This is a genomic window from Nonomuraea sp. NPDC003709, assembly GCF_040610775.1.
Taxonomy (GTDB): Bacteria; Actinomycetota; Actinomycetes; order Streptosporangiales; family Streptosporangiaceae; genus Nonomuraea; species Nonomuraea angiospora_A.
Genome location: NZ_JBEXMW010000001.1, coordinates 209,001 through 265,194, shown reverse-complemented (window position 1 = coordinate 265,194; position 56,194 = coordinate 209,001). Strand labels below are relative to the sequence as shown.

Sequence of the window (56,194 nt, the reverse complement as noted above, 5' to 3'; positions counted from 1 at the left end):
CTGGACGTGCGCGACGCGCTCGAGCGGCTGCCCGAGCAGCAGTGCCGGCTGCTCAAACTGGTCTACTTCGAAGGCTTCTCGATGGTGGAAGTCGCCGCGATGACCGGCAGGTCCCACAACTCGATCAAGACCGCGGTGTGGCGGGCGAGGGCCGCCTTCGCCGACCTCTACCAGGAGAGCCCATGAACATGCCCGAGATGCCTGAGATGCCAGACCTGCCGGACTTCGACCCCAAGCGCACCCGGCGCGCGGTCCGGCGGGGACTGTTCCGGACGGTCGCCATCGTCCTGGCCGTGCTGGCGCTGCTCGCGGTGGCCGCGACCGAGGGCTCATCCTTGGTGCAGACCCGCGGCGACCGGGAACGCCGCATGCAGGCCGTACTCGGCACCGCCTTCCAGATCTACAACCCGGCCTATGCGGTGACGATCGGCTCCTGCTGCCAGACCACGCCCGTCTCGATGTCGTTCGAGGTGGCCGCGCGCCCCATGGGGCCGGTCGGAGCCTGGCCGGTCGGGAGCGAGTCGTACACGCTCAGCCAGGACTTCTTCGGCCGCGTGGGCCGCCTGCCGCTGGGCCACACCGCCAACACCAGGCTTTCCCAGTCCCTGTTCAACCTCGGCACCACGCTGACGACCAAGGACGAGGTGCGCGCGGTGCTCGCCCGGTTGCCCGCCGACCTCAGCGCGCTGGCGGTGGTGGAGTTCGAGCAGCCGCTCGGCGAGGCCGAGCTGAAGGCGTTCGTGAAGCAGTACCGCACCTGCGCCGAACGGGTCGCGTACGAGCGCAGACCCGGCTCCCTCCCGATCACCTGGGGCTTCGACTACTGGGCCGACGGGATGGAGCCCGGCAAGGGCGGCGACATGACCGATGACGCGTGCGGCGGCGGCCTGCCGCAGTTCCGCAAATGGGCCGGCCTGCTGCGTGACCACGACAACGCCAACCTGCGCTCCTTCGACCTGTCCCTGGACCGGCTGCGCAAGGCGGCCTCGGCCGGGCTCGCCTACGGCTATGTGGACCAGCTCAGCTCGGTCCGCGAGCTGCGGGAGCTGATCAAGGACCCGAAGGTGCGCACGATCCGCCTGGCCGGCGTGGCGTTCGACCTGGACCGGGCCCGCCCCTAGAACCTGGATCGAGGCCGATCGGACTTCGTGACGGGGGCCGGTCAGCTCGGCAGGAGGCCGGCCGGGCGGGAGCAGGGCTCCGACACGGCTGCTGCGTCCTGGTAGGTTATAGGTCAATCACTAACCTAGGAGTCGATATGACAGCCGAGAAAGACGACGCCGGCCGCCGCGCCGCTGCCCAGCACACCGTGGCCGAGCACCTGCGCCTTACCGCCGCAGGACGCACGGACGAATGGGTGATGCTGTTCGCCCCGGACGCGGTGCTCGAGTTCCCGTTCGCGCCGGTCGGCGTGCCCCGACGGGTAACGGGGCGGGACGCACTGTTCGCGCACATGAGCGGCTTTCCCGAGACCTTCGACGTCGAGTTCGTCGACCTGGTGTTCCACGAGACGGTCGATCCGAGTCTCGTGATCGCCGAGTTCCGCTCGACGGGCACGGCACGGCCGACGGGCAAGCCGTACGAGCAGACGTGCATCTCCGTCGTCCGGACCGATGACGACGCGCTCATCACCCACTACCTGGACTACTGGAACCCGCTGGTGGCGATCGAGGCACTCACACCCCACGACGTGCCGTCCGACCCTGACCTCAGCGTGACTTTTGGAGGCTGAGAAGAGCCATGTTTAACTGATGCCCATGCCCGCCGCCGGCACCAGCACCAAGAGCGACGAACGACGTCTGGCCATCATGGCCGCCGCGATCGATTGCTTCGCCCAGAAGGGCTTCTACGGTACGACGACGCACGAGATAGCCGACCGGGTCGGCATCTCTCAGCCGTATCTCTATCGCCTGTACCCGAACAAGGAAGCGCTGTTCGCGGCGGCGGTCGACCACGTGTCCGTCGTGATGAACGAAACGCTGGTCGCGCACTCGTCGGCGCCGGGTGGGGCCGGGCCGGCGCCCGAGGCGGCGTTGGATGCGGCGCGCGGCGCCTACGCCGCGCTCGTCGCGGACCGGACCATCCTGCGTTTCCTCATGCACGCGAACTGTGCCGCCGGCGAGCCGCTGGTAGGGCAGGCCGTGCGGCGGTGCTACGCCAAGCAGGTTGACACCGCTCGGCAACTGCTGGGCGACGACGACGCCGTGCGGCACTGGTTCGGCGCCGGAATGCTCGACAACGTGGTCGCCGTGCTGGGTCTGGCCGACATCGACGAGCCGTGGGCGCATGTCCTCGCCGCTCGATGACCCGGCACCGGCGCGGCCGAGGGACACGAGGGCCTGGTGGCTGTCGTCGCGGATCTCCCAGCGGATACGCAGGCGACGGAACCAGCGCGGCGGCGCGAGCGTGCCGGCCCGGGACCGGGAGCGAGCGGGGGGTTGAGGGGGATCGAAAGGGGGCGCCGGCCGGAATCCCAAGGCGCGCAGCGCCCCCTCGTGGAAGGCCTTGCTTACGCCGGGGCGCAGGTGAGGGTGGCGGGTGGGGTGTTGGTGCCGGTGAAGGTGCCGGTGAAGCCGAACGACGTCGTCCCGTTCGGGGCCAGGGTGCCGTTGTAGCCGGCGTTGACGACGCTCACGTTGGCGCCCGTCTGGGTCGGGGTGCCGCTCCAGAGCTGGCTGATCTTCTGGTCACCCGGCCAGGTCCAGGTCACCTTCCAGCCCGTGATCTGCGCCGCGCCCGTGTTCTTGACGGTGACCTCCGCCTGGAAGCCGCCCGACCACTCGTTCACTCCCTTGTACGTCGCCGCGCAGCCCGACCCCGTGGTGGGGGTGACGGTCGGGGTCACGGTTGGCGTGACGGTGGGGGTGACCGTCGGGGTCACGGTGGGCGTGACGGTTACCGGCGGGCCCGTGCGGTCGCCGTACAGGATGCCGCGGCCGTTGGTGCCGACGTAGACGCGCCCGTACACCCTGGGGTCGCCCGTCAGGGCCTCGCCCATGTTGCCCCACTGGTGCTTGTCGTCGTTGATGCGCGCCCAGTTCGCCCCGGCGTCGTCCGAGCGGTACAGGCCCGTGACGCCGCCGATCGTGGCCACCGCGAAGATCGCCATGTACGTGCCGCCGGGCGCCGCCTTGCCGAAGCCGACGTTCACCGAATTGGTGATGCCCGACAGCTTCGTGAAGGACGCGCCGCTGTCGGTGGAGTGCCACAGGCCGCCGTCGCCGGCCAGCCACAGGTCGCCCTCCTTGCCCGGCACCGCCTTGATCTTGCCGCTGGTGGGCAGGCCCGAGGCGGCGGTGGCGGTGAAGGTCGCGCCGCCGTTGGTGCTGACGTAGAGGCGCCCGCCGTTGAAGCCGTAGAACTTCATCGCGTTGACGCGGTCCGACTCCACGATCGCCCCCGTGGGCAGGCCGGACGCCTGCTGCCAGGAGTTGCCGTACCCCACCGAGTAGACCGGCGTGACACCCTTGGGCGCCCAGACGAAGCGGGAGCCGTCGGCGGCGGCCGCGACCGTGCCGCCCTCGTCGATGCCGCCCGGCTCCGTGCCCTGGAACCAGTTGGCGCCGCCGTCCGTGGAGAAGGCCACGTGGCTGTCGTTCGGGCGGTCGGAGTCCTTGAAGCTGCCCGCCCGGACCAGGATCGACGGGGACTTCTCGGCGTAGTCCAGGCTGGTGGTCGTGGTGAAGACCGGGGCCGTGAACATCATCGACGGCACGGCGTCCAGGTTCGTGTGGCGGAAGCCGCCGATGTCGCCCAGGGCGCTGACCAGGGACGCGCCGCTCGGCGGGCTGATCAGGTCCAGGACGGCCGTCTCCTCCAGGCCCTTGGCCATGGGTTTGATGGTGAACTGGGTGTTCGAGTCCCACTTGGCCAGGTCCTCGGTGCCGTAGATCGTGGCGCCGGTGCCGTACATCATCCTGTTGGAGTCGAGCGGGTCGATCTCCAGGGACTCCGTCATCCAGCCGAGCTTGGGCGCGACCTCAGGGGGCTGCGGGTTGGCGCCGAAGGTCAGCCACGGGTTCTCCGAGATGTCCTGCTTGTAGCGGAAGCTGCGGTTCGGGTACGAAGTCCAGTCCCACACGCGGGTCCAGGTCGCGCCGGAGTCCGTGGAGCGGAAGAAGATCACGTCCGGCCACCAGGAGATCTGCGTGGCCACCATGATCGTGCCCGGCTTCTGCCGGTCGATGGTCAGGCCGCTGTAGCCGAAGTAGTCGTCGGAACTGGACGAGGGGATGGGGCTGATCTGGGTCCAGGTGCCGGTCGCGGTGGCGTAGCGCCACACGTCGCCCTTGGCGCCGTCGTACGGGCCGCCGGTGTCGCTCGTCGTGATGTAGAGGTAGCCGTTGGTGGTGTCCAGCACGCCCTTGTGGGCGAGGTAGCCGGTCGGCTGGCCGGCCACGCGCGACCAGGTGACGCCCGCGTCGGTGGTGCGGTAGACGGTGTTCTCCTTGTCGGCGACGCCCACGTAGATGGTCTTGGTGGCGGTGCCCTTGGTGGACGAGCGCGGGTCGTAGGTCACCCAGACCACGCCCGGCTTGTGGCTGAGGTAGCCGTTGGAGTCGTTCGGGTCCTGGGCGTAGTTGCCCGGGTTCGGGAAGCTGGCCACCTTCGCCCAGGTGGCGCCGTAGTCGGTGCTGCGCCAGAGCCCGTTGCCGTTGGGGGTGCCGAAGTAGAGGACGCTGTTGTTGTTCGGGTCCACCGACAGCGCCTCGCCCATGCCGCGGCCGGGCATGTTCCCGCCCAGTTTGAAGGGCAGCGGGGTGACCTGCCAGTTGTCGCCCTTGTCCGTCGAACGCAGGATCGCGCCGTTGTTGGGGTCCCAGCTGTTGGTGTACATGCCGACGGCGGCGTACACCCGGTTGGTCTGCACGGGGTCGGTGGCGAGGCTGATCACGCCGTTGTAGCCCCACTTGTCCCAGCCGGCCCAGTCCAGCAACGGGGTCCAGGACTTGGTGGACTGGCTCCACCGGTACGCCCCGCCGATGTCGGTGCGGGCGTAGATGAGGTTCTTCTCCGTGGGGTTGAAGATGATGCCGGGTACGAAGCCGCCGCCGTCGATCCTGACATTCTTGTACGCGTACGGATCCGAGGCGACGGCCGAGACCGGCGACATCCGCACGATAGCCGCCACGAGCAGCACGGCGGCGACCGTGAACATGACCAATAATCTTCTTCGCATGCGCGGCTCTCCCTTTCCAGGCACGCCAGCAGGCGCCCCAAAGGCTTCAGATGACCGCCATGCACGAGCAGAGTGCAGGGACCCTGACCGTCACCGCGCCTTCGCGCATGAGCTACTCAAGAAGGCTCACACACGGGCGCGCTGACGGTCAATAGTTTGGACACACAACGAATTAAGGACGGCAGCATGGAGTTTCCCAAATTCCGGGTCGACGGAAAGGTCGCCCTGGTCACAGGGGCGGCCAGGGGCCTCGGGCGGGCCATCTCGCTGGCGCTGGCCAACGCCGGGGCCGACGTCGCCATCGGCCTGCGGGACATCGGCGAGGACGGCGGCCTGGCCGGCGAGATCACCGGGCTGGGGCGCGCCGCGCTCCCCCTCCAGATGGACATGACAGTCCCCGGCCAGATCTCCCGGGCGGTGGAGGAGACGCTCGACCGGTTCGGGCGGATCGACATCCTGGTCAACAACGCCGGCATCGCCCCGGGCAACCCCGCCGAGGACGTCACGGAGGAGGACTTCGACCGGACGCTCGCGGTCAACCTGAAGGGCACCTTCCTGGCCGGCCAGGCCGTGGGCCGGGCCATGATCCGGCAGGGGTACGGCAGGATCGTGAACGTCGGATCCCAGGCCGGCGAGGTCGCCCTGCCCGGCGAGTCCGTCTATTGCATGACGAAGGCGGCCATCGCCCACCTGACCCGCTGCCTGGCGGTCGAGTGGGGCCCGCACGGCATCACCGTCAACAACGTGGCCCCGACCTTCATCCACACCCCGGGGACCGAGCAGGCCCTGTCCGACCCGGCGTTCGAGGCGGACGTGGTCGAGCGGATCGCGGCGCTACACCGCATCGGCGAGCCCATGGACGTGGCCGGCGCGGTGCTGTTCCTGGTCTCGCCCGCCGCCTCCCTGGTCACGGGGCACACGCTGGTGGTCGACGGAGGGTGGACCGTCCGATGATCACACGCGGCTGAGCTCGCGGCCGCGTGCGGCGGCCCAGAGCGCGATCGCGATGTAGAGGACCTGCTCGGGGATCCGCTCCCAGAGCGGGGTCACGTCCTGGCCGGCGAGGGCGGCGAACACGTTGGCCGGCAGCAGGCCCACGAAGAGCAGCGCCAGGCAGATCCCGGCGGCCCTGCGGGTCCTTTCGAGCACGAGCCCGACCGCGCCGGCCAGCTCCAGCACGCCGGTCAGATAGACCACGAGGACCGGGAACGGCACGAACGGCGGCACCATGGCCACCATGTCGGCCCGGTTGGGCATGAACGTCACGCCCTCCGGGACGAAATGCGCGCTGGCCGTCATCACCAGCATGACCGCCAGCCCGTGGGCGGCACTGACCCTCCAGGTGGCGAACCTGGCCACACCCAGCGCGCCCAGCAGCCGGAACGCCAGCGTGGCGACCAGCAGAACGATCACGATCACCGGAGCCTCCATTGGATAGTCGAATTATCTAGGCAATAGATAGCACAACTATCCAAACAAGGCAAGAGGTGTTCCGCGGCGGCCATGACCATGCTCATGGCCGCCACGAAACGTCATCGGGCGAGCGCGAAGTCCTTGATCCGCAGGTCACCCTTGAACACGAGGTACAGGCTCCCGCTGCCCGCCTTGACCGTGGCGGTCGCCGTACCCCACTGATAGACGCCGCCCGTGGCGGGCACCTGGACGGTGCCCAGCAGGGCGCCGGTCGGCGAGCCGGAGCGCAGCTCCAGCGAGCCGCCGCTCACCGAGGACACGCCGGCCGTGAACTTGGAGCCGAAGGAGGCGCCGGTGAAGGAGATCCAGTCCCCCGCCGACCCCTCCACGGCCTCGCCGCCGGCCTTGGTCTCGTCCGCGAACGCCACGCCCGCGTAGTCGTCGAAGTCCATCGCCCGCGTGGTCTTCGCCAGGTCACGCACGGGGACGGTCTCGCCGGAGACCCGCAGCGCGGTGGACTGGCGGATCCGGTCGGACGCCGAGCCGACGAGGACGTCGTGGGTGGCGCTCTCCACGGCCCACTTGCCCCGGGTGTAGTCCCAGACCGCCAGGTCGGACTTCTTCAGGGTGAAGGTCACCGTACGGGTCTCGCCCGGGTTCAGCGTGACCCGCTGGAAGGCGCGCAGCTGCTTGACCGGCTGCTTGAAGCGGGATTCGCGCTGGTGGGTGTAGAGCTGAACCACCTCGTCGCCCTTGACCTTGCCGGTGTTGGTGACCTTGACGCTCACCTTGTCGCCCTGGACGGTCAGGCCCTGGTAGCCGAACGTGGTGTAGCTCAGGCCGTGCCCGAACGCGTAGAGCGGCTTGCCCTTTCCGTACAGGTACGTCATCCCGGTCTTGGCCAGGTCGTAGTTGTAGATGTCCGGCAGGCTGTCGCCGGCGGGCCAGGTCTGGGTGAGTCGGCCGGCCGGGTTGACGGCGCCGAAGAGCACGTCGGCGACGGCGTGGCCGGTCTCCGCGCCCGCGTGGGTGGTCCACAGCAGGTTCGGGGCGTCCACGACGACCGGGTAGCTGGTCTCCAGGACGACGACGGTGCGCGGGTTCGCCTTGCGCACGGCCTCGATCAGCCGCCGCTGCCCGGCGCCGAGCTGCAGGTTGGCGCGGTCGTGGACCTCGCGCCCGGCCACGAACGGGTGGCTGCCCACCACCACGACCGCGACCTCGGCCTTGGCGGCCTGCGCTGCGGCCGCGGCGACGCCGTCCGAGACGACCTCCTTGCCGAACTTGGCGGCCTGCGCCTTGGGCGCCAGGCCGAGCGTGCCGTCGGCGGCGACGGTCACGTACGGGTCGGGCAGGCCGTACCAGCCCTCGGCGGTCTCGTAGCCGGCGTACCTGATCAGGTAGCTGCCGTCCGCCTGCGTTTCGAGGGCGAACTGCTGCTGGACATACCAGCCGTCGGGGTCGGCGTCGTCGGTGTCGAGCGAGCGCCAGTCGCCGCCGAGCAGCTTGCCGTTGCCGGCGTTGCGCAGCGTGGACACGCCGCCGGTCCAGTCGGTCAGGTCCCACTGGGAGGCCGCGGTCGGCGCCGTGTCGATCAGGGCGGCGTTGTCGTCGGCCCCGGTGCCGGTGGCGGTGAGGTACTTGCCGGAGGCGAGGTGCTTGAGCGCGATCCGCTCCAGGCCCGCGCCGGTGCTGACGTCCCCGACGCGCTCCTTGATCCCGTCCACCGGCGTGACCTGGTACGGCGCCTTGCCCCCGTACCAGTCGCGGTAGAGCGTCCCGGCCAGCGGGCCGACCACGGCCGCCGACTTCGGCGCCTTGAACGGCAGAGCGCCGGAGTTCCGCAGCAGCACCGCGGCCCTGCCGGCGGCCTCCCGGTTGAGCTTCTGGTTGGCCGGGCTGTTGATCACGTCCTTGGTGATCTTCTTGTACGGCCCGCCGTCCGGGTCGAAGTGCCCCAGCCGCGTCCGGATGGTCAGCACGTTGCGCACGGCCCGGTCCACGTCGGCCTGGGTGATGAGCCCCTGGTTGAGCGCGGCCGTCAGGTGCTCGGCCAGCGGCCCGGCGTTGCTGTCGTCGATGGTGTAGCTGTCGAGCCCCGCCTTGAGCACCGCGGCGAACGCCTCGGGCTTGTTGTCGTAGTACTTCTCCGTCTCCGTGAGCGCGTACGGCCCCCAGGCGTCGCTGACGTTGTAGAGCGTCTTGTCCGTCCACGACCTGACCGTGGTGGCGAGGTCGGGGTTGACGTGGTTGGGCCGCCCGTTGACCAGGTTGTACGACGCCATGACCCCGGTCGCGGCGTTGGCCGAGATGGCCGCCTTGAACGCCTGCTCGTAGTACTCGTGCTTGAGCTTCGGCGTCAGGTTGGAGGAGCTGGTGCCGCGGTTGGTCTCGTTGTTGTAGGCCAGGAAGTGTTTCAGCACGGGCGCGGTCTTCAGGTAGACGGGGTCGTCACCCTGCAGGCCCTTGCCGTAGGCGGTGGAGATGGCCCCGGTCAGCAGCGGGTCCTCCGAGTAGCCCTCCTCGTTGCGGCCCGCCCGCGGGTCCCGCAGCAGGTCCACGACGGGAGCCCACACCTGCAGGCCCCACAGGACCGGGTCCGCGTCGTTGTAGCCGCGGACCTCGTCGCCGACCGCCGACCCGACCCGCTTGATCAGCTCGGGGTCCCACGTGCTGGCCAGCCCGACGGCCTGCGGGAACACGGTGCCACTGGCGAACTTCTGGCTCCAGCCGTCGTTGAGGTGGTTGGACCAGCCGACGCCGTGCAGCGCCTCGGTGCCGTTCTTGTGATACGCGATGCCCAGCCGCGGGATGGCCGCCTGCGACTGGTGCAGCAGGCCCAGCTTCTCCTGAAGCGTGAGCCGGCCGAGCAGGTCGTCGACCCGCTGCTCCACCGGCAGGGCCGGGTTCTGGAACGGGAGGCCGTCGGCCTGCGCGGGAGGTACGGCCAGCAGCGAGGCCGCCAGCGTGAGGGTGGCTAGTAACGGGATCTTTCGCATCAATGGTTCTCCATCACTTGATGGCGCCGACCGTCACACCTCGGGTCAGCGTGCGCTGGAAGATCAGGAAGAAGGCGACCGCCGGCAGGAGGCCGAGCAGCGCCGAGGCGCTGGACATCGTGGCGTCCATGTACTTCTCGCCCTGCAGCACGGCGAGCGCGACGGGCACCGTCTGGGTGTCGTTCGAGATCAGGAAGATCAGCGGCAGGAAGAACTCGTTCCAGGTCCAGATGAAGAAGAAGATCAGCAGCACGTTGAGGGTGGGTCTGCTGATCGGCACCACGATCTGCCACAGGGACCGCAGCCGCCCCGCGCCGTCGATCGCCGCCGCTTCCAGGATCTCCTTCGGGAACTGGCCCAGGACCGCGCTCAGCAGGTACGTGCCGAACGCCGCCTGGATCACCGTCATGACGATGATCACCGACAGTTGCGTGTCGTACAGCCCGACCGCCTTGGCCAGGTAGTACAGCGGGTAGGCCAGCGCCTCCTGCGGCAGCGTGTTGGCCACCAGGAACAGCACGAGGATCGACAGCCGGCCCTTCACCCTGCCGATGCCCAGCGCGTACGCGTTGAGCACCGACAGCACGACGGCGAGCACGGCCACGGACGCGCTGATCAGGAGGCTGTTCCAGAGTTTCGTGCCGAACTCCACCCGGTTCCAGAAGTCGACGAGCCCCTGGAGGTAGAGCCCGTCGGGCAGGCTCAGCGGCCCGTCGGAGCTGTACTCGGCCGGCGACTTGACCGCGTTGATCGCCACGATCGCGAACGGGAACACCATCACGACCGCCAGCACGACCAGCGCGAACAGCACCGCCCAGCGTCCCGGGCCCCTCATTCCGCACGCTCCTGGACCCGCAGGAACAGGAACGTCACCACGATGATGATCAGGGCCAGCACCGTGGCGATCGCGGAGCCGTACCCGACGTTGCTCTTCTGGAAGAAGTTCAGGTACGAGAAGTACGACGGCACCATCGTCGCGTTGCCGGGCCCTCCGCGGGTCAGCACGAAGATCGGCCCGAACACCTTGAGCGCGGCGATCGTGCACGTCAGCAGCACCACGAAGATCTCCGGCCGGATCTGCGGGATCGTGATGTGCCAGAACCTGCGCCACCACGAGGCCCCGTCGATCTCGGCCGCCTCGTAGTAGGCCGGGTCCACGCGCTGCAGGCCCGCCATGAAGATCACCACCGGGTAGCCGAGCTGGAACCAGACCATGACCGCCATGACCGTGGCCAGCGCCAGGTCGGGATCTCCGAGCCAGTCGAGGTCGAGGCCGAAGATCTGGTTGATCGCGCCGTACGACGGGTGCAGCATCCAGCCCCACACCACGCCGGCCACGGCCACCGGCAGCACCTGCGGCAGGTAGTACATGGCCCGCAGCGCCGAGGCCGTGCGCGGCCCGAACTTCTTGCCGATGTAGTCGAACAGGGCGGCCGCCAGCACGAGGCCGATCGCGGTCGGCACGATGGCCATGGCCACGATCAGGCCCACGTTGTGCTGGAACGACTGCCAGAACCGCTCGTCCTTCAGCAGCCTGGTGTAGTTGTCGAACCCGATCCATCTGGGCGTGCCCACCCCCGACCAGCGGGTGAAGCTCGCGCCCACGTTCATGAGGAACGGCACGACGATGACGACCAGGAACAGCAGCAGGCTGGGGGCCAGGTAGAGCCAGTACCCCCTCGTGCGAACTCTCATCTAATTACCGATGTCGGCGAGGTTGTCCTCGTACGGCTTGGCGATCTCGTCCAGCACCGCGGCCGGGGCCTTGCTGCCGTTGATGAGGTTCTGGACCCCGGCGACGAGGACGTCGTAGTAGCCGGGCGCGGGCCAGTCGGGGTAGAAGGCCAGGCCGTCCTGACTGGTGAGCTTGTTGAACGTCTCGATGAGCTCCTTGCTCTTCGCGTCGGTGATCGCGGCCGGGTCCGCGGCCACGGGGACGCCGCCGGAGTTGCCCAGGAGGTTCTGGATGTCCTTGCTCATCGTGATGTCGATGAAGTCGTAGGCCAGGTCCTTGTTCTCCGACTTCTCGGGCACGACCCAGATGTTGCCGCTGGAGCCCGGGGCCATCGTGGCGCCGGGGAAGAGGAAGTGGCCCCACTCGAACTTCTTGATCTCCGAGGCGAAGCGGCCGTACCACCAGCTACCGCTGATCATCATGGGGAACTTGCCGTTGATGAACGACACGCCCATGTCCTCGGCCTTGATCCCCGACGAGTTCTTGGCGATGTAGCCCTTCTTCACCCAGTCGGCGAACGTGTCGGCGCCGTAGGTGAACTCGGGACCGTGGAAGTCGACCTTGCCCTTGTAGGACTGGAAGGCGTCCAGCCACGGCTTCTGCGCCTTGGTCAGCGCGAGCTGGTAGAAGATCTGCTGGGCCGGGTACTCGGCGCCGGCCGTGGCGATGGGGGTCACCCCTGCCTTGACGAACGTGTCCATCGCGGCCGTGAACTGCTCGAACGTCGTCGGCACCTGGACCTTGTGCTTGTCGAACAGGGCCTTGTTGTAATAGACCATTACGAACTCGCCGTAGTTCGGCACGCCGTACCACTTGCCGGAGCCCATGACGCCGCGGTCGTCGTACTTGGCGGTGGTCTGCAGGCCGCCGGGCAGCAGCTTGTCCCAGCCGCGCTTGGCGGCCTCCTCGCTCAGGTCGGTGAGCAGCCCCTGCTTGGACAGCAGACCGGCGGTGGCGTTGCCCTTGTTGTACTCCATGATGTCGGGCGCCTCGTCGGAGTTGAGGACCATGCTCGCCGTCTTCTGGATCTGCTCGAAGCCCTTGGCCTCGAACTTGATCTTCACGTTCGGATGGGACGCCTCGAACTTCTTGATCGCCTCGGTCCACGCCTTGCCCATGGCGCTGTCGGCCGACTCGTAGTGCCAGAGTTTGAGAGTGCGCGGCTGACTGCTGCTCTGGGCGGACGGGGTCTCCGAGCCTCCCGAGCCGCACGCCGACAGAACCAGGACCGCGACGGCGAGCGCCGCCGCGGCTCTTGACTTCACCATGATCCCTCCAGGGGGTGTTACGAGATTTCGGCCCGCGCGGGAGCACCGGCCACCGGGGCTATCTCGATCCCGGTGACGCGCTTCGGGCCGGTGACGGCGACGCGCAGCACATCGCCGTCCCTGGTGGCGACGGCGACCGTCACGCCGTCCGCGTCGTGAATTTCCGCAGTCGCGTCGCCGCCCCCGAAGGCGACGAGGGTGATCTCGGCCGGCACGTCCACCGTGTCCCCTGGGTCGGTGACCACCGGGATGAGCGCGCCGTGCCGGACGAAGAGGGGGATCTGGTCGAGCGGCTTGCCGACCGTGACATAGCGGGAGCCTTCGAGCACCTCGCCCGTCCAGTAGTCGACCCACGTGCCGCGCGGCAGGTACACCTGGCGGGAGCCTTCGGGCGCGGTCATGGGGGCGACGAGCAGGTCCCGGCCGAGCAGGTACTGCAGGTCGGCCTGCCAGGCCACCGGGTCGTCCGGGTGGTCCACGCACAGGGCCCGCATCATGGGCGCGCCGGTGCGGGCCGCCTCGACGGCCGCCGTGTAGATGTAGGGCATCAGCCGGTAACGCAGCTTCAGCGCGCCGACGGCCTGCTCCTCGACGGCCGGGAACTCCCACGGCTCGCGGGTGGTCGTGCCGTGCAGGCGCAGCAGCGGGGAGAGCGCGCCGAACTGGGTCCAGCGCACGTACAGGTCGTCGGTGGGCCGGCCGGTGAAGCCGCCGGCGTCGTGGCTCCAGAACGGCACGCCGGACAGACCGTGTGCGAGGCCGCCCCTGATCGTGCTGCCCATGGCGGCGTAGCTGGTGTAGGTGTCGCCGCCCCACTGGGCGCTGTGGCGCTGGCCGCCGAGGTACGAGGAGCGGGCCCAGACCAGGTCGTGGCCGTGCACCTCGCGGGTCACGGCGGCGACGGCGTCGTTGAACAGCAGGGTGTAGACGTTGTGCAGGTCGGTGCCGCTCATGCCGTTGAAGGCCACGGAGTCGGCGGGCACGCCCTCGGCGAAGTCGGTCTTGAACGTGTCCACACCCTGGCGCAGGAGGTCGCGCAGCAGGCCCTGGAACCAGGCGACGGCCTGCGGGTTGGTGAGGTCCACGATCCCGCACGCCGGGAACGACCCGTGCCAGCAGTCGGCGACGTACGTCTCCCCCGCCCGATTCTTCAAGAAATATCCGGCATCAGATGCCTGCGCGAAGGCGGGGCTCAGGTGGGATATATACGGATTCATCCACAGGCAGACCCGGAACCCCATCCCCCTGAGCTCGGCCAGCATCGCGTCCGGGTCGGGGAAGTTCACGGGGTCCCACTGCAGGTCGGACCAGTGCCCGTCGCTCTGCCAGTAGGTGTCCAGGTGCAGCACGTCGCACGGGATGCCGCGCTCCCTGATCGTCCGCGCCCTGGCCAGCACCCGCTCCTGGCTGTCCACGCAGAACCCCGACGAGATCCACGTCCCGAACGCCCATTTCGGCGGCAGCGACGGGCGGCTGGTCAGCAGGTCGTAACGGTCCAGGACCTCCGGCGGCGTCGGCCCGGCGATCACGTAGTAGTCCATCACGTCGTCCGGAACGAGGATCTGCACGACGCTGTGCGTGGACTGGCACACGTCGAACTCCGTCGGGGCCCCGCTGTCGACGAGGACCCCGTAGCCCTTGCTGGAGACGTACAGGGGGATGTTCTTGTACGCGCGCTGCGACTCGGCGCCGAACGCGTCGAAGTTCCACATGAGCGGGCGCTGGCCGCGCTTGTCCAACCGTGTGAACGACTCCCCGAACCCGCTGAAGGCCTCGTCGGGCGCGGCGGCGAAGCTCTCGTGGTAGGCGACGGGGGCGCCGTTGACGCTGGAGCGGCCGAAGGGCAGCGTACGCAGCCGTCCGCTGATGTCGGTGTGCCCCCGATCCTGCTCGACCAGCGTCCTACCGGTCGCATCCGTGAACTTCAGGTGCCACGGCGCCAAGCTGATCTCGGCCCGCAGCGAGCCCGCGTCGATCACGATCGGCTCGCCTGGCACGACCCCGGCACGTGCCCCTGGATACGTGCCGGGGGTCACCAGGGAGATGGCCCCTTCCGAGCGCGGCCGGGCGGTCGCGTCCTCCGACAACCGCACCCGGATGACTCCCTCACCGGCCACTCCCACCTGGACGACCAGCGTCTCCTCCGCCGTGGTGACCGCTTTCACCATCACCTCGGCGCCGTCGGCCGCGACCAGCTCCGCGGCGGTCACCGCCGACAGACCACCCTCGCCTCGTCCGCGAACCGGAAGCTCGGGCGGGTCCGCGACGAAGTACTCGTGCGTGACCAATGGGGGGCGATAGGGCATGGAAGCTCCTTACAAACGGCTGCGCCAACTCGTGAGTTAGTTTGCTGTCCATACCAACAAACGTCAACGGTCCCGCCTCTCCGCATCCGCAAGTGAGGAGAGACGCGGATCACATCCGGCGGGTGTTACGTCTCTGGCGGACCGCGTGTCTTAGGGGTGGAACAGCGGACAGCGAAAGAACGGAAAGACAGTCATGAGCAAGGTCTGGTTCGTCACCGGTTCGTCGCGCGGCCTCGGCCGCAACTTCGTCGAGGCCGCCCTGTCGCGCGGCGACAAGGTGGCCGCGACCGCGCGGACCGGCGCAAGCCTCGACGAGCTGGTCGCCGCCCACGGCGACGCGGTGCTCCCGCTCGAGATGGACGTGACCGACAAGGCCGCCGTCTTCGAGAGCGTGAAGCGGGCGAAGGAGCACTTCGGCCGGCTGGACGTCATCGTGAACAACGCCGGCTACGCCCAGATCGGCGCCGTCGAGGAGCTGACCGAGCAGCAACTGCGCGACCAGATGGAGACGAACCTGTTCGGGGCGGTGTGGGTGGTCCAGGCCGCGCTGCCCTACCTGCGCGAGCAGCGCTCGGGGCACATCATCCAGCTGTCCTCGGCGGCCGGGGTCATCGCCATGCCGCTCGGCGGCGCGTACCACGCCTCCAAGTGGGCCCTCGAAGGCTTGAACGAAGCCCTCGCCGGCGAGGTGGCCGACTTCGGCGTCAAGGTGACCATCATCGAGCCCGGCGGCTTCGCCACCAGGTCCGGCAAGAACCCTGACCCGCTTGCCAACGGCTACATGGCCCGGACCGACCCGGCCTACGACGGTCTCCGTCAACGTCTCGGCGCGATCGCTGGAAAGCAGCCCGCCGGCGACCCGACCGCCGCGGCCCAGGCACTCCTCGAGCTCGTGGACTCCGACAACCCGCCCCTGCGGGTGCTCTTCGGCCAGGGCTTCTACCCGATGATCCAGCAGGCCTACGCCGACCGGCTCAGGACCTGGGCCGACTGGCAGAATCTTTCGGCGCGGGCGCACGGCGCGCCGGCCGTCGGCACCCAGCGGCCGGCCACGAAGGAGAAGGACGGCAGATGAGCGAGCACGCCACCAACCCGGCGACCGAGACCTTCCTCTCCTACCGCAATCTTCTCTTCACCGTCGCCTACGAGATGCTCGGCTCGGCGACCGACGCCGAGGACGTCCTTCAGGAAACCTGGCTGCGCTGGGTCAGGGCCGACCTGGATCAGGTGCACGACCGGCGCGCCTACCTGATCCGGATCACCACCCGGCAGGCGCTCAACCGCCTGCGCAGCATGAAGAGCCGCAAGGAGGCGTACGTCGGCCCCTGGCTGCCCGAGCCGCTGCTCACCGCGCCGGACGTGGCCGAGGACGTCGAGCTCGCCGAGAGTGTGTCGATGGCGCTCATGCTCGTCCTGGAGACGCTGTCGCCGACCGAGCGCGCCGTCTTCGTGCTGCGCGAGGCCTTCGATGTCGGCTACGAGGAGATCGCGGCCGCCGTCGGCAAGAGCCCCGCGGCCGTCCGCCAGATCGCCTATCGCGCCCGCCAGCACGTCGAGGCCCGCCGCCCGCGCGAGGCGGTCTCCCCGGACCAGACCCGGGCGGTCCTGGAGTCGTTCCGGCGCGCGCTCGAAGCCGGCGACCTGCAGGGCCTGCTGGACGTGCTCGCCCCCGAGGTCGTCCTGGTGAGCGACGGCGGCGGCGTCAGGCAGGCCGCGCCGCGGCCCATCGTCAGCGCCGGCAAGGTGGCCCGCTTCATCGTCGGTGGCCCCGGCAAGGCCGGCGTCGCGCTCACCGGTGAGCCCACCGTGGTCAACGGCAGCCCGGCACTCATTCTCCGCGTGGACGGCGAGATCGACGGCGTCGTCGCGATCGGTGTCGAGGACGGTCGCATCACCGGCCTCTACTACGTCCGCAACCCGCACAAGCTGACCCGCATCTCATCGGAGACCCCGCTCACCCTGCAATGACGCCCTCTTGTTCAATCTGTTCGCAGAGCTGACGCCTGCGCTGTCGTCAGGGCTTGAAGGCGGCCGCGTGTTCCTGCGCCCAGGTGGCGAACGTGCGGCCGGGCCGTCCGATCAGCCGCTGGAGGTCCGTGGTGAGCTCGGTCGGAACGCCGTCGTTCGCGCGCTGCCAGTCCAGCAGCGCGTCGGCGACGGGTCCGGACACGTAGTCGGCCATCTCCGTCTTCCACTCCTCGCGGGTGACGTTCCGGATGGCGATGTCCTGGCCGGTCACGCGGCCGAGGATGTCGATCTGCTCGGCGCAGGTGATCGACTCGGGGCCGGTCAGCGTGTACGCCCTGCCGCTCAGGGCGGGGTCGGCCAGGACGGCGGCGGCCGCTTCGGCGAGGTCGGCCTCATGGACGGGATCGTTGTAGGACCCCGGGTAGGGCAGGCTCACCGGGGCACCGCTCTTGGCGGGCCAGGACCAGGCCAGGGCGTTACCGGCGAAGGCGCCAGGACGCAGCAGCGTGCTCCGGACGGGGGCGGCGGTCAGGGCCCGCTCGACGTCGAGGTGGGGCTTGGCCAGCGGGTGGGTTTCGGCGTCCGGGGCGAGCACGGCGGACGACGAGAGCAACACGATGTGCTCCACTCCGGCGGTGACGGCCTCCTTCACGAAGGCGTCGACGTGCGAGGGCTCGGCGTACAGGAAGATCGAGCTGACGCCCGCGAGGACACCGGGGAAGGTGGCCGGGTCGGTGAGGTCGCAGGTGGCGATCGACGGGTCGGTCGGACGGCTTGAGGCGGGGCGGACGGGCAGGCCGCGCTGACGCAGGAGGGCGATGAGCTCGGTGGCCACGGCGCCGCGAGCGCCGGTAACAAGGATGGTCATATCAGACATGCCTTAGGATGTGAGCGTGACACAAAAAATGCATCACGCAAAATTTGTGTGACGCAAATAAATGTGAGGCATGGGACTGTCGGGTGTCAAACCGAGCCGAAACGCTGAAGCAGATCATGGATGAGAGCCAGCGGCACTACGCGGCGTACGTGCTGTTCAACCAGGCATTGGCCGACCATCTGCAGATTCACTCCACCGACCTGCAGTGCGTGGCGCTGCTGGATCTGGAGTCGGGGCCGGTCAGCACCGGCGAGATCGCACGGCTGACGGGCCTGACGCCCGGCTCCGCCACCCGCCTGGTGGATCGGCTGGAGAAGGCGGGCCTGGTGGTGCGGCGCCCGGACCCGGCCGATCGCAGGCGGGCCCTGGTCGCTTTGGCGCCCTCGGCGCGGGAGAGGATCGGCGCGGCCTGGGCCCTACCGGGCAAGGCGTTCAGCGAGGTGCTGGAGCGGTACAGCGACCCGGAGCTGACCGTCATCGCCGACTACCTGCGCCGAGCCGCCGAAGTGGGCCGCGCGCAGGCCGATCGCCTCGCCAAGGAGAGCTGAGGAGTCAGATGGCGTGGCCCGGCTGCATGAGGCGGCGGGCGGCCTCGGTGATGGAGCCCGAGAGCGACGGGTAGACGGCGAACGTGTGCGCGAGCTGGTCGACGGTCAGCCGCTGCTGCACCGCCACCGACACCGCCAGGATCAGCTCGGAAGCGCGCGGCGCCACCACGACGCCGCCCAGCACGATCCCGGTGTGCGGGCGGCAGAACAGCTTGACGAAGCCGTCGTTGAACCCCTGCATCTTCGCCCGCGCGTTGGTGGCCAGGGGCAGCTTGACGACGTTGGCCTCGATCTCGCCCGCCTCGATGGACCGCTGGGCGACCCCGACGGCCGCGATCTCCGGGTCGGTGAAGATGTTGGAGGCCACCGTGGCCAGCCGCAGCGGCTGGACGGCCTCCCCGAGCGCGTGCCAGACCGCGATGCGCCCCTGCATGGCCGCCACCGAGGCCAGCATGAGCACGCCCGTGCAGTCGCCAGCCGCGTAGACGCCGGGCGCGGACGTGCGCGAGACCTTGTCGACCTTGATGAAGCCGCCCTTGTCGAGCTGGACCCCGGCCTCCTCCAGACCGATGCCGGCGGTGTTGGGGATCATGCCGACCGTCATCAGCGCGTGGGTCCCCTCGGCCGTGCGGCCGTCCTCCAGGGTCACGACCACGCCGTCGGCCGTGCGCTTGACGGAGGCGGCGCGCGAGCGGCCCATGACGTTCATGCCGCGGCGGCGGTAGACCTCTTCGAGGACCTCGGCGCCGTCGGCGTCCTCGTTGGGCATCATCCGGTCGCGGCTGGAGACCAGCGTGACCTCCGAGCCGAGCGAGCGGTACGCGCCCGCGAACTCCGCGCCCGTCACGCCCGAGCCGACCACGATCAGGTGCTCGGGCAGCTCCTCCAGGTCGTAGAGCTGGCGCCAGGTGAGGATGCGCTCGCCGTCGGGCTCGGCGCCGGGCAGCACGCGCGGCGTCGCGCCGGTGGCCACGATCACGACCTCGGCCTTGATCGTACGGTCGCCCGCCCGGACCACCTGCGGGTCGACCAGCCGCCCGCGCGCCCTGATGATCTCGACGCCCTCGGCCTCGACCCGGGTGGCGATGTCGGCGGACTGGGCCTGGGCCAGCTCCTTCACGCGCTTGTTGACCAGCGGCAGATCGACCCCGACCACGCCCGCGTCACCGTCGGGCCCGCCGGAGAACGCCACGCCCAGGGACGGCGCGTCGAGCAGCGCCTGCTTGCGGACCGAGGTCGCGATCAGCGTCTTGGACGGCACGCAGTCGGTCAGCACGCACGCGCCGCCCGGGCCGTCCTGCTCGATCATCGTGACTTGCGCGCCTAGCTGCGCCGCTACCAGCGCCGCTTCATAGCCGCCGGGTCCGCCACCGATGATCACGATCCTCGTCACGTAACCCATTGTCCCGCATGGTCTCGGTAAGGCTGCAACTGGGCCGTTGCCACCCGCACACGCCTGATAAAAGGTTCAAGATCATGATGGCTGGTATCATGCCGCTCGGTGACGGAGGGGTGACACGTCGTCCCCACATCCGTAGTGATGGACCGACTCGGCCGCCCAGCGTGGCAGGATGGCGCGGTAGCTGGATGACGTGCAGCACCCGCCGAGAGGGGTGGACCGTGGCGTGGCTTTCAGGTCCTGCAGGAAAGCCGAATGAGCCCAGGCTTTATGCCGCGTACGGCTCGAACATGGACCCCGAGCAGATGGCCATGCGCGCGCCGCACTCCCCCATCTGGGGCGTCGGCTGGCTGACGGGCTGGCGGCTGACCTTCGGCGGCAGCGACCCCACCTGGGAGGGCGCGATCGCCACGATCGTCGAGGATCCCGACGAGCACGTGTTCGTGGTGCTGTACGACGTGCCCGACTGGGAGGAGACCTCACTCGACCAGTGGGAGGGCGCGCTGCGCGGGGCGTACCACAAGGTGCGGCTGCGGGTGCAGACCCTCGACGGGGAGGTCGTGGCCTGGTTCTACGTGCTCGACGGCTACGAGGGCGGCCTGCCGTCGGCCCGCTACCTCGGCAGCCTGGCCGAGGCGGCGGAGCGGGCGGGCGCCCCCGACGACTACGTCAAGGAGTTGCGGGAGCGCCCCTGCACCTCGTACGGCGGTTAACGCAGCGGCTGGTCCTTGGTCTCCTTCAGCACGAAGATGTAGACCAGCGTCGAGATCAGCGCCAGCGCCGACATGTAATAGGGGAACACCCCGACGTTGCCGGCGTCCTTGAGCGCGGTGCCGATGAGCGGGGCGGTGCCGCCGAAGAGCGCCACGGTCAGCGAGTACGGGAAGCCCGCGCCGGCCGCGCGCACCCTCGTCGGGAAGAGCTCGGAGTTCACCGCGGCCGAGATCGAGGTGAAGCAGCCGAGGAACACCATGCCGATCAGCTGCACGGTCAACAGGCTCCCGAACGAGTTGCCCAGCATGCTGAGCAGCGGCACCGGCAGGATCACGAAGGCGGCGCCGAAGGTGATCAGCATGGGCTTGCGCCCGATGCGGTCCGACAGCATGCCGAGCAGCGGCTGCAGCACCATGAAGAACAGCAGCGAGATCGTGCCGATCTCGAGCGACTCCGCCACGTCGAAGCCGACCGTGATCTGCGCGTAGGTCGGCAGGAAAGTCGTCCAGGTGTAGTACGCCACGGTGCCCGCGACGGTGATGCCGACGATCGTGGCGGCCTCCTTCGGGTAGCCCACCAGGAACTCGAACAGCTTCGGCCGCTTGACCTCACCGCGCTGGATCTCCTCCGCGACGGCCGAGGTCTCGTCCGCGCCCTTGCGGATCCACAGGCCGACGAGGCTGAGCACGGCGCCCACGATGAACGGGATGCGCCAGCCATAGGAGGACAGGTCGGCCTTGTCCAGGTTGGCGGCCAGCAGTGCGGACAGCCCGAGGGCCAGCAGTTGGCCGATGGTGGTGCTGACGTACTGGAAGCTCGAGAACAGGCCACGGCGGCCGGTCGGAGCCGACTCCACCAGGAACGTGGTCGCGGCGGCGAACTCGCCGCCCACCGACAGCCCCTGGATGAGGCGGGCCAGGGTGAGGAGGACCGGCGCCAGCAGGCCCACGGCCTCGTACGTCGGAGTCACGCCCACCAGCAGCGAACCGGCGCCCATCAGCACGATCGTGAACGTCATCGCGGCCTTGCGCCCGAACCTGTCGGCGAACGAGCCGACCAGCAGGCCGCCCAGCGGGCGCATGAAGAAGCCGACGGCGAAGACACCGTACGTGCTCAGCAAGGGCACCAGGCCCCCGGCGTCCTTCGGGAAGACCTGGACGGAGAAGACCGTCGCGAGGGCGGTGTAGGCGTACCAGTCGTACCACTCGACCACGTTGCCGATGCTGGCCGCCGTGAGCTGGCGGACACGGCTCTTGGGGATGCCGACTGGCGAATGCGCCACGGGGGAGGTCGCCACGGGGGGCTCCTTTGCTGCAAAGTGCGGAGATGGCTTACTGTGCAGTTGGACGACCGAAACAGTCAAATCTCTGGCCAGATATTTACAAACCCGACATAGAACAGGTTGCAGGTGGACGTTCTCGACCGGCGCCTCGTCGCCGCGCTCCAGGTCAGCCCGCGCGCCTCATGGGGCGAGATCGGCAGGGTCGTCGGCGAGCACGAACGTACGGTCGCCAGGAGGCTGCAGCGCCTGATCTCCGAGGGGATCGTCCGGGTCACGGCCATCTACGACGACCTGCGCACCGGTCACGGGCGGCCCGTCCACCTGCACGTCCAGGTGCGCCCCGGCACGGCGGGCAAGGTGGCCGAGGCGCTGGCCGACCGGCCCGACACGCGCTCGGTCTACGCGCTGACCGGCGCCGCCGACATCGGTTGTGAGCTGGTCTCCCCGTCCCGCGAGGATCTGCATCACGTACTGTCCACGCAGATGTCCGAAATCTACGGCGTGCGGCAGACGCAGGCTCAGGTCGTGCTCCACACGTTCAGGACCGTGGCCGAGTGGCACGCGCCGTACCTCAGCGAGGAGGAGGTGCTCGAACTGCGACCCGCGCCGCCCCCCGAGTGCCTGCCCGACGAGGAGGGCCTGTCGCCTCTGGAGGAGGAGATCGCCCGGCTGCTCGCCGCCGACGGCAGGATCGCCTTCACCACCGTCGCCGAGCGCCTCGACGTCTCCGTGCCGACCGCGCGCAGGCGGGTGACCTCGCTGATCGAACGGCGGCTGCTGCTGCCGCGGGCCGAGGTGGAGCCCGCGCTGCTCGGGCTCGAGGTCGAGGCCATGCTGTGGCTGAAGGTACGGCCGTACGGGCTGGACCTGGTCGGGCAGCGGCTGGCCGGGCACCCGAGCGTGCGTTACTGCGCCGCCACCTCGGGCACCCATTCCCTCATCGTGCAGGTCGTGGCCGCGCACGAGGCCGACCTCTACCGCTTCATGACCGGCGTCGTCGGGCAGTATGACGAGATCGCCGACAGCGACCTCACCCTGATCACCCGCGCCTACAAGCGCGGCCACCTCCACAAGTCCGGATTGCTCACGTTGGATCACCGTTGGGAGAAGACGCCATGACACCTGCCGAGAACGAAGTCGCCGACCTTTGCGCAGAGCTGATCCGCGTGGACAGCAGCAACTACGGGGACGGCACGGGCCCCGGCGAGCGGGCCGCGGCCGAGGTCGTGATGGCCAGGCTGGCCGAGGTCGGGATCGACTCGAAGTACATCGAGAGCGAGCCCGGCCGCGGCAACGTGATCACCCGGGTCGAGGGCACCGACCCGTCCCTGCCCGCGCTGCTCGTGCACGGGCACCTGGACGTCGTGCCCGCCAACGCGGCCGACTGGTCCGTCGACCCCTTCGGCGGCGAGGTGCGCGACGGCTACATCTGGGGCCGCGGCGCCGTGGACATGAAGGACATGGACGCGATGATGCTGGCCGTGCTGCGCCAGCTCAAGCGCGACGGGCGCCGGCCGCGCCGCGACCTCGTGTTCGCGTGGGTGGCCGACGAGGAGGCCGGCGGCGTGTACGGCGCCAAGTACCTCACCGCGAACCACCCCGAGCTGTTCGAGGGCGTCACCGAGTCGATCAGCGAGGTCGGCGGCTACTCGCTGGAGGTGGACCCGTCCCTGCGGCTCTACCTGATCGAGACGGCCCAGAAGGGCCTGGCCTGGATGAAGCTCATCGCCGACGGCACGGCCGGGCACGGCTCGATGCTCAACTCCGACAACGCCGTGACCGAGATCGCCAAGGCCGTGGCCAGGATCGGCGACCACGACTGGCCGCTCACGTACACGCCGACCGTGCGGCAGTTCCTCACCGAGGTCGCGGACGCGTTCGGGATCCCGTTCGCCGAGGACAACCCGCAGCCGATCCTGGACAAGATCGGGCCGCTCGTCCGCTTCGTCGGCGCGACGCTGCGCAACACCACCAATCCGACCCAGCTCGACGCCGGTTACAAGTCGAACGTCATCCCCGGCCAGGCCACGGCGGTGGTCGACGGGCGGTTCCTGCCCGGGTTCGAGGAGGACTTCTTCAAGACCGTCGACTCGCTGCTCGGGCCGAAGATCCGGCGCGAGTTCGTGCACCACGACATCGCGCTGGAGACCACGTTCGACGGGGCGCTGGTCGAGTCGATGATCGCGGCGCTCAAGGCCGAGGACCCGGCGGCGCGGGCGATCCCGTACTGCATGTCGGGCGGCACCGACAACAAGACGTTCTTCGCGGACCTGGGGGTGCGCGGGTTCGGCTTCGTGCCGCTGCGGCTGCCCGCCGACATGGACTTCGCCTCGATGTTCCACGGCGTGGACGAGCGGGTGCCGGTGGACGCCCTGCAGTTCGGGGTGCGGGTGCTGGACAGGCTGCTCCTAAACTACTGAGTTGTGACCAACGACGCATACACCCTGGCAGATGAGGCCGCCGCGGCTCTCAAGAGCGCGACCGGCCTCGACACCTTCGACGTGGCTCTCGTCATGGGGTCGGGGTGGGTGCCCGCCGCCGATGCCATCGGCGAGACGGTGAGCGAGGTCCCGTTCACCGATTTGCCCGGTTTCCGCGCACCCGCCGTGGCGGGGCACGGCGGCAAGATCCGCGTCGTGCGCACCTCGGCGGGGCGGCACGCGCTGGTGTTCCTCGGGCGCACGCACCTCTACGAAGGGCTCGGGGTGGACGCGGTCGTCCACGGAGTGCGTACGGCGGCCGCGGCCGGCGTACGCACGCTCGTGCTCACCAACGCCGCCGGCGGCCTGCGTCCCGAGACGCAGAACGTCGGCGACCCGGTCCTGATCAGCGACCACATCAACCTGACGGGGGCCAACCCGATCACCGGCACCACGTTCATCGACCTCACCGAGGTCTACTCGCGCCGCCTGCGCGAGCTGGTGCGCGAGGTCGACCCGAGCCTCTCCGAGGGTGTGTACGTGGCCTTCCGCGGGCCCACGTACGAGACGCCGGCCGAGATCCGCATGCTGCGCACGCTGGGCGGCGACATGGTGGGCATGTCCACCGTCCTGGAGGCCATCGCCGCCCGGGAGGCGAAGCTGGAGGTGCTCGGCGTCTCCCTGGTCACCAACCCCGGCGCGGGGCTGGCGGGCGAGCCGCTCAACCACGAGGAGGTCCTGGAGGTCGGCCGGTCCACGGCGGCCCGCATGGGCGTCCTGCTGGCCAAGGTGGTGGACCGGCTGTGAGCGAGGATCTGGTGCTTGCAGCGCGGGAGTGGCTGGCCCAGGACCCGGATCCGGAGACCCGTGACGAGCTCTCCCTGCTCCTGGACGGCGGCGACCTGGAGGCCCTGCGCGACCGGTTCGGGGCCAAGCTGGAGTTCGGCACGGCGGGCCTGCGGGGAGAGCTGGGCGCGGGTCCCAACCGGATGAACCGCGTCACCGTCATGCGCGCCGCCGCGGGCCTGGCCCGGGTCCTCGGGCCGGGCAAGCACGTGGTCGTCGGCTACGACGCCCGCCACAAGTCCGACGTGTTCGCCCGTGACACGGCCGCCGTCCTGACGGGCGCCGGGCTGCACGCCTCCCTCCTGCCGGGTCCGCTGCCCACGCCCGTGCTGGCCTTCGCCGTACGCCACCTCGACGCGGACGCCGGGGTCACGGTCACCGCCAGCCACAACCCGCCGCGCGACAACGGCTACAAGGTCTACTGGGGCGACGGCTCCCAGATCGTGCCCCCGGTCGACGGCGAGATCTCGGCGGCCATCGACGCCGTCGGCCGGGTGGACCGGCTCCCGCTGAACGGTCCCGGCACGCTGACGGAGCTCGGCGAGGGCATCGTCGACGACTATCTCGCCGCCGTGACCGCCCTGCCCCTGGGTGAGGCCCGCGACCTGCGCGTGGCGTACACGCCCCTGCACGGTGTGGGCGCCGCCACGCTCACCGGCGCGTTCCTGGCCGCCGGCTTCGAGAGCCCGGTGGCCGTCGAGGAGCAGCGCGACCCCGACCCCGACTTCCCGACGGTCTCCTTCCCCAATCCGGAGGAGCCCGGCGCGATGGACCTGGCCATCGCGCTGGCCGCCAAGCTGGACGCGGACCTGGTCCTGGCCAACGACCCCGACGCCGACAGGTGCGCGGTGGGGGTCCCGCTGCCGGACGGGACGTGCCGCATGCTGACCGGCGACGAGGTCGGCGGCCTGCTGGCCGAGCACGTGATCACGCAGACCGCCGGCGACCGCATGGTGGCCACCACCATCGTCTCCTCGACCCTGCTGGGCAAGATCGCCCGGGCGCACGGGGTCCGCTACGGCGAGACGCTGACGGGCTTCAAGTGGATCATCAAGGCGGGTCCGGGGCTGGTCTTCGGCTACGAGGAGGCCATCGGCTACAGCGTCGGCTCCGACGCGGGCCTGCCGGTCCGGGACAAGGACGGGATCGGCGCGGCCCTCACGGTCGCGGCCGTCGCCGCGGCGGCCAAGCGCTCCGGCCGTACGCTGCTGGACCTCCTGGACGACCAGGCCCGCCGCTACGGGCTGCACGCGACGTCCCAGCTCTCCTTCCGGGTGTCCGACCTGTCGCTGATCGCCGACGCCATGACCCGCCTGCGCGCCCACCCTCCCACCGCGCTGGGTGGCCGGGCGGTGACGCGTACGGACGACCTGGCGAAGGGCGACGGCGGCCTGCCGCCCACGGACGGGCTGCGATACCTGCTGTCGGGGGACTGCCGCGTGGTCGTCCGCCCTTCGGGCACGGAGCCCAAGCTGAAGTGCTATCTGGAGGTCGTGGTGCCGGTGACGGGGGAGGTCGCGCAGGCCCGCGAGCAGGCGGCCCGCGATCTCGCCGCCCTGAAGGCCGACCTGACGGCCGGCCTGGGCCTCTGAAGCTACCGCGGACCTGGAGGAGTTTCGTCCCGTGGGGTCAGGGTGCCCGGGTGCCGGGCGGCCTGGCCCTGCCGCCACTGCTCCATGACCTGCCGGAAGGCCTCGCTCACGAGGTGCAGGAGCTCGGCGGAGGACTCGAAGCGGACGCCCGCCGGGGTCGCGGCCCCGAGAACCTCGGCTCCGCGCCGCGACGCGGCCGCCAGGGCCTCGTTCATCTGCAGGCCGGCGAGCATGGACCGGAGCCAGATCTCGTCGTCGATGACATAGCGTTCGCGCCGCCTGCCGGGGACCCGTTCCCGCGTGAGCATTCCCTGCTGTTCGAGGAAGGCGACGGCGTGCGAGACCGACGCCGGGCTGACGCGTAGCCGCTGGACCAGGTCGGCGGCGGTGAGGGTGCCGGAGTCGGTGATGTACAGGCAGGCCAGCACCCTCGCCATCATCTGGGGCAGCCCCTGCTGGACGAGGAGGGCGGTGAAGGACTCCGTGAAGTCCCGCACCTCTTGGGGGTCACGCCCGTGGCCGCCGTCGGGGATCGGCGACGCCGGAGGCTGAGCCTGCTTGTTACGGCGCGCGCGATGCCGGGTGGCCTCGTGCGCCCGCTCCGCCCCGTAATCGTCGGGTCCGCCGTTGCGGGTGACCTCCCGCATGATGGTCGAGGCGGGCCGCTCCAGACGCCGGCCGATCTCCGCGTATCCGAGCCCCTCGGCCAGCCCCGCGGCGATGTGCTGACGGTCCTCGTTGGTGAGTCTGCCTCCGGGCATCGGTGCTCGTCTCCTGTCGCTCGCCGTGCGGCCCCGCGGCACAGTATGCATTCGCGCGGATTCTCATTGCAATCCACATCTTGATCACGCTTTGCGTTCAGCTCCATTGTCATTGCAAAGCAGATCCAGATTTACCGCTCTAGCTAGCCAAACGGCTTGTCTTTGCATGTTGACCGATCAATGAACGCAATGTAGTGTCGCAGTCGTTCGGAGATCCCCGAACAATGTGCGCAAGGAGATTCATGATGGAACACAGCAACGGCGGCTTCTCCGAAGCGGGGCTGCGCAGGCTGCGTGAGGTGCTGACGCGGCATGTCGAGTCCGGGAAGATCCCCGGGCTGGTCGCCCTGGTCGGCCGGGGTGACGAGACGCACGTCGAGGCGATCGGGACGATGCGTCATGACGGTGGCGCGCCGATGCGCCGGGACACGATCTTCCGGATGGCCTCCACGTCCAAGCCGGTCTCGATCGCGGCGGCGATGGTGCTCCTGGACGAGTGCCGGTTGCGGCTGGACGACGTGGTGGACGCGTGGCTGCCGGAGCTGGCCGACCGCCAGGTGCTCAAGCGGATCGACGGGCCGCTGGACGACACCGTGCCGGCGCGCCGGCCGATCACCGTGCGGGACGTGCTGACCTCCACGTTCGGGCTCGGCATGGACCTGACGGCGCTGGGCACGCCGATCCTGAACGCGATCTTCGAGCGGGGTCTCACGCCCAATCTGCCGGTGCCGGTGCCCGAGCAGGATGAGTGGATGCGCCGCCTGGGCGAGCTGCCGCTGATGCATCAGCCCGGCGAGTGCTGGCAGTACCAGATCAGCAGCGATCTGGTCGGCGTGCTGGTCTCCCGGGTCACGGGCCGGTCGTTCGAGGAGTTCCTGCGCGAGCGCATCTTCGAGCCGCTGGGCATGACCGACACCGGCTTCCACGTGCCCGACGACAAGATCGACCGGCTGCCGGACCTGTACGCCCCCGACCCGCAGACCGGCGAGTTCCTCGTGTGGGACGAGGCCAAGGGCGGACGGTGGAACCAGGCTCCGGCCTTCCAGGGCGGCGGCGGTGGGCTGGTCTCCACCGCCGACGACTACCACGCCTACTTCCGGATGCTGCTCAACGGCGGCATGCACGGCGGCGAGCGGATCCTGTCACGGCCCGCGGTGGAGTTGATGACCACCAACCGGCTCACTGCCGAGCAGCAGGCCGCCCGGCACGCGCTGGCGGTCAACAGCGTCCACGTGTCCTTCGGCCAGGGGCAGCAGGGCGGCTGGGGCCTGGGGATGGCGGTGCGCACGTACCGGGGCGACTACGCCTCCGTCGGCCAGTTCGGCTGGGACGGCGGAAGCGGCACCTCGACCTACGCCGACCCGGCCAAGCAGCTCACCGGAATCCTGCTCACCCAGGTCGGATACACCGTCCCGGACCCGGCGCGGCTGATGAACGACTTCTGGACCACGCTCTACCAGGCCATCGACGACTGACCGCAGCACAGGGTCCTCTCCGGACCCCGTGCCCCCTTGAAGGTCAGGCCAGGCGGAACTGGAGGTCGGTGTCCCAGTTGTTCAGGTCGGGCTCGACCATGGGGTTGGTCTTGTAGAACTCCAGGCGGCAGCCCCAGTGCTCCGTCCCGTCCTTCTCGGTCATGTCCCAGGTCAGGGCCTGCTCCTCGGCCCACTTCAGCATCCCGGCGGTGACGCCCATCAGCTGGTCCGGGTGGCCGTGGTGGGAGGTGGTGACGTAGCGGCCCGCGGGCAGGACGTCGGCGAAGATCTCGCCCTCACCCGCCACCGGCGCCGGAACGGGCACTCCCGCCTGCACCACCAGCCGATCCTCCGGCATGTTGATGCTGTCGTACCTGAAGAACGGGGCGTCGGCCGGGGACACCCCGCGCTCGGCGAGCCAGCCGATGAGCCCACCGATGCGGTCCCCGACCTGGTCGAAGCTGGTCATGGTGATGGTCTTGCGGATCCCGATGTAGGGGCGCTCGGGAAATTCGACGATCTGTGACATGTCGTGTTCCTCCTTATCCTTCAGACCAGGCGCGCGGTCGAAACTCATCGGCTACGCCGACGTCACTTCGATCTGGAGCTCGGTGACCCACTCGTCCTGGTCTTCCGGGCAGTGCAGGGAGATCTCCCTGGCCAGGCCCAGGGAGCGATAGCCGTTCTCCTCGATCCAGTGGGCCAGCGCCTGGAACGTCGGCCCCACCGCCTCCATCGGCCCCTCGTGGATGATCGCGGCCGCGGTCTCGATGGGAGGCAGGTCGACGATCTCGAAGTCGTAGGGGCCGGGCGGTACGGAAACCGGCAGGCACGTGTGCACCATGACGGAGCCGTCGTCGTCCGGCACGTAATAGGCCAGGCCGGGAGCCACGACGCTCACCCCGGCGGCCTCCACCCGGCGGCAGATCTCCCGGAACAGCGGCTTGATGACCGGGCCGATGTCCTCCCCCTCGTAGCTGGCCGCCCTGGCGCTGAGCTCGGCGACCCGGACCGGGTCCACCCTCTTGAGCACGACTTCGGCTGTCCTCATGTGCCCTTCCGTCTCGATGGTGCGCAGTCGCGCCTCGACGCCTCGGAGCCTGGCCAGGTCGGCGCTGATCTGGGCTTCGAGCTGGGCGCGGCGCAGCCGTACCATGCCGTGCAGTTCCTCCGTGCTCACCTTCTCGTCGAGGATGGCGCTGACCTGCTCCAGCGTGAAGCCGAGGTCCTTGATCGCGACGATGCGGTTGAGCCGGGACAGCTGCGCGGCCTGGTAGGACCGGTAGCCGCTGACGGGGTCCACGTGCGCGGGGCGCAGCAGGCCGATGGCGTCGTAGTGACGCAGCATGCGTACCGAGACCAGTCCGAGCCTGGCGAAATCTCCGATGCTGAACATGACGGCTCCAGGTCTACGGCCTGACACGGTGTCAAGGTCAACCTATGGCGATTTCATAAGGCATGGGGTATTTTTCCCATCATGGTCGACCGAACGTTCGGTAGGACTGCCAGCGAGGATGCGAACCGGCGGATCAGGACGGCGGCGGTGCTGCTGTTCGCCCGGCAGGGCTACGCGGCCACGAGCATCCGCGACCTGGCCAAAGCGGTCAGCATGACCAATGCCGGGATATATCACCACGTGGCGAGCAAGGAGTCCCTGCTCGCCGACCTCATGCGCGTCGGCCAGCAAGGGCTGATCGACGCCACGGAACGCATGCTGGAAAACGTCCACCACCCCACCGACCGCCTGGCCCTGCTGATCGGCTCCCTCACCTCCGTCCACGCGCTCAGCCCCATGACCAGCCGCGTCATGGACGGCGAACTCCGCTCCCTCACCCCCGGCTCCGCCGCCCACGACGAGATCATCGCCCTGCGCGACGCGTACGAGGCCCACTGGAAGGACGCCCTCGCGGACGGCGTCGCCCAGGGTGTGTTCCGCGTCGCCGACCAGAGGCTGACCCGCCTCGCCCTGATGTCCATGTGCACCGGCACCAGCGAGTGGTACCGCCCCGACGGGGACTCCACGCTGGAGCAGGTGTGCGCCGAGTTCGTCACGATCGGCCTGGCCGCCGTCCGCGCGCCCGCCCCGGCCGGGGCCACCCTCGACCTCTCCCTGCTGCCCGACTTCCCGTGGGAGCCGCCGGATGCACGCAACGATCCCCGACCTGATGAGGCACGCCGCTAGCACGTACGGCACGCGCGAGTTCCTCCGCTTCCCCGACACCTCGCTCACCTTCGCCGAGGCCGACGCCCGGTCCGACGGCCTGGCCGCCGCGCTGATCGACAAGGGCGTCCGGCCGGGCGACCGGGTGGCGATCATGATGGACAACGTCCCCGGCTGGCCGCTGAGCTGGCTGGCCGTGCTCAAGGCGGGCGCGGTCACCGTGCCGGTGAACGTCCGCTACCGGGCCGCCGACCTGGAGCACGTCCTGCGCGACTCGGGCGCCGTGGCCACCCTGACCACCGACGAGCACGCCCCGCACATCCCGGGTACGGTCTACGTCCTCGACGCCGAGTCCCGTGACAAGCGTCCGGCTTTGACCCACGAAATCGCGAATTTTCAGTACACGTCGGGGACCACCGGCTTCCCCAAGGCCTGCATGCTCACCCACGCCTACTGGCTCAGGACCGCCCGGCTCATCGCCGACCAGGCCCGCCTGCGCGACGACGACGTCATGCTGATCGCCCAGCCGTACTCGTACATAGACCCCCAGTGGGCCACCCTCTTCTGCCTCGCCGGCGGCATCCCCCTCGTCGTGCTCCCCCGCTTCTCCGCCTCCGGCTTCTGGGCCTCGGTCCGGGAGCACGGGGCGACGCTCACGTACGTACTCGGCTCGATGCCCCTCCTCCTGCACAAGCAGCCGCCCCACCCCCACGACCGCGAGAACCGGATGCGCCTCGTGCTCTGCTCGGGCATCCGGCCGGACCTGCACCGGGCGTTCGAGGAGCGCTGGGGCGCGCCATGGCGCGAGTTGTACGGATCTACGGAGAGCGGCCCCGACCTGGGGGTGCCCATCGACGCCGTGGAGACGGTCGGCACCGGCGCCATGGGGCTCGCGTACCCGGGCAAGGAGGTCACGCTGGACGAGGAGACCGGCGAGATCCTGGTCAGGGGCACGCCCATGATGAACGGCTACTGGAACCACCCGGAGGCCACCGCCCACGCGTTCAGGGGCGGCTGGTACCACACGGGCGACCTCGGCTTCCGCGACGAGCACGGCTACATCCACCATTCCGGGCGATTGAAGGACATGGTGCGCAGGGGCGGCGAGAACATCTCGTGCGCCGAGGTGGAGGGCGTGCTCACCGAGCACCCCGCGGTCCTCCAGGCCGCGCTGGTGCCCGTTCCGGACGACCTGTTCGGCGAGCTGCCCAAGGCGTTCATCCAGCTCCGCCCGGGACACGTCCCCGACGCCGGGACGGCCGGGAGCATCATCGGCCACGCCAGGGAGCGGCTGGCCCGCTTCAAGATCCCGGAGTACGTGGAGTTCGTGGCGGAGTTCACGCTCACCCCGTCGTCCCGCATCGAGAAGCGCCATCTCCTCGATCCCAAGAAAGACCAGCGTGCCGCCCCCGCCATCGCGATCCCCAAGGAGAGAGCATGATCGAAGTGACCGAACGCGACGGGGTGGCCCTCATCACGCTCGCGCGCCCCGAGAAGCTCAACGCCCTCACCGCGGGCATGCGCCGCGACCTCGCGACCGCGATCCGCGCGTGCGGCGAGGACGTCAGGGGCGTCGTGGTCACCGGCACCGGCCGGGCGTTCTCGGCCGGGGAGGACATCCACGAGGCCGCCGGAAAGTCGCTGGTCGAGGAGGTGGAGCTCTTCCATGACATGACCAGGGCGGTGCTGGAGACGCGGGTCCCGGTCGTGGCGGCGGTCAACGGCCTGGCCGTGGGCGGGGCCGCCGAGTGGACGCTGTGCTTCGACACCCGCATCGGCACCCCGGCGACCGAGTACTTCCTGCCGGAGAACCACATCGGCCTGTCCGTCTCGAACGCCGCCAGCTACCTGCTCCCCCGCCTGGTGGGCGCCAGGGCACTGAAGCTGGTGCTCGACTCGACCCGGATGACCGCCGAGCAGGCCCTGGCCACGGGCCTGCTGGACGAGATCGTCCCCCAGGAACGGCTGCTGGACGCGGCGATCGAACGCGTACGCCACTGGACCCGGCCGGGCACGGCCACGGCGGTCCACCTGGCACTTCTCAGGCCGTCCCGGGACGAGGTCGAGCGCGCCTTCGCGAGGGAGACGGAGGCCGCCGAGCAGGTCGAGGAGTCGGGCATCGCCCAGGAGGGCATGTCCCGCTTCGTCAACCGGGCTAGGCGATGACGATCGCCACCACCAGCAGGACCACGGCCGCCGCCAGCACCGCGATGGAGTCGTAGGACCACGTGACCCGGGCCGGCGCCGCCTCTTCCTCGCGGCGCCTGGCCGACTCGGCGCGGTCGCGGATCTGGTCGCCCACCCAGTCGGCGTGCGTCTTGCCCGCGAACGCCTCCACGGCCGCCTGCTCGGCTTTCGACAGCGTGGGCTCGGTGCTGAAGCGTCCGCGCTGCTGCCTGGGCGCCCCGCGCCGCTGCGCCCTGGCCCGCTCCCGCGCGCTGCTCATCGGCGTCCACAACCGCAGCACCTGCTCGTCGCCGTACTCGACGTTGATGGAGTGGGAGACGGTCACGTCCTCGATCGACGCCCACGGCAGGAACGTCGTGCGCAGCGGGTTGCGCCCGATCAGCCCCGCCTCCGTGAACACGGTGGCGGGGCGCATCGCGATCACGTAGACCAGCGCGGTCAGCGCGCCGAGCACGGCCAGCGCCACCAGCGACGACTTGCCGGTGTAGTGGGCGATCAGGTCCCAGACGTTGAACGCGACGAAGGCCAGCCACACCCAGGCGAGCACGAACGCGGTCTTGGACCGGTAGGTCTGTTTCACGGCTGCCACTTGAGCTGCGCGAACCCCGGCTTGATAACCCCGTTGATCAGCGCCAGCCGCTCGTCGAACGGCAGGAACGCCGACTTCATCGCGTTGACCGTGAACCACTGCAGGTCGTCCCAGCCGTAGCCGAACGCCTCCACCAGCTTGGCGAACTCCTGCGACACGCTCGTCGAGCTCATCAGCCGGTTGTCGGTGTTGACCGTGACCCTGAAGTGCAGCCGCCGCAGCAGCCCGATGGGGTGCTGGGCGATCGACGGGGCGGCCCCGGTCTGCAGGTTGGAGGTGGGACACATCTCCAGCGGGATGCGCTTGTCACGCACGTACGCGGCCAGCCGTCCCAGCTTGGCGGAGCCGTCCTCGGACACGGAGATGTCGTCGATGATCCGTACGCCGTGGCCGAGCCGGTCGGCGCCGCACCACTGGATCGCCTGCCAGATCGACGGCAGCCCGAACGCCTCGCCCGCGTGGATGGTGAAGTGGGCGTTCTCCCGCTGGAGGTATTCGAACGCGTCGAGATGCCGCGTGGGCGGGTAGCCCGCCTCGGCCCCCGCGATGTCGAACCCCACCACGCCCACGTCGCGGTAGCGCACGGCCAGCTCGGCGATCTCCATGGACCGCGCCTGGTGCCGCATGGCCGTCAGGAGCGTACCGACCCGGATCCCGCGTCCCTCCGAGCCCTGCTTGAACCCTTCGAGCACCGCCTCGACCACCTGGTCGAGGCTCAGCCCGCGCGTGGTGTGCTGCTCGGGCGCGTACCGCACCTCGGCGTAGACCACGCCGTCGGCCGCGAGGTCCTGAGCGCACTCGGCGGCCACGCGGACGAGCGACTCGCGCGTCTGCATGACCCCCACGGTGTGGGCGAACGTCTCCAGGTAGCGCTCGAGCGAGCCGGAGTCGGCCGCCTCCTCGAACCAGTGGCGCAGGCGGTCGGGGTCGTCGGTGGGCAGCCGATCGTAGCCGGTCTCCCTGGCCAGCTCGACGATCGTCTCGGCGCGGAGCCCGCCGTCGAGGTGATCGTGCAGCAGCACCTTGGGAGCCCGCCGGATCTCGTCAAGCGTGGGACTCATCTGGCCATGATAGGGCGTCCCTCGCGTACGGCTCAGTCGCGCCCTGCGCTCTCGGCGGAGAAGGCCGGCAGGCACACCGCGATGTACTCGGCACCCTCGGGACCTGCGCTGTAACGGACCCTCTCCCCCGGCGACGTCACCACCGACTGCCCGGCCGCGACCTCGGTCGTGCCCTCGGCGTGCTCCACCATCACCAGGCCGCGCAGCACCACCGTGTATTCGATGAACTGCGGCCGCTGAGGCGGCTCCTCCCAGCCGGGCGGGGCGGTCATGTGCGCTATGGAGATCCCGTCGTCGCCGCTGCTGACGCGGCCGATGTGCTCGTCGATGAGCTTGCCGCCGGGGACGGGTATGCGGGCCGGGCCCTCGATCTTTCTCACCACGACGTCAGTGTGCCACGTCGATGATCAGGCGGCTGGGAGCGCCCTGCTCCTTGACCTGGAACGCGGCCTTCCTGGCCAGCACCAGGCCGATGCCGACGTGTCCCTCGAAGTCGCCGGTCCTGACGACGTCGGTGAGGTTGAGCAGGCCGGTGGAGAAGACGGGGCCGCCCTTCCAGGTGGGCTTGCCCTTCGTGTCGTGGGCGTTCGCGGGGACGAGCGTGACCTGGAGGTACGCGCCGCCGTTCACGTCCATGGGCTTGCCCGAGCCGTCCTCGACGAATTCGTCCACCCACTCGACGCTGTAGCCCGGGACCTTGCCCTTGAGGTCGATGACCAGGCGGTCGTACGTGTCGTGACCGGCGAACCGGACGCCCGTGACGACGGCGGGCTCGATCCCGTCGCGCTGGACGTCCACCTCGGCCGTGCTCGTCGGCGTGTCGGGCCCCGGCCGGTCCGTCCGGGTGGCGGCGGGCTGCTGCTGCGGCAGGGCGGTCTGGACGGCCTGGCCGCAGGCGGTGAGCAGGGCCAGGCAGGCGAGCGAGGCGAGAAGCCGGGAGCCCGCTCGCGGGGATGACGGGCGCATACCTCCAAGATGCCCGGCCTGCGGTCCCGCATGCGACCGGGCTTCCCGCCCTGCCGAGTACCCTGATCACCCCACGAGGAGTTATATACGTGAAAAAGTCTGGCGATTTACCGATCTTTCTGACCAACTACTCGCCGTCGTTCGCGCGAACCGCGTACCTGCTGACGGGTGACGCGGACCGGGCCCGCGAACTGGCGGTCGAGGCGCTGGTCACGGCGTGCCGCCGCTGGTCCACCATCCGCTGGGGCCAGCCGGCCGTGGAGGTGCTGCGTGAGTTGTACGCGCGCTTCCTGGCCGCCGCGCCGCCGCCCGCACCCGAGGACCACGCGCTGGCCACGCTGCCGCCCACGGCGCGAGCCGTGCTCGTGGCGCGCTACCACGACGCGCTGCCGCCGGACCAGGTGGCCATGGTGACGGGCCTGTGGACCGCCGCTCTGGACGAGGAGGCGCACCAGGCCCTCGCCCTCCTCCGGGCCGCGCACCCCGACCTCTTCACGCGCGACGAAACGCCGGAACCCCCGGAGCCCCCGGAGCCCTCGGAGCCAGGTGACGTCCCGTCCCCGGAGCCGGATGGTGACGCACCCTCGGAACCGGACGAGGACGTGCCCTCGGAGCCGGACGGTGACGTGCCCTCGGAGCCGGACGGCGATGTGCGGGAGGCGGCGGACCAGGCGCCGTGGGTCGCCCCGGAGGATCCGCCGGGCACCGCTCATGAGGCGGAAGCCACCCCGTGGGCAGTCCCCACCCCGGGGTCGGACACCGACGAGCCAGGCCTGCGTGCCGCCCTGGTCCGGATCGCGGCCGGCATGCCGCACACCAACCTCTCCGAGCCCGTCCTGACCCGCATCGGCAGGCGGCGCAGGCTCCGCGTGACCCTGTGGGCGGCCGCGTCGGCAGGGGCCGTCGGCGCGTTCGCGGCCCTGGTCGTGATCGCGGCGAGCACCCTGGCGGGCAACCTGGAGAAGGCGGCCGACGACGGCAGCACCGCCCTCACGCCGCCGGACGAGGTCCCCATGGCGATGCCGGACAAGCTGGGCGACGCCGTCCGGTACGCGTACACGGACTACTGCGAGGGCGCCTCCTCCGACTCCGGCGACCCGCAACCCTGCGGCCAGTGGCGGCTGACGACCATGTCGGGCAAGGAGTGGCGGCTGCAGGCCGCGCGGGCCGGCTACGACGAGGACACGCTCATCGCCCTGCCCCTCGCCATCAGCCAGGACGGTCACCGCCTGGCCTACCGGCACCGCGACGGCTCGTACGTCGTGCACGACCTGCCGACGGGCGTCGTCAAGAAGATCGACATCAAGCACGAGGAGACGCTCCCGCACATCACCTCCTCGCCGAACGGCCGGTTCTTCGCCCTCGACTTCGGCGCGGCCGACGGCGCGATGCTCGACTTCGACACCGGCGCGACCCGGCACGTCAGCGGAACCAAGATCAAGATCCTGGCCGTGGGGAACGACGGCACGCGGGTGGTCAGCGACGAGGTGGACGTGGACGACGTACCGGGCCACGCGTCGGTCGCCACCCTCACGCTCCAGGGCGCGAGGGGCCGCGCGAAGGGCCGCGCGGGCGGTTACCGCGTCGACCCCGGCCTCCTCGAGCACGGCGCCGCGCTCTCCCCGGACGGCCGCACGCTGGCCCTGGTGTCGGCCGACGAGCGACTCGTCACCATGAACGCCCGCACCGGCCGCGTCTTCGGCTCCCGTACGCCGCTCGACGACTACGGCGTGATCGCGGTCGAGCGCTGGCTCAGCGCCGACGAGGTCCTCGTACGCCAGCCCGACGAGGACGACGAGGACGCCTACCTGACCAAGGTGAACGTCCGGTCGGGCAGGAGCGCCGACTACGGGGGCGAGGAGTGGATCGGCTACGACTCCCCGCTCGGCGCGCTGAAATGACGAGAAAGGGCCCCGCCGGGACGACGGAGCCCTTTCAGTGACAAACGCCGCTGGTCAGACGGTCTCGTAGGCCTTGACGCTCTCGCTCTCGACGGCCTGGGCCTTGCGGGCGCGCAGCCCGGTAGCCGAGATCGCCAGCCCAACCAGGGCCAGCACCAGCGAGACCACGATCGCCGAGCGCAGCGAGCCGATCGAGAGCGTCTCACCGCCGCCCGAGGTGAGCACGGCGGTGACCACGGCCAGCACGATCGCGCCGCCCACCTGGCCGGAGGTGTTGAGCAGCCCGGAGGCCAGCCCCTGCTCGTCGTCGTCCACGCCGGTGGTGGCCTGGATGTTCAGCGAGGGGAACGACAGCGCGAACGCGATGCCCATCAGGAGCATGCCCGGGATCACCATGCCGCCGAGGCTGGGGGTGCGGTCGATGCCGAGGAACATGGCGTACCCGCCGGCCAGCGCGGCGGAGCCGATGACGATCAGCTTGCCGGTGCCGAACCTGTCGGCGAAGTCACCCATCTTCGTCGAGGTGAGCGCGACCAGCAGGCCGGCGGGCAGGAACGCCAGGGCGGTGCCCAGGGCCGACCAGCCGAGGAGGTTCTGGAAGTACTGCATCGCCACGAACTGGAAGGCCACGTACGAGCCCATGAGGATGAGCAGCCCCAGGTTGGCGCGGACGATGTGGCCGGAGCGCAGGATGCCGAGGCGCACCAGCGGGTGCCGCATCCGCCGCTCGGTGAAGACGAACAGGCCGAGCAGCACGGCCACCGCCACCAGCGAGCCGATGGTCTGCAGCGAGGCCCAGCCGGCCTCCGGCGCCTGCACGACCGTGAACACCAGCAGCAGCATGGACGCGGTGATCAGCGCGGCGCCGATCAGGTCGTGACCGCCTTCGGCCCGCTCGTCACGGCCGCGCAGCACCCTCGGCGCGACCAGCAGGGCGAGGATCGCCACGGGGACCGGCATCAGCAGCGTCCAGCGCCAGCCGATCTCGGTGAGCAGGCCGGACAGCACGAGGCCGAGCGAGTAACCGCTGGCGCCACAGGCGGTGAAGATGCTCAACGCCTTGTTGCGCTCGGGCCCCTCAGGAAAAGTCGTCGTGATGATCGACAAGGCCGCGGGTGCGGTGAACGCGGCGGCCACACCCTTGACGAACCGGGCCGCGATCAGCAACCCGCCGTCGTCCACAATGCCACCAAGCAACGACGCCACGGCGAAGACACCCAAAGCGACCAGGAACACCCTGCGCCGCCCGAGCAGGTCGGCGGTCCTGCCCCCGAGCAACAGAAGACCGCCGTAGCCGAGCACGTAGCCGCTGACCACCCACTGCAGAGATGACGTACTAAGGCCCAGATCGTGCTGAATGGCAGGCAGGGCGACACCGACCATCGAGACGTCAAGGGCGTCAAGGAAGATCACTGCGCAGAGCACGGCGAGCGCGCCCCAACGGGATGAGGAAGAGGACATAGAGCAGAACACTACATGCAGGCGCATCTAATGCAAACGCATTTAATGCCGTTGCATCAGTTTTAGCGAAGTGGTAACCTCCGCGACATGGACGAGGAGTTCGTGGTCGACACCTGGCATTACGTCCTGGCCAAACACGCCAAGGGCATGTGCGCCCTGGAGCGCGAGCTGGGAGATCGACATGGGCTGGGGCCCAGCGAGTTCGAGGTGCTCGATCGGATCGTCCATCATGACCGGAAGCTGCGCATCCAGGAGCTCTGCGACGAGGTCCACCTGAGCCAGAGCGCCCTGTCCCGGGTGGTGGCCCGCCTGGAGAAGGCCGCGCTCGTGTCACGCGGGGTCTGCGACGCGGACCGGCGGGGTGTGTTCGTGTGCATCACGGACGAGGGCCGCGCCCGCCACGCCGAGGCCCTCCCCACACAGCGCGCCGTCCTCGCGGAGATCTTCGCCGACGCCCCGGCCCTGGCCCGCTGACACCCGGCTGACCACCGCAGAGCCCGACGCCCTATCCCCCGAAGGACCTCAGGGACGACCCCACCGACCGTGGCCGGTGTCCTTTGGGTGAAAGGGTGAAATGCACGTCGTGGAGCTCCCTGAGCGACCCAGCCCGCGACGGCGGGCGTCCTTTCGGGTGAGAGGGTGAGAGGCACGTCGCAAGGCGCCCATCACGCCCCGCAGCGCCCCGGTCCCAAGGGACCCCAGCCCGCGACGACGGGACGAGCCCGCCGACCGTGGCCGGTGTCCTTCGGGGAGGGGATTGGGTGCGCGACGGTGGGGCGTCCGCCGGGGGTGGGGTGGGTCAGGAGGCGGTGATGCGGTCGATGACCAGGGGGAGGTGTTCCTCGCCCGCCGAGCCCACCGCGTAGCCGCCCTCCAGCGCCTCAAGAGCGCGCTCGAACCGAGCCGTCTCGTCCGCGTGCAGCGTCATCAGCGGCTGCCCCTCCCGCACCAGGTCTCCAGGCTTGGCGTGCAGGGTGATCCCGGCCCCGAGCGACACCGGGTCCTCCTTGCGCGCCCGTCCGGCGCCCAGGCGCCAGGCGGCCAGGCCCACGGCGTACGCGTCCAGCCGGGTCACCACCCCGGACGCGGGCGCCTCCACGGTCAGGGTCTCGGCCGCCCGGGGAAGCAGGGCGTCCGGATCGCCGCCCTGCGCCAGGATCATCCGCCGCCACGCGTCCATGGCCGACCCGTCGGCGAGGGCCTTGGCGGGGTCCTTGCCGGACGACACCCCGGCCGCCTCCAGCATCTCGCGCGCCAGCCGTACCGTCAGCTCCACCACGTCGGCGGGCCCGCCTCCGGCGAGCACCTCGACCGACTCCGCGACCTCCAGCGCGTTCCCCACGGCCAGGCCCAGCGGCCGGTCCATCGCGGTCAGCAGGGCCACGGTGCGCACCCCGGCGTCCGTCCCGAGGGCCACCATGGTCTCGGCCAGTTCCCGAGCTGTCTCGGAGGTCTTCATGAACGCCCCCGAGCCCACCTTCACGTCGAGGACGAGCGAGCCGGTGCCCTCGGCGATCTTCTTGGACATGATCGACGAGGCGATCAGCGGGATCGACTCGACGGTGCCGGTGACGTCGCGCAGCGCGTACAGCTTCTTGTCGGCGGGGGCCAGCCCCGACCCGGCCGCGCACACGACAGCGCCCGCCGAGCGCAGGACCTGCAGCATCTCACCGTTGGAGAGCGAGGCCCGCCAGCCGGGGATCGACTCGAGCTTGTCGAGCGTGCCGCCGGTGTGCCCGAGGCCGCGGCCCGAGAGCTGCGGCACGTACGCCCCGCAGGCCGCCACCAGGGGCGCCAGCGGCAGCGTGATCTTGTCGCCCACACCGCCGGTCGAGTGCTTGTCGGCGGTGGGCCGGTCGAGCGCGGACCAGTCCATGCGCTCGCCCGAGCGGATCATGGCCTGGGTCCAGTCGGCGATCTCGCGGCGGTTCATGCCGTTCAGGAGGATGGCCATGGCCAGCGCGGACATCTGCTCGTCGGCCACGCCGCCGCGCGTGTAGGAGTCGATCACCCAGTCGATCTGGGCCGTGGTCAGCTCGCCGCCGTCACGCTTGGCGCGGATGACCTCGATCGCGTCCATTCAGGCGCTCCGGCTGAGGTCCTGGGGGCCGAACGCGTACGGCAGGATCTCCGCCATCCGCTTCGGCCCGTCCACGGTCTCGACCAGCAGGTCCTCGCCGCCGAACTCGTACAGCAGCTGACGGCAGCGCCCGCACGGCATCAGCAGCTCACCGTGCCCGTCCACGCAGGTGAAGGCCACCAGCCGGCCGCCGCCCGTCGCCTGCAGCGCCGACACCAGGCCGCACTCGGCGCACAGGCCCACGCCGTAGGAGGCGTTCTCGACGTTGCAGCCCGTGACGATCCGCCCGTCGTCCACCAGCGCCGCCGCCCCCACAGGGAACTTCGAGTACGGCGCGTACGCGTTGTGCATGGCCTGCGTGGCCTCGAAACGCAGGCCGTCCCAGTTGATGGTGCTCAATGTTGTTCTCCCCGGCGGTAGCGCACGCCGTCGGCCTTGGGCATTCGCAGTCGCTGCGAAGCCACCAGGAGCACGATCAGCGTGAGCACGTGTGGTGTGATGAAGACGAACTCGCTCGGCAGCTGGTCGACGGTCCGCCAGAGCCAGAAGAGCACGACCATGCCCGCGGCGGCGACCGCCATCAGCGTATATTCCCTGGCGCTCCTGGCCTCGAGCTCGGCGGGCCGGCCGGGTGACAACATCCGGCGAACCCTGACGATCAGGTAGATGAGCAGCAGCATGGCGCCGAACAGGAAGAACGAGGTGATCGCCCCAGTGGTGCTGCGCAGCTGGAGCCCGCTGGCGTAGCCGAACAGCGAGGAGCCGATGGCGAGTCCGCCCGGGCGCCAGTTGCCGAAGATCATGGCGGCCAGGCCGATGAAGCCGCGCCCTTGCGTCTGGCCCTCGACGTACTTGGAGGAGACGAAGACCAGGAACACGCCGCCGAGCCCGGCGTACGCGCCGGACATGACGACCGCGAAGTACTTGATCCGGTAGACGTTCACGCCCAGCGACTCGGCCGCCCACGGGTTCTCGCCCACCGAGCGCAGGCGCAACCCGAACGGGGTGTGCCAGAGCACGAAGAACGTCAGGGGCAGCAGCAGGACCGCCAGGATGACCAGCACGTTCACTTCGTGCGTGAGCCCGCGCAGGATGCCCGCCAGGTCCGAGAGGAGGAACCAGTGAGTCCCTTCCAGCTTGCCCAGGAGGTCCGGCCCGTCGGAGAGCAGCGGCAGGCTGGGCGTCGGCGCGGGCGAGGTGATCGCCGGTGAGCCGGTGAAGCCCGCGCCCGCGTCCGCCGCGGCGGTGCCGTCCTTGTAGAACACCTCGGACAGGAAGCGGGTGATGCCGGGGCCGAGCAGGTTGATCGCGACGCCGCTGATGATGTGGTCGACGCCGAACGTCACGGTCGCGATGGCGTGGATGAGGCCGCCGAGCGCGCCGCCGAGCAGCCCGGCCAGCAGCGCGGCCCAGGCGCCCCACTGGTATCCGGCCCAGCCGGCGAACCAGGTGCCGAGCACCATCATGCCTTCGAGGCCGATGTTGACGACGCCGGCCCGCTCGGCCCACAGGCCGCCGAGGCCGGCCAGGGCGATCGGCACCGCCAGCATCAGGGCGGCGGCGAACATGCCGGACGAGGTGATGTCGTTCTGGCCGGACGCGACGCGTACCAGCGACATCAGCAGGATGAGCGCGGCGACTCCGATGAGCGCCAGGTGGTACTTGCTTAGCCTGGTCATGCTGCCACCTCAACCGGGGTCTTGCTGCTGAGCTGCTGGGCGGCCCGGCGCTCCTCGAGTCTGAGCGCGAGCCGGTTCGTCACCTCGTTGGCCACGACGACCAGCAGGACGGTGACGCCCTGGATGATCGTGATGACGGACGGCGGGACGTTCGCGATCTGCAGGGGGCCCTGCGCCCGGTCGAGGAAGGCGAACAGCAACGCGGCGACCGCGATGCCGACGGGCTTGTTCCTGCCGAGCAGCGCCACCGCGATGCCGAGGAAGCCCAGACCGGCGGTGAAGTTGGAGTTGAACGCGCCCTTGTCGCCGAGGATCTCGGGCAGGCCGATGAGCCCGGCGATCGCGCCGGACAGCACCATCGCCGCGATGACCATGGTCTTGGGGTTCACGCCGGAGGCGAGCGCGGCCGGGCCGTTGAGGCCGCTGGCCTTGACGTTGAAGCCGAACCGGGTCCGCTCCAGCACCACCCAGATCACCACGCCGAGCACGATCGCCACGATCAGGAAGCCCCACAGGCCACCGCCGCGCGTGGGCGGGAGCAGGCCGAACCCCTCGAACAGGAAGTTCAGGTTGGGGAACATGGCCGACTCGGGCAGCTGCGGCGTGGTCGTGGTGAGCTGGCCCGCGGCGCGCTGGCCCGCGAAGGGGCCGCGTACGAGGTAGGACGCGATGTTGATCGCGACGTAGTTCAGCATGATCGTGGCGATGACCTCGTTCACGCCCCTGGTCACCTTCATGACCGCGGGGATCAGCGCGTAGAGGCCACCGACGGCCGCGGCGACCACGATGATCACCGCGATCTGGATCGGGGCGGGCGCCTCGAACGTCGAGCCCACGTACGCGGCGACGATGGCCGCGAGCCGGTACTGGCCCTCAACGCCGATGTTGAAGAGGTTCATGCGGAAGCCGACGGCCACCGCGAGACCGGCGATGAACAGGGGCACGGCCCGGTTGAGGAAGGCCGCGATGCCGTTGGAGACGGCCCGCGGGGTCGCGCCGAAGTCGAAGAAGGCGGCGAACGCGTCGAGCGGGCTGGCGCCCGCCGCGGTGATCGCCACGCTGGAGATCGCGACCGCGAGGACGATGGCGACGACGGCGCCCGCCACGGTGAGCAGCGCCCGGTTGAGCCCGGCGGGCATCACGTCTCCTCAGTGCCGGCGATGGCGCCGGTCATGTAGCCGCCCAGCCGCTCGGGCGTGACGTCGGAAGGATCGAGCGCGGCCACGAGCCGCCCGCGGTAGATCACCTGGAGCGTGTCGGACAGGCCGATCAGCTCGTCGAGGTCGGCGGAGATGAGCAGCACGGCCAACCCGGCGGCTCTTGCGTTGCGCAGGTGGTCCCAGATGGCGGCCTGCGCGCCGACGTCCACGCCTCTGGTGGGGTGGGCGGCGATGAGGAACCTCGGCTCGCCGCTCATCTCGCGGCCCACGATCAGCTTCTGCTGGTTACCGCCCGACAGGGCCAGGGCCAGCGTGTCGACGCCGGGCGTGCGTACGTCGTAGTCCTTGACGATGCGCTCGGTGTCGGCCTTCGAGGCCCGCCGGTTGATCCAGATGCCGCTGCGCGCGGGCTTCCTGGTCTGGTGGCCGAGCACGCGGTTCTCCCACAGCGAGGCCTCCAGCAGCAGGCCCTGCCGGTGCCGGTCCTCCGGGATGTAGCCGATGCCGGCCTCTCTGCGCTTGAGCGTGGACCATTGGCTGATGTCCTGGCCGTCCAGCTCGATGCTGCCGTGCGCGGGCCGGATGCCCATGATCGCCTCGATCAGCTCGGACTGGCCGTTGCCCTCGACACCGGCGATGCCGAGGATCTCGCCCCGGTGGATCTCGAACGACACGTCGTCGAGGAGCAGCCGTTTGCCTTCTTCGCGCAGCTTGGCCGGGTCGGCGGCGGCGTGGTAGCCGTCGGCCTCCATGGTGACCTGGGCGACCCGCAGCGTCACGACGTCGGTCACCGTGGACTCGCGGGTCTCGGGCGTGGGCAGCTCGCTGCCGACCATCAGCTCGGCGAGCTGGCGCGCCGTGACCTCGCGGGGGTCCACGCTCGCGACCGTGGTGCCGCGCCGGATCACGGTGATCGCGTCGGCGATGCCGAGCACCTCGTCGAGCTTGTGGGAGATGAAGATGACGGTCAGGCCGTCGGCCTTGAGCTCGCGCAGGTTCTGGAAGAGCTCCTCGACCTCCTGCGGCACGAGCACGGCCGTCGGCTCGTCGAGGATGAGGATGCGCGCGCCCCGGTAGAGGACCTTGAGGATCTCGACGCGCTGGCGGTCGCCGACGCCGAGGTCCTCCACGAGCTTGTCGGGGTCGACCCGCAGGCCGTGGCTCTCGGCCAGCGCGGTGATGCGTTTCCGGGCGGAGGCCGTGTCGAGCATGCCGGCCTTCTTCGGCTCGGCCCCGAGGACGACGTTCTCCAGCACGGTGAGGTTGTCGGCCAGCATGAAGTGCTGGTGGACCATGCCGATGCCGACGCCGATGGCGTCGCTCGGCGTACGGAAACTGACCTCGGCGCCGTTGATCCTGATGGTGCCCTCGTCCGGCTTCTGCATGCCGTACAGGATCTTCATCAGCGTTGACTTGCCCGCGCCGTTCTCCCCGACGATGGCGTGCACCGTCCCTGGTTCGACGGTGATGCGGATGTCGTGGTTCGCGACGACACCGGGGAAACGCTTGGTGATGCCCTCCAGCTCTACAGCGGGTTTCGCCGTGGCCAGGGTGTCAGCACTCATTTCGCCTCTCCTAGCGGGGGGCGGGGGATAGACAGAAGGCCCGAAGTGGGGACTCCGGGCCCTCAGCTGTCACTCCTACCCCGATTACGGCTTCGACGGAACCGTGATTTTGCCGTCGACGATGTCCTTCTTGGCCGCGTCGAGCTTGTCCTTGATGTCGTCGATCTCGCCGCCGGTGGTGGACAGGCCCACGCCGTCGACCTTGAGGTCGTACGTGATGTTGGAGCCGCCCTTGGCACCGCCCTGGAAGGCCTTGATGAACTCGAACACGCCGACGTCGACCCGCTTGAGCATCGAGGTCATGATGACGCCCTGCAGGTCGGTCTCCTTGACCGTCTGGCGCTGGTCGGAGTCGACGCCGATGGCCTTCTTCTTGGCCGCGGCCGCCGCCTGGAACACGCCCAGGCCGGAGTCGCCGGAGGCGTGGTAGACGATGTCGGCGCCGTCCTGGTACATCTTCTCGGCCGCGACCTTGCCCTTGTCGGGGGCCTTGAAGCCGGAGAAGTCACCGTCGGGGGTGAGGTACTTGATGTCGATCTTGGCGTCCGGCTTGACCGACTTCACGCCGGCCACGAAGCCCGCCTCGAACTTCTTGATCAGGTCGTTCTCGACGCCGCCGACGAAGCCCACGTGGTTGGACTTGGACTTGGTGGCCGCCGCGACGCCCGCCAGGTAGGAGCCCTGCTCCTCGGCGAACAGCAGGCCGGTCACGTTCGGCCCGTTGGAGGCGGAGTCGACCACCGCGAACTGGATGTCGGGGTACTCGGCCGCCGTCTTCTTGATGTCGTCGCCGTACGCGAAGCCGACGCCGATGATCGGGTTGTAACCCGCGTCGGCGAGCTGGCGCAGCAGGTCGCCACGGTTGGAGCCGTCGGCCGCCGGGCTCAGCTCCTTGATGTCCGCGCTGAGGTCCGTCTTGGCCTTCTCCAGACCGGCGTAGGCCGCGTCGTTGAAGGACTTGTCGCCCCGGCCGCCGACGTCGAACGCCAGCCCCACCTTGAGCGCGCCCTTCGACGCCTCGCTGCTCGCACCGGCACTGCTGGGCGCCTCGCTGGCCGTGGTACCCCCACCACTGCCGCCGCAGGCCGCCGCGGCCATGAGCATGACCCCGGCCACGGAGCCGATCGCCATCCTGCTGAATCGCTTGCCGAGCAAGGCGACTCCCTTCCATTTCCCCGTCGTCCTCGCCGCTGTCAGGCCCAAAAGAACGTACGGCACCTGCACGGAAGATAGTTGCTTGACCAGGGCGAACCAAACCAGCGCACAGGGTCGCAACCGCTCCGTTATCGACATCACTCGCGTCCGTGACCTGAAGGACGAATCTGGAGCAATCCGTGACACACGGAAGGTTTTGCCCAACTTTGACCCCTTGTGCCGGCGCGGATCATGACGGAGATTCCGACAGACGGTGGAAACCTGATCTCGGAGCCCCGTATGCATCCTTGGAAGGTCCTGACAGTGCCGCTGGCCACACTGCTCGTCGTGGCCCTGAGTGGAAACACGCCCGCGACGGCCGACGCACCGGCCGTCAAGATCGAGAACAACGCCACCCAGCCCGTCTTCTCCCGCGCGGACGCCGTCAAGCAGACGGTGTTCGTCGAGGTCGAGGGCACCGACAGCGACAACGACGGCAAGCCCGACCGGGTCGCCGTCGACATCCTGCGCCCCAAGGAGACCGACCAGGGGCTGAAGGTCCCGGTCATCATGGAGGCCAGCCCGTACTACGCCGGCGGCAACGACGTTCCCAACCACCCCGTGGACGTGGACGCGAACGGCAACCCGCTGCCCACCTTCGCCGCCGCCACGAACAAGCTGGCCGCCGAGCCCTTCGACGGCTACTACGACAACTACTTCCTGCCCCGCGGGTACGCCATCGCGCTGGTGGAGAACCTCGGCAGCGGCCGCGCCACCGGCTGCCCCACCTCCGGCGACCGCAACGAGACGGCCGGCCCGAAGGCCGCGATCGACTGGCTGAACGGCCGCGCCAAGGGCTTCGACGCCGCCGGCAACCCGATCGAGGCCACCTGGTCGACGGGCAAGGTCGGCATGATCGGCGTCTCGTACAACGGCACGCTGCCCAACGCGGTCGCCACGACCGGCGTCGAGGGCCTGAAGACGATCGTGCCGATCGCCTCGATCTCCAGCTGGTACGACTACTACCGCGCCAACGGCGGCGTGCTGGCGCCCGGCGGCTTCCAGGGCGAGGACCTGGACGTGCTCGCCAAGTACGTGCTGACCAGGCAGGACGGCCAGGCCGCCTGCGGCGCCCTGATCGACGGGATCACCACGGCCCAGGACCGGATCACCGGCGACTACAGCCAGATGTGGGACGCCCGCAACTACCTGAACGACGTCGGCAAGGTCAAGGCCAGCGTCTTCCTCGTGCACGGGCTCAACGACTGGAACGTCAAGACCAAGCAGTTCGCCCAGTGGTGGTACGCCCTGGCCAAGCGGCACGTGCCGCGCAAGATCTGGCTGCACCAGGGCACCCACATGAACCCCTTCAACCTGCGCACGGTCGAGTGGCTGCGCCAGCTGCACGGCTGGTTCGACTACTGGCTGTACGGGATCGACTCGGGCATCATGCGCGAGCCGCAGGCCGACGTGGAGATCGCGCCCGGCCAGTGGGCCCAGCACGCCTCATGGCCGCTGCCCGGCGCGGCCACGGTGCCGCTCTGGACGGGCTCGGGCTCGAAGCTGGGCCTGCTGCCCAGCCCGCGCTCGGCCAGGGAGTCGTTCGTGGACCAGAAGTCCAGGACGGCCGAGCAGCTCGTGGAGGCCACGGGCTCCGATCCGAACCGGCTGGCGTACGTGACCGGCGACCTGCCCGCCGACGTGCGGATCTCCGGCACCCCGACGGTGTCGGTGCGGGCATCGTTGAAGGACGGCTCCTCGCCGTACCTGACGGCCCTGCTGGTGGACTACGGCACGGACGTGCGCGCCAACGGCTCCCTGGTCTCGACCGGCCAGTCCTACTGCTACGGCGAGGGCGTCCCGGGTGACACGGGCTGCACGACCCTCAGGACGCTCGGCACCGCCACCACCCCGTACAAGATCGTCACCAGGGGCTGGCTGGACGTCCGCAACCGGCACCGCGCGGACCGGACCGAGGCCCTGCGCCCGGGCAAGGAGTACACGTTCACGTGGGACTTCCAGCCGACGGACTACCTGTTCAAGAAGGGCCACCGGCTGGGCCTCGTGATCATCTCGACCGACGTCGACTACACCCTGCGGTACCCGCCGGGCACGAAGGTCACGGTCTCGCCCGGGCAGTCGTCGCTGCGACTGCCCGTGGTCTTCGGCAAGCTGCTGTAGGGACTAGGCCATCGCGGTGGTGGTGACCGTGTCGAGCGGGCCGACCTCCCACAGCGCGGTCAGCGCCGTGGCGGCCATGACGCGCACGCCCATCGCGATCGCCTTCTCGTCGACGTCGAAGGTGCCCTGGTGGATGTCGTACGTCACGCCGTCGGGCGAACGCGTGCCCAGGCGGGCGAACGCGCCGGGGATCGACTCGAGGTACCAGGCGAAGTCCTCGCCGCCGAGTGACTGCTGGGTCGGGACCACCGCGCCCGCGCCCAGCACGCGCTCGGCGGCCTCGGCCAGCATCTCGACGCTGACCTCGTCGTTGACGACCGGCGGCACGCCGCGCGTGTAGTCCATCTCGGCCTCCACGCCGTAGGCGCCGGCCACCGACTCCAGCAGCGACTTGATCAGGTCGGGGGCGGCGTGCCACGCGCCCTCGTCGAGGCAGCGGACCGTCCCGGCGGCCAGGCCGTCGTCGGGGATAGCGTTGGCCGCCGTGCCGGCCTCGACCTTGCCCCAGACCAAGCTCAGCGAGGAGCGCGGGTCGACCCGGCGCGACAGGGCGGCGGGCAGCTCGGTGAGGATCTTGGCCAGGGCGAAGACCAGGTCGGCGGTCAGGTGGGGGCGGGCGGTGTGCCCGCCGGGGCCCGACACCCTGACGACCAGCTTGTCGCAGGCCGAGGTGATCGGGCCGGCCTTGAGCCCGACCTGGCCGACGTCCACGCGCGGGTCGCAGTGGAGGCCGAAGATACGGTCGACGCCGCTGATGCCGCCCTGGGCCATGACCTCGAGCGCGCCGCCGGGCAGCTCCTCGGCGGGCTGGAAGATCAGCCGCACCCGGCCGGGCAGCAGGCCGGCGGCGGCCTGCTGGGCGAGGAAGAGCGAGGTGCCGAGCAGGACCGTGGTGTGCACGTCATGACCGCACGCGTGGCAGACACCGGCCACGGTGGAGCGGTAGGACACGTCCTTCTCGTCCTGCAGCGGCAGCGCGTCGATGTCGGCGCGCAGCGCGACGGTCGGCCCGTCGCCGCTGCCCACGTCGCAGATCAACCCGGTGCCGCGCGGGAGCACCGAGGGGGTCAACCCGGCGGCGGTGAGCCGCTCGGCGATCCGCTGCGTCGTGCGATATTCCGCGAAGGCCAACTCAGGGTGCATGTGCAGGTCGCGGCGGAACGCCACGAGATCCTGCTCGGTCTCCGCCAGGAACGCGTCGAGTTCCCCCCGAAGCTCACGTCCCCGCATATGTCACCGTCCCGTCCATGCCGCGCGCACCAATATGTCTGACCACCGCGGCTCATCCGCTGTGAAAGCTCGTCATCCCGCCGTGGCCTCCCGGTCGAGCGGCACACTCGGCGGATCAAAAAACACACCCAATTGGTAAGGGTGCGCGAGATCGTCAGCATGGGCTTTGCGTTCGTCAGTCGCGAGCGCCGCTGCAGCCCGGGAGCACAGCGGTCGGCCGTGAGCCCGATGGCGATGGTTCGACTTTATCGCCCCGGCGCAAGTTCGCGGTGACAGATACTCCAAAAGTTCCTGCGAGCATGTCCGTAACCCCAGGTGGTCACGGTCCGTGAACGTTCAGGTGATCCGGAAATGGTCACAACGGATCAGTAGATCATGACCCGATGCTGCCAGTTCAAACGTGGTCAGCGATTCCGAATCCTGTCACCTTCTGTCATGGTCATCACACTTCGACGATGGCTGCATTTGAGAAGAATGCGTGTTTCACTCGCAATATGATCACTAATATCCCGTTCGGGGAGAAGTATGCTGGGTTGAGCATCTTCAAGCCGAGCGAGGGGACCCTGGTGGTCGTACCCTCGCTCTCCCTTCCTCAGGATGAGCTCCGCCGGATCACAGGGGCCAGATCCTACGAGGAGCGGCTGCTGTTCCTGCTGCTCACGCTCCGCGAGCCCGGGGTCAAGGTGGTCTACCTCTCCTCCGCGCCCATCGACCCCGACATCATCGACTACTACTTCGCGTTCCTGCCGGATCCGGATGACGCGGCCAAACGGCTCACGCTGATCAGCCTCGACGACCCTTGGTCTCAGCCGCTGACCAAGGCCCTGCTCGCCCGCCCGGACGCGCTGGAGCAAGTGCGCGCGGCCATCGAGGGCGACGCCTGGCTGGTGCCGTTCGTCCTGAGCGAGCTCGAGGAGGAGCTCGCCTCGTTACTCAACGTCCCCCTCTACGGACCGGCCACCGCCCTGGCCTATTACGGCTCCAAGAGCGGGGCGCGCGAGGTCGGCCACGAGGCGGGCGTACCGATGGCGCGGGGCTTCGGCGACGTCCGGCACGTACTGGAGATCGAGGAGGCGATCGAGGCCCTGCCGGGCGAGCGGGTGATCGTCAAGCTGAACGACAGCTACTCCGGGCTCGGCAACGCGATCGTCACCAAGGCCGACCGGTCGCTGACCAGCTTCTCGGCCTCCGGGGAGACCTGGGCCAATTTCACCGCGAAGATCAGGGATCGGGGGGCGGTGGTCGAGGAGTTCATCGAGCACCGGCCGCTGTACTACCCGAGCGCGCTGGCCTGCATCACACCGGGCGGCACCGCGCAGGTGCTGGCCACGCACGACCAGATCCTCGGCGGGCCCAACGGCCACGTCTACCAGGGCTGCACGTTCCCCGCGGCGCTCGAGTACCGGGCCGAGGTGGGCTCGTCCGCCGAGCGGATCGCCCAGGTGCTGGCCGATCGGGGCGTGGTGGGGATATTCGGCATGGACTTCTTCGCGCTGAAGGCCGACGCCGGGTACGCGGCGCTGCTGTGCGAGATCAATCTGCGGATCGGCGGCACCACGCATCCGTTCGGCGCCGCCGTGCTGACGACCGGGGCCACGTACGATCCGGCCACCGGCCTCCTCATGTCCGGAAATCAGCCGAAGTTCTACACCGCGACCGACAACTGCTCATCGACCTGCCTGCGCGGGCGCAGCCCCGGCGAGGTCGTGCGCATGGCCGATCGGCTCGGGGTCGGGTTCGACGCGGAACGGCGTACCGGGAACGTCTTCCACCTGCTCGGCGCCGTGCCCGAGCACGGGAAGCTGGGCTTCACCACGATCGGCGACTCCCGGGAGGAGGCGGACGAGCTGCACGCCCTCACCCGGCGTCTCCTGTGCGGCCCGTGACCCCCTTCTCGCGACTCCCGCGCAACCCCCGCCAGCCGATGATCCCCAGCACGATGGCGAGGATGATGTTCACCGCGATCAGGATTCCGTGCACCACGTAGAAGCTGGTCGGATGCCCGTCGGCCAAGTTAAACCCGAGGTTCACCCACTCGAAAATCATGAATGCGCCGAGGATGATGAGGAATCCGGCGATCTTTCGTGACATGAGCGCCTCTCTAGTATCGAAGGTGGATCAACGGGGGATGTGTCGCCACATGGGCATTCACTCGAAGCTACGCTGAGACCGCCATGTGGACGAAACTCGTGCCGGTCACGGCACTCATCGCCTCGGTCTCGCTCACCGGCGGGACCGCATATGCCGCCGCTCCGACGACACCGGTCGGGGGTGAGGCGCTGGGCAGCCGCGGCCTGGTGACGCCCGAGGGCGTCAAGGAACCGCCCAAAACCCAGGCTACGTCGTACGTCGTCGCGGACGCGGACACGGGTGAGGTGCTCGCGGCCAAGGACCCTCATGGGCGCTACCTGCCGGCCAGCACGCTCAAGACGCTGACCGCGCTCACGCTCATTCCCAAGCTCGACAAGGACCGCAGGATCCGGCCCAGCGAGAACGCCTGCAACCAGGAGGGCACGGCGGTCGGCCTGTCGGTCAAGGCGACGTACAAGATCGACGACCTGTTCAGGGCGCTGATGATGTCGTCGGGGAACGACGCGGCCATGGCCCTGGCCGAGACGAACGGCGGCGTCGCCAAGACCATGAGCGACATGAACGCCACGGCCAAGCGGCTGCAGGCGTACGATACCGTGGCCAAGACGCCCAGCGGGCTGGACAAGCCGGGGCAGAGCAGCTCGGCGTACGACCTGGCGCTGATCGCCCGCGCCGGCCTCGCCAATCCCGCTTTCCGCGGATATATCAGTACGAAGACGTCCAAGTTCCCCGCGCCCAAGGGCTACTACGAGATCAGCAACCACAACAAGCTGCTCTGGCGCTACAAGGGCATGATCGGCATCAAGAACGGCTGGACCTCGAAGGCCCTGGGCAGCTTCGTCGGCGCGGCCACCCGCGACGGGCACACGATCGTCGTGAGCATCATGCGGCACGAGGGGTACTTCTGGGAAGAGGTGGCCAAACTGCTCGACTGGGGCTTCTCGGTCAGGGGCAAGGTCCAGCCGGTCGGCCGGCTCGTCGACCCGCTCCCGGCGGTCCAGGCCGCACCGCGCTCCTCCGCTCCGCCGGCCTCCAAGGTCACGCCCGCGGCCCAGCCGCCGCTGCTGGACACGGCCGCCTCCAAGCAGACCGACTCCACGAAGACGATCGGATCCGTGGTGATCGGCGGAGGGCTGCTGTTCGGGCTGGTCTGGCTCGGGTTCGGCATCCGCCGCCGGCGCGGCCGCTCAGGCTCCTGACGTGCCCTCGCGCACGGCCCAGCCGTCCGGGTTCCAGGACGGGACCGGGGTCGGAGAAGGCGGCGGGCAGCGGCCGGCGGTGGCCGTCCAGGCGGCGACGTAGAGCACGAGCCTGGCCGAGAAGTTGATCCAGACGAGCAACCCGACGATGACGGCGAACGTCCCGTAGATCGGGTTGCTCAGCGTCTGCCCGAGCAGCAGCGTCGCCGCCTGCTTGAGCACCCCGAACCCGATCGCGCCCAGCAGCGCCCCCCTGGCGATCAGCCGGAACGGCCGGGTCGGCCGGTCCACCCACCCGAGCAGGATCAGGAACAGCAGCCAGTCGGCCCCCACGCTCGCCACCACGCCCGCGAGCCGCAGCCCCCAGGTGGCCAGCGCCGACTCGCTCCCGAAGACGAACTGCATGACCTTGTCCGTGGCCGTGGTGGCGAACCCGGCGACCAGCACGGACGCGATCATCGTGACCCCGATCAGGAGGATCGAGGCCAGGTCGCGCAGCTTGCCGACGAGGAAGCTGAGCGGCGGCGCGGTGGTCATCGACATCTCGCGCAGGGCCCCGCGCAGCGCGTCCAGCGCGCCGAGCCCGGCGTAGAGCAGACCGAGCAGACCGATGACCCCGGCCGTCTGCCTGGCCGTGGCGATGGCGTCGAGGTTGAGCTGGGTGGCGATGCCGGGCAGCCGCTCGACGATCGCCTTCTCCAGCGCGTCCCTGGTGGCCTCGCTGGTCGCCACCACGAACCCGAGCACCGCGTACGAGAGCGCCACGAGCGGGAAGAACGACAGGAACGCGTAGTAGGTGACGGCGCCCGCCAGCGTGTCGCCGGACTGGTGCTGGTAACGCCGCACCGCCCTGATCGCGTGGTCCAACGCCGGACGCCGTTCCCGCCAGCGTGTCACCTTGCGGCGGCCCCGGGCCTTGACCGACTCGATCCGCTTCATCACGCTCGCCATCACGCGCCTCCTGGGGACCCACTACCCCGGCGCCGGGGCGACGATCAGGGGTTCGCCACCATATCCGCCGATTCGATCAGTGTGGAGAGGACCGCCGCCACGTCGTGGTGGAGCAGCCGCCCGTCACGCTTGACCACCCGGCCCCCGACCAGCACCGTGTCCACGGCGCTGGTGTCGGCGTTGAGCACGACGGCGCCGATCGGATCGTGCGCCGCTGCCATGCCGAACGTGTCCGTACGCAGCAGCACGAGGTCGGCCTGCTTGCCCGGCCGCAGCGAGCCGATGACGTCGGCGAGGCCCAGCACCTGGGCGCCCTCGATGGTGGCCATGCGCAGCGCGTCGCGGGTGGTGAAGCCCATTCCGGCGCCGTCGGGGCGGCCGCGTTCGAGCAGGTGGACCGCCCGCATCAGGCTGAACAGGTCCCCCGGCGCGCAGACCACGGTGTCCGCGCCGAGGCCGGTCGGGATCCCCGCCGCCCTCAGCCGGCCGGTGGCGGGGTAGCCGAGGCCCAGGTTCATCTCGTCCACGGGGGCGAGCGAGGCGGTGCCGCCGGCGGCCGCGATGCGCCGGAGCGCCTCGTCGGTGTAGTGCAGCGCGTGCACGAAGGTCGTGGGGGTGGCCAGGAGGCCGTTCGCCTCCAGGAACGCGAGCCCGCGCTCGGCGCTCTCCGGGCCGTGGCCGCCCAGGTGCGCGGTGACGGGAAGACCGAGCTCGGCCGCCACGCGCCACTCCTCAAGCGAGCGCTCCTCCCCCACGATCTCCGGGCCGAGCGCCGCGACCACCATCGTGACCAGCCCGGACGAGCAGAAGAGCGAGTCGTGGACCCGCCGGGTCTCCTTGGTCAGTTCGTCGGAATCGCCGCCGTAGCAGTAGCCGAACACGGCCCGGATGCCCGACTCGCCCAGCCCTCGCACGGCCGCGTCGGTGTGCTCCGGGCTGAACTGGACGTGCGACCAGTCGAGCAGCGTGGTGATGCCCGCGTCCAGGCACTCCAGCGCGCCCGCGAGGTTGCCCGCGTAGACGTCCTGGGGGCGGTGGCGGGGTGCGAGCTCGGTGAGGACCCGCCGCAGGTAGGTGTCGAACGTGATGTCGGGCGCGACGGCCCTGATGCCCGCCTGCCAGGTGTGGCGGTGGGTGTCGACGAAGCCGGGGAGCACGATCCGCCCGGTCGCGTCGATCACCTCCGCACCCGGGACGTCCGGCAGGCCGGGGCCCACTTCGGCGATGAGGCCGTCCTCGATCCGCACGTCCACCCGACCCAGCACGACGGGCTCGGGCTCGGTGTCCACGACGACGCCGTTCCTGATCAAGATCGTAGATGTCATGACCGAAAGCTTAGTAAGAAGCTTTTCGAAAAGCAATATTGTGACAGGTATCCTCGATGGCGTGACACACGATGAGGTCGACGCGCTGGTCCCCCGCTGGAAGGACGCGGGCCTGTCGCCGTCGCTCATCGCCGCCCTGGAGCTCAGTAAGCGGACGGCGCGGCTCCATCTGCTGTTCGATCAGGTGATCAAGGCCGAGCTGGCCGAGCTGGGGCTGACGTATGCCGAGTTCGACGTGCTGGCCGCGCTCAGCCGGGCGCCGGCGTGCCGGATGAAGCCGAGCGAGCTGTCGAAGGCGCTGTTCCTGACGTCGGGCGGGATCAGCAACGTGCTGCAGCGGCTGGCGGCGGCGGGATACGTCGAGCGCGAGGCCGACGCGGGCGACGCGCGCAGCCGCTGGGTGCAGCTCACCGAAGAGGGGCAGCGCGTGGCGGAGGCCGCGCTGGTGGCCTCGGGGCGGGCGACCGAGGAGGTGGCGGGCGGGATCCCGG

The 56,194-nt window shown here is 69.7% G+C and carries 51 protein-coding genes (2 of these 51 only partly in view); 23 read left to right on the top strand and 28 right to left on the bottom strand.

Features of this window, described 5'->3' with window-relative positions; translation table 11 throughout:
- The 4 genes from ABZX61_RS01330 to ABZX61_RS01315 form a co-directional block, all read left to right on the top strand.
- Nucleotides 1-186, top strand: the end of a protein-coding gene (locus ABZX61_RS01330) for an RNA polymerase sigma factor (RefSeq protein WP_355191446.1). Its footprint begins 270 nt before the window's first position; the window shows 186 of its 456 coding nt (coding positions 271-456); its start codon lies beyond the left edge, outside the window; the stop codon is at nt 184-186.
- Nucleotides 187-197: 11 nt separating this feature from the next.
- Nucleotides 198-1,121 carry a hypothetical protein gene (locus tag ABZX61_RS01325; protein ID WP_355190543.1) on the top strand — a complete coding sequence of 308 codons (924 nt, stop codon included), beginning with the start codon at nt 198-200 and terminating at the stop codon, nt 1,119-1,121.
- Between the two features lie 137 nt (nt 1,122-1,258).
- Nucleotides 1,259-1,732: a nuclear transport factor 2 family protein gene (locus ABZX61_RS01320; protein ID WP_355190541.1), complete on the top strand. Its 474-nt coding sequence runs from the start codon at nt 1,259-1,261 to the stop codon at nt 1,730-1,732.
- Between the two features lie 19 nt (nt 1,733-1,751).
- Nucleotides 1,752-2,306, top strand: a complete 555-nt coding sequence (locus ABZX61_RS01315; protein WP_355190539.1) for a TetR/AcrR family transcriptional regulator — start codon at nt 1,752-1,754, stop codon at nt 2,304-2,306.
- 203 nt (nt 2,307-2,509) lie between these two features.
- Here the strand turns inward: ABZX61_RS01315 and ABZX61_RS01310 are convergent, their stop codons facing one another.
- Nucleotides 2,510-5,179 carry a cellulose binding domain-containing protein gene (locus ABZX61_RS01310; RefSeq protein ID WP_355190537.1) on the bottom strand — a complete coding sequence of 890 codons (2,670 nt, stop codon included), beginning with the start codon at nt 5,177-5,179 and terminating at the stop codon, nt 2,510-2,512.
- Between the two features lie 186 nt (nt 5,180-5,365).
- Here ABZX61_RS01310 and ABZX61_RS01305 point away from each other — a divergent pair, with 186 nt between their 5' ends.
- Entirely contained in the window at nt 5,366-6,133 is a 768-nt protein-coding gene (locus ABZX61_RS01305) for a 3-oxoacyl-ACP reductase family protein (RefSeq protein WP_355190535.1), read from the top strand.
- On the opposite strand, the gene ABZX61_RS01300 is transcribed toward ABZX61_RS01305, so the two are convergent.
- From ABZX61_RS01300 to ABZX61_RS01275, 6 genes are all read right to left on the bottom strand, one after another.
- On the bottom strand, nt 6,134-6,598 hold the full coding sequence (locus tag ABZX61_RS01300; RefSeq protein WP_355190533.1) for a hypothetical protein: 465 nt from the start codon (nt 6,596-6,598) through the stop codon (nt 6,134-6,136).
- A gap of 113 nt (nt 6,599-6,711) precedes the next feature.
- Nucleotides 6,712-9,591: a glycoside hydrolase family 3 C-terminal domain-containing protein gene (locus tag ABZX61_RS01295; RefSeq protein ID WP_355190532.1), complete on the bottom strand. Its 2,880-nt coding sequence runs from the start codon at nt 9,589-9,591 to the stop codon at nt 6,712-6,714.
- A gap of 13 nt (nt 9,592-9,604) precedes the next feature.
- Entirely contained in the window at nt 9,605-10,426 is an 822-nt protein-coding gene (locus ABZX61_RS01290; protein ID WP_355190530.1) for a carbohydrate ABC transporter permease, read from the bottom strand.
- Nucleotides 10,423-11,286, bottom strand: coding sequence for a sugar ABC transporter permease (locus ABZX61_RS01285; RefSeq protein WP_350731352.1), 864 nt, complete (start codon nt 11,284-11,286; stop codon nt 10,423-10,425). The genes ABZX61_RS01290 and ABZX61_RS01285 overlap by 4 nt, the downstream gene beginning before the upstream one ends.
- Nucleotides 11,287-12,594: an extracellular solute-binding protein gene (locus ABZX61_RS01280; protein ID WP_355190528.1), complete on the bottom strand. Its 1,308-nt coding sequence runs from the start codon at nt 12,592-12,594 to the stop codon at nt 11,287-11,289.
- A gap of 17 nt (nt 12,595-12,611) precedes the next feature.
- Nucleotides 12,612-14,900 (bottom strand): TIM-barrel domain-containing protein, encoded by a 2,289-nt coding sequence (locus tag ABZX61_RS01275; RefSeq protein ID WP_355190526.1) that lies wholly within the window; start codon nt 14,898-14,900, stop codon nt 12,612-12,614.
- Nucleotides 14,901-15,093: 193 nt separating this feature from the next.
- Between ABZX61_RS01275 and ABZX61_RS01270 the strand changes: the two genes are divergently transcribed.
- Both ABZX61_RS01270 and ABZX61_RS01265 read left to right on the top strand, forming a co-directional pair.
- The gene (locus ABZX61_RS01270) at nt 15,094-15,975 is read left to right on the top strand and encodes an SDR family NAD(P)-dependent oxidoreductase (RefSeq protein ID WP_355190524.1); all 882 of its coding nucleotides are present in this window, start codon (nt 15,094-15,096) and stop codon (nt 15,973-15,975) included.
- Nucleotides 15,972-16,868 carry an RNA polymerase sigma-70 factor gene (locus tag ABZX61_RS01265; RefSeq protein ID WP_355190522.1) on the top strand — a complete coding sequence of 299 codons (897 nt, stop codon included), beginning with the start codon at nt 15,972-15,974 and terminating at the stop codon, nt 16,866-16,868. Before ABZX61_RS01270 ends, ABZX61_RS01265 begins: the two co-directional genes overlap by 4 nt.
- A 46-nt stretch (nt 16,869-16,914) precedes the next feature.
- On the opposite strand, the gene ABZX61_RS01260 is transcribed toward ABZX61_RS01265, so the two are convergent.
- Nucleotides 16,915-17,736 carry an NmrA family NAD(P)-binding protein gene (locus tag ABZX61_RS01260; RefSeq protein ID WP_355190520.1) on the bottom strand — a complete coding sequence of 274 codons (822 nt, stop codon included), beginning with the start codon at nt 17,734-17,736 and terminating at the stop codon, nt 16,915-16,917.
- Nucleotides 17,737-17,861: 125 nt separating this feature from the next.
- Here ABZX61_RS01260 and ABZX61_RS01255 point away from each other — a divergent pair, with 125 nt between their 5' ends.
- A complete protein-coding gene (locus ABZX61_RS01255; protein ID WP_355190518.1) occupies nt 17,862-18,293 on the top strand; it encodes a MarR family transcriptional regulator in 432 nt (143 codons plus the stop codon).
- A gap of 4 nt (nt 18,294-18,297) precedes the next feature.
- On the opposite strand, the gene ABZX61_RS01250 is transcribed toward ABZX61_RS01255, so the two are convergent.
- Nucleotides 18,298-19,686, bottom strand: a complete 1,389-nt coding sequence (locus ABZX61_RS01250) for an NAD(P)H-quinone dehydrogenase (protein WP_350731339.1) — start codon at nt 19,684-19,686, stop codon at nt 18,298-18,300.
- Nucleotides 19,687-19,913: 227 nt separating this feature from the next.
- Here ABZX61_RS01250 and ABZX61_RS01245 point away from each other — a divergent pair, with 227 nt between their 5' ends.
- On the top strand, nt 19,914-20,405 hold the full coding sequence (locus tag ABZX61_RS01245; RefSeq protein ID WP_313044612.1) for a gamma-glutamylcyclotransferase: 492 nt from the start codon (nt 19,914-19,916) through the stop codon (nt 20,403-20,405).
- On the opposite strand, the gene ABZX61_RS01240 is transcribed toward ABZX61_RS01245, so the two are convergent.
- Nucleotides 20,402-21,703 (bottom strand): MFS transporter, encoded by a 1,302-nt coding sequence (locus ABZX61_RS01240; protein ID WP_355190515.1) that lies wholly within the window; start codon nt 21,701-21,703, stop codon nt 20,402-20,404. The two genes, ABZX61_RS01245 and ABZX61_RS01240, sit on opposite strands and share 4 nt — an antisense overlap.
- Nucleotides 21,704-21,814: 111 nt before the next feature.
- On the opposite strand from ABZX61_RS01240, the gene ABZX61_RS01235 reads away from it, so the two are divergent.
- The 4 genes from ABZX61_RS01235 to ABZX61_RS01220 are packed head-to-tail and all read left to right on the top strand — an operon-like array spanning nt 21,815 to nt 26,546.
- Nucleotides 21,815-22,807 carry an Lrp/AsnC family transcriptional regulator gene (locus ABZX61_RS01235; protein ID WP_350731335.1) on the top strand — a complete coding sequence of 331 codons (993 nt, stop codon included), beginning with the start codon at nt 21,815-21,817 and terminating at the stop codon, nt 22,805-22,807.
- Nucleotides 22,804-24,108: a M20/M25/M40 family metallo-hydrolase gene (locus tag ABZX61_RS01230; RefSeq protein ID WP_355190513.1), complete on the top strand. Its 1,305-nt coding sequence runs from the start codon at nt 22,804-22,806 to the stop codon at nt 24,106-24,108. The genes ABZX61_RS01235 and ABZX61_RS01230 overlap by 4 nt, the downstream gene beginning before the upstream one ends.
- Before the next feature lie 3 nt (nt 24,109-24,111).
- Nucleotides 24,112-24,915: a purine-nucleoside phosphorylase gene (locus tag ABZX61_RS01225; RefSeq protein ID WP_355190511.1), complete on the top strand. Its 804-nt coding sequence runs from the start codon at nt 24,112-24,114 to the stop codon at nt 24,913-24,915.
- Complete coding sequence (locus tag ABZX61_RS01220; RefSeq protein ID WP_355190509.1) at nt 24,912-26,546, top strand: phospho-sugar mutase; 1,635 nt, start codon at nt 24,912-24,914, stop codon at nt 26,544-26,546. The genes ABZX61_RS01225 and ABZX61_RS01220 overlap by 4 nt, the downstream gene beginning before the upstream one ends.
- Nucleotides 26,547-26,548: 2 nt before the next feature.
- Here the strand turns inward: ABZX61_RS01220 and ABZX61_RS01215 are convergent, their stop codons facing one another.
- Nucleotides 26,549-27,307: a helix-turn-helix domain-containing protein gene (locus tag ABZX61_RS01215; protein ID WP_355190507.1), complete on the bottom strand. Its 759-nt coding sequence runs from the start codon at nt 27,305-27,307 to the stop codon at nt 26,549-26,551.
- 245 nt (nt 27,308-27,552) lie between these two features.
- On the opposite strand from ABZX61_RS01215, the gene ABZX61_RS01210 reads away from it, so the two are divergent.
- A complete protein-coding gene (locus ABZX61_RS01210) occupies nt 27,553-28,782 on the top strand; it encodes a serine hydrolase domain-containing protein (RefSeq protein WP_355191444.1) in 1,230 nt (409 codons plus the stop codon).
- A 43-nt stretch (nt 28,783-28,825) separates the two neighbouring features.
- Here ABZX61_RS01210 and ABZX61_RS01205 read toward each other — a convergent pair whose 3' ends face one another.
- A complete protein-coding gene (locus tag ABZX61_RS01205; RefSeq protein ID WP_355190505.1) occupies nt 28,826-29,311 on the bottom strand; it encodes a GyrI-like domain-containing protein in 486 nt (161 codons plus the stop codon).
- Between the two features lie 51 nt (nt 29,312-29,362).
- A complete protein-coding gene (locus ABZX61_RS01200; RefSeq protein WP_355190503.1) occupies nt 29,363-30,178 on the bottom strand; it encodes a MerR family transcriptional regulator in 816 nt (271 codons plus the stop codon).
- A gap of 81 nt (nt 30,179-30,259) precedes the next feature.
- Here ABZX61_RS01200 and ABZX61_RS01195 point away from each other — a divergent pair, with 81 nt between their 5' ends.
- Genes ABZX61_RS01195 through ABZX61_RS01185 form a run of 3 tightly spaced genes read left to right on the top strand, consistent with a single transcriptional unit; the run spans nt 30,260 to nt 33,109 of the window.
- Nucleotides 30,260-30,964: a TetR/AcrR family transcriptional regulator gene (locus ABZX61_RS01195; RefSeq protein ID WP_355190502.1), complete on the top strand. Its 705-nt coding sequence runs from the start codon at nt 30,260-30,262 to the stop codon at nt 30,962-30,964.
- Complete coding sequence (locus tag ABZX61_RS01190; protein ID WP_355190500.1) at nt 30,924-32,384, top strand: AMP-binding protein; 1,461 nt, start codon at nt 30,924-30,926, stop codon at nt 32,382-32,384. The genes ABZX61_RS01195 and ABZX61_RS01190 overlap by 41 nt, the downstream gene beginning before the upstream one ends.
- The gene (locus tag ABZX61_RS01185; protein ID WP_355190498.1) at nt 32,381-33,109 is read left to right on the top strand and encodes an enoyl-CoA hydratase/isomerase family protein; all 729 of its coding nucleotides are present in this window, start codon (nt 32,381-32,383) and stop codon (nt 33,107-33,109) included. Before ABZX61_RS01190 ends, ABZX61_RS01185 begins: the two co-directional genes overlap by 4 nt.
- Here ABZX61_RS01185 and ABZX61_RS01180 read toward each other — a convergent pair.
- From ABZX61_RS01180 to ABZX61_RS01165, 4 genes are read right to left on the bottom strand one after another with little or no spacing between them, the layout of a single operon-like run.
- Entirely contained in the window at nt 33,099-33,710 is a 612-nt protein-coding gene (locus ABZX61_RS01180; RefSeq protein WP_355190496.1) for a PH domain-containing protein, read from the bottom strand. The two genes, ABZX61_RS01185 and ABZX61_RS01180, sit on opposite strands and share 11 nt — an antisense overlap.
- Nucleotides 33,707-34,780: an adenosine deaminase gene (locus ABZX61_RS01175; RefSeq protein WP_350731313.1), complete on the bottom strand. Its 1,074-nt coding sequence runs from the start codon at nt 34,778-34,780 to the stop codon at nt 33,707-33,709. Before ABZX61_RS01175 ends, ABZX61_RS01180 begins: the two co-directional genes overlap by 4 nt.
- Nucleotides 34,781-34,812: 32 nt before the next feature.
- The gene (locus ABZX61_RS01170; RefSeq protein WP_350731311.1) at nt 34,813-35,163 is read right to left on the bottom strand and encodes a cupin; all 351 of its coding nucleotides are present in this window, start codon (nt 35,161-35,163) and stop codon (nt 34,813-34,815) included.
- Between the two features lie 4 nt (nt 35,164-35,167).
- Nucleotides 35,168-35,746, bottom strand: coding sequence for a hypothetical protein (locus ABZX61_RS01165; RefSeq protein WP_355190494.1), 579 nt, complete (start codon nt 35,744-35,746; stop codon nt 35,168-35,170).
- Nucleotides 35,747-35,835: 89 nt separating this feature from the next.
- Here ABZX61_RS01165 and ABZX61_RS01160 point away from each other — a divergent pair, with 89 nt between their 5' ends.
- A complete protein-coding gene (locus tag ABZX61_RS01160) occupies nt 35,836-37,647 on the top strand; it encodes a hypothetical protein (protein ID WP_355190492.1) in 1,812 nt (603 codons plus the stop codon).
- Between the two features lie 54 nt (nt 37,648-37,701).
- Here ABZX61_RS01160 and ABZX61_RS01155 read toward each other — a convergent pair whose 3' ends face one another.
- Nucleotides 37,702-39,108, bottom strand: a complete 1,407-nt coding sequence (locus ABZX61_RS01155; RefSeq protein ID WP_355190490.1) for an MFS transporter — start codon at nt 39,106-39,108, stop codon at nt 37,702-37,704.
- Between the two features lie 87 nt (nt 39,109-39,195).
- Here ABZX61_RS01155 and ABZX61_RS01150 point away from each other — a divergent pair, with 87 nt between their 5' ends.
- On the top strand, nt 39,196-39,582 hold the full coding sequence (locus ABZX61_RS01150; protein WP_350731306.1) for a MarR family transcriptional regulator: 387 nt from the start codon (nt 39,196-39,198) through the stop codon (nt 39,580-39,582).
- 325 nt (nt 39,583-39,907) lie between these two features.
- Here the strand turns inward: ABZX61_RS01150 and ABZX61_RS01145 are convergent, their stop codons facing one another.
- From ABZX61_RS01145 to ABZX61_RS01120, 6 genes are all read right to left on the bottom strand, one after another.
- Nucleotides 39,908-41,188, bottom strand: coding sequence for a thymidine phosphorylase (locus ABZX61_RS01145; RefSeq protein ID WP_355190488.1), 1,281 nt, complete (start codon nt 41,186-41,188; stop codon nt 39,908-39,910).
- Nucleotides 41,189-41,587 (bottom strand): cytidine deaminase, encoded by a 399-nt coding sequence (locus ABZX61_RS01140; RefSeq protein WP_350731303.1) that lies wholly within the window; start codon nt 41,585-41,587, stop codon nt 41,189-41,191.
- Complete coding sequence (locus tag ABZX61_RS01135) at nt 41,584-42,867, bottom strand: ABC transporter permease (RefSeq protein ID WP_355190486.1); 1,284 nt, start codon at nt 42,865-42,867, stop codon at nt 41,584-41,586. Before ABZX61_RS01135 ends, ABZX61_RS01140 begins: the two co-directional genes overlap by 4 nt.
- Nucleotides 42,864-44,006, bottom strand: coding sequence for an ABC transporter permease (locus ABZX61_RS01130; protein WP_350731300.1), 1,143 nt, complete (start codon nt 44,004-44,006; stop codon nt 42,864-42,866). The genes ABZX61_RS01135 and ABZX61_RS01130 overlap by 4 nt, the downstream gene beginning before the upstream one ends.
- Complete coding sequence (locus ABZX61_RS01125; RefSeq protein WP_355190483.1) at nt 44,006-45,592, bottom strand: ABC transporter ATP-binding protein; 1,587 nt, start codon at nt 45,590-45,592, stop codon at nt 44,006-44,008. Before ABZX61_RS01125 ends, ABZX61_RS01130 begins: the two co-directional genes overlap by 1 nt.
- Nucleotides 45,593-45,676: 84 nt before the next feature.
- On the bottom strand, nt 45,677-46,747 hold the full coding sequence (locus tag ABZX61_RS01120) for a BMP family ABC transporter substrate-binding protein (protein ID WP_355190481.1): 1,071 nt from the start codon (nt 46,745-46,747) through the stop codon (nt 45,677-45,679).
- A gap of 279 nt (nt 46,748-47,026) precedes the next feature.
- Here ABZX61_RS01120 and ABZX61_RS01115 point away from each other — a divergent pair, with 279 nt between their 5' ends.
- A complete protein-coding gene (locus ABZX61_RS01115) occupies nt 47,027-48,907 on the top strand; it encodes a Xaa-Pro dipeptidyl-peptidase (protein ID WP_355190479.1) in 1,881 nt (626 codons plus the stop codon).
- A 3-nt stretch (nt 48,908-48,910) separates the two neighbouring features.
- Here the strand turns inward: ABZX61_RS01115 and ABZX61_RS01110 are convergent, their stop codons facing one another.
- A complete protein-coding gene (locus tag ABZX61_RS01110) occupies nt 48,911-50,137 on the bottom strand; it encodes a M20 family metallopeptidase (protein WP_350731293.1) in 1,227 nt (408 codons plus the stop codon).
- A gap of 533 nt (nt 50,138-50,670) precedes the next feature.
- On the opposite strand from ABZX61_RS01110, the gene ABZX61_RS01105 reads away from it, so the two are divergent.
- Nucleotides 50,671-52,023 (top strand): peptide ligase PGM1-related protein, encoded by a 1,353-nt coding sequence (locus tag ABZX61_RS01105; RefSeq protein ID WP_350731291.1) that lies wholly within the window; start codon nt 50,671-50,673, stop codon nt 52,021-52,023.
- On the opposite strand, the gene ABZX61_RS01100 is transcribed toward ABZX61_RS01105, so the two are convergent.
- The gene (locus ABZX61_RS01100; RefSeq protein WP_350731290.1) at nt 51,995-52,228 is read right to left on the bottom strand and encodes an SCO4848 family membrane protein; all 234 of its coding nucleotides are present in this window, start codon (nt 52,226-52,228) and stop codon (nt 51,995-51,997) included. The two genes, ABZX61_RS01105 and ABZX61_RS01100, sit on opposite strands and share 29 nt — an antisense overlap.
- Nucleotides 52,229-52,311: 83 nt before the next feature.
- Here ABZX61_RS01100 and ABZX61_RS01095 point away from each other — a divergent pair, with 83 nt between their 5' ends.
- Complete coding sequence (locus tag ABZX61_RS01095; protein WP_355190477.1) at nt 52,312-53,427, top strand: D-alanyl-D-alanine carboxypeptidase; 1,116 nt, start codon at nt 52,312-52,314, stop codon at nt 53,425-53,427.
- On the opposite strand, the gene ABZX61_RS01090 is transcribed toward ABZX61_RS01095, so the two are convergent.
- Both ABZX61_RS01090 and ABZX61_RS01085 read right to left on the bottom strand, forming a co-directional pair.
- Nucleotides 53,416-54,378, bottom strand: a complete 963-nt coding sequence (locus ABZX61_RS01090) for a YihY/virulence factor BrkB family protein (RefSeq protein ID WP_355190475.1) — start codon at nt 54,376-54,378, stop codon at nt 53,416-53,418. The two genes, ABZX61_RS01095 and ABZX61_RS01090, sit on opposite strands and share 12 nt — an antisense overlap.
- A gap of 44 nt (nt 54,379-54,422) precedes the next feature.
- Nucleotides 54,423-55,703, bottom strand: a complete 1,281-nt coding sequence (locus tag ABZX61_RS01085; protein ID WP_355190473.1) for an amidohydrolase family protein — start codon at nt 55,701-55,703, stop codon at nt 54,423-54,425.
- A gap of 61 nt (nt 55,704-55,764) precedes the next feature.
- On the opposite strand from ABZX61_RS01085, the gene ABZX61_RS01080 reads away from it, so the two are divergent.
- On the top strand, nt 55,765-56,194 hold the 5' portion of the coding sequence (locus ABZX61_RS01080) for a MarR family transcriptional regulator (RefSeq protein ID WP_355190472.1). 74 nt of this gene lie beyond the right edge of the window; only the first 430 of its 504 coding nucleotides appear in the window; its start codon is at nt 55,765-55,767; its stop codon lies beyond the right edge, outside the window.

What these genes read in the sequence shown, in the direction of transcription:
- ABZX61_RS01325 (WP_355190543.1), top strand. Translation starts at nt 198, where the DNA reads ATGCCTGAGATGCCAGACCTGCCGGACTTCGACCCCAAGCGCACCCGG.
- ABZX61_RS01320 (WP_355190541.1), top strand. Translation starts at nt 1,259, where the DNA reads ATGACAGCCGAGAAAGACGACGCCGGCCGCCGCGCCGCTGCCCAGCAC.
- ABZX61_RS01315 (WP_355190539.1), top strand. Translation starts at nt 1,752, where the DNA reads ATGCCCATGCCCGCCGCCGGCACCAGCACCAAGAGCGACGAACGACGT.
- ABZX61_RS01310 (WP_355190537.1), bottom strand. Translation starts at nt 5,179, where the DNA reads ATGCGAAGAAGATTATTGGTCATGTTCACGGTCGCCGCCGTGCTGCTC.
- ABZX61_RS01305 (WP_355190535.1), top strand. Translation starts at nt 5,366, where the DNA reads ATGGAGTTTCCCAAATTCCGGGTCGACGGAAAGGTCGCCCTGGTCACA.
- ABZX61_RS01295 (WP_355190532.1), bottom strand. Translation starts at nt 9,591, where the DNA reads ATGCGAAAGATCCCGTTACTAGCCACCCTCACGCTGGCGGCCTCGCTG.
- ABZX61_RS01290 (WP_355190530.1), bottom strand. Translation starts at nt 10,426, where the DNA reads ATGAGGGGCCCGGGACGCTGGGCGGTGCTGTTCGCGCTGGTCGTGCTG.
- ABZX61_RS01285 (WP_350731352.1), bottom strand. Translation starts at nt 11,286, where the DNA reads ATGAGAGTTCGCACGAGGGGGTACTGGCTCTACCTGGCCCCCAGCCTG.
- ABZX61_RS01280 (WP_355190528.1), bottom strand. Translation starts at nt 12,594, where the DNA reads ATGGTGAAGTCAAGAGCCGCGGCGGCGCTCGCCGTCGCGGTCCTGGTT.
- ABZX61_RS01275 (WP_355190526.1), bottom strand. Translation starts at nt 14,900, where the DNA reads ATGCCCTATCGCCCCCCATTGGTCACGCACGAGTACTTCGTCGCGGAC.
- ABZX61_RS01270 (WP_355190524.1), top strand. Translation starts at nt 15,094, where the DNA reads ATGAGCAAGGTCTGGTTCGTCACCGGTTCGTCGCGCGGCCTCGGCCGC.
- ABZX61_RS01265 (WP_355190522.1), top strand. Translation starts at nt 15,972, where the DNA reads ATGAGCGAGCACGCCACCAACCCGGCGACCGAGACCTTCCTCTCCTAC.
- ABZX61_RS01260 (WP_355190520.1), bottom strand. Translation starts at nt 17,736, where the DNA reads ATGACCATCCTTGTTACCGGCGCTCGCGGCGCCGTGGCCACCGAGCTC.
- ABZX61_RS01255 (WP_355190518.1), top strand. Translation starts at nt 17,862, where the DNA reads ATGGATGAGAGCCAGCGGCACTACGCGGCGTACGTGCTGTTCAACCAG.
- ABZX61_RS01230 (WP_355190513.1), top strand. Translation starts at nt 22,804, where the DNA reads ATGACACCTGCCGAGAACGAAGTCGCCGACCTTTGCGCAGAGCTGATC.
- ABZX61_RS01215 (WP_355190507.1), bottom strand. Translation starts at nt 27,307, where the DNA reads ATGCCCGGAGGCAGACTCACCAACGAGGACCGTCAGCACATCGCCGCG.
- ABZX61_RS01210 (WP_355191444.1), top strand. Translation starts at nt 27,553, where the DNA reads ATGGAACACAGCAACGGCGGCTTCTCCGAAGCGGGGCTGCGCAGGCTG.
- ABZX61_RS01205 (WP_355190505.1), bottom strand. Translation starts at nt 29,311, where the DNA reads ATGTCACAGATCGTCGAATTTCCCGAGCGCCCCTACATCGGGATCCGC.
- ABZX61_RS01200 (WP_355190503.1), bottom strand. Translation starts at nt 30,178, where the DNA reads ATGTTCAGCATCGGAGATTTCGCCAGGCTCGGACTGGTCTCGGTACGC.
- ABZX61_RS01195 (WP_355190502.1), top strand. Translation starts at nt 30,260, where the DNA reads ATGGTCGACCGAACGTTCGGTAGGACTGCCAGCGAGGATGCGAACCGG.
- ABZX61_RS01190 (WP_355190500.1), top strand. Translation starts at nt 30,924, where the DNA reads ATGCACGCAACGATCCCCGACCTGATGAGGCACGCCGCTAGCACGTAC.
- ABZX61_RS01185 (WP_355190498.1), top strand. Translation starts at nt 32,381, where the DNA reads ATGATCGAAGTGACCGAACGCGACGGGGTGGCCCTCATCACGCTCGCG.
- ABZX61_RS01175 (WP_350731313.1), bottom strand. Translation starts at nt 34,780, where the DNA reads ATGAGTCCCACGCTTGACGAGATCCGGCGGGCTCCCAAGGTGCTGCTG.
- ABZX61_RS01165 (WP_355190494.1), bottom strand. Translation starts at nt 35,746, where the DNA reads ATGCGCCCGTCATCCCCGCGAGCGGGCTCCCGGCTTCTCGCCTCGCTC.
- ABZX61_RS01155 (WP_355190490.1), bottom strand. Translation starts at nt 39,108, where the DNA reads ATGTCCTCTTCCTCATCCCGTTGGGGCGCGCTCGCCGTGCTCTGCGCA.
- ABZX61_RS01150 (WP_350731306.1), top strand. Translation starts at nt 39,196, where the DNA reads ATGGACGAGGAGTTCGTGGTCGACACCTGGCATTACGTCCTGGCCAAA.
- ABZX61_RS01145 (WP_355190488.1), bottom strand. Translation starts at nt 41,188, where the DNA reads ATGGACGCGATCGAGGTCATCCGCGCCAAGCGTGACGGCGGCGAGCTG.
- ABZX61_RS01135 (WP_355190486.1), bottom strand. Translation starts at nt 42,867, where the DNA reads ATGACCAGGCTAAGCAAGTACCACCTGGCGCTCATCGGAGTCGCCGCG.
- ABZX61_RS01130 (WP_350731300.1), bottom strand. Translation starts at nt 44,006, where the DNA reads ATGCCCGCCGGGCTCAACCGGGCGCTGCTCACCGTGGCGGGCGCCGTC.
- ABZX61_RS01125 (WP_355190483.1), bottom strand. Translation starts at nt 45,592, where the DNA reads ATGAGTGCTGACACCCTGGCCACGGCGAAACCCGCTGTAGAGCTGGAG.
- ABZX61_RS01115 (WP_355190479.1), top strand. Translation starts at nt 47,027, where the DNA reads ATGCATCCTTGGAAGGTCCTGACAGTGCCGCTGGCCACACTGCTCGTC.
- ABZX61_RS01110 (WP_350731293.1), bottom strand. Translation starts at nt 50,137, where the DNA reads ATGCGGGGACGTGAGCTTCGGGGGGAACTCGACGCGTTCCTGGCGGAG.
- ABZX61_RS01100 (WP_350731290.1), bottom strand. Translation starts at nt 52,228, where the DNA reads ATGTCACGAAAGATCGCCGGATTCCTCATCATCCTCGGCGCATTCATG.
- ABZX61_RS01095 (WP_355190477.1), top strand. Translation starts at nt 52,312, where the DNA reads ATGTGGACGAAACTCGTGCCGGTCACGGCACTCATCGCCTCGGTCTCG.
- ABZX61_RS01090 (WP_355190475.1), bottom strand. Translation starts at nt 54,378, where the DNA reads ATGGCGAGCGTGATGAAGCGGATCGAGTCGGTCAAGGCCCGGGGCCGC.
- ABZX61_RS01085 (WP_355190473.1), bottom strand. Translation starts at nt 55,703, where the DNA reads ATGACATCTACGATCTTGATCAGGAACGGCGTCGTCGTGGACACCGAG.